At 68.4% G+C, this 55,790-nt stretch carries 54 protein-coding genes, 3 tRNA genes and 2 pseudogenes (2 of these 59 cut by a window edge); 40 read left to right on the top strand and 19 right to left on the bottom strand.

Annotated features, from left to right (window positions below):
* From ACFWH5_RS00595 to ACFWH5_RS00540, 12 genes are all read left to right on the top strand, one after another.
* Window positions 1-1,189, top strand: partial view of an acetate/propionate family kinase gene (locus ACFWH5_RS00595; protein WP_378830602.1) — the 3' portion only. Its footprint begins 35 nt before the window's first position; 1,189 of the gene's 1,224 nt are visible here — the last part of the coding sequence; its start codon lies off the left edge, out of view; its stop codon occupies window positions 1,187-1,189.
* Between the two features lie 125 nt (window positions 1,190-1,314).
* Window positions 1,315-2,055: an HAD family hydrolase gene (locus tag ACFWH5_RS00590; protein ID WP_378830599.1), complete on the top strand. Its 741-nt coding sequence runs from the start codon at window positions 1,315-1,317 to the stop codon at window positions 2,053-2,055.
* 33 nt (window positions 2,056-2,088) lie between these two features.
* Window positions 2,089-4,587, top strand: a complete 2,499-nt coding sequence (locus ACFWH5_RS00585; RefSeq protein WP_378830597.1) for a glycoside hydrolase family 65 protein — start codon at window positions 2,089-2,091, stop codon at window positions 4,585-4,587.
* 320 nt (window positions 4,588-4,907) lie between these two features.
* Entirely contained in the window at window positions 4,908-7,520 is a 2,613-nt protein-coding gene (locus tag ACFWH5_RS00580) for a DNA polymerase III subunit gamma and tau (RefSeq protein ID WP_378830596.1), read from the top strand.
* Window positions 7,520-8,113: a recombination mediator RecR gene (gene recR, locus ACFWH5_RS00575; protein ID WP_378830594.1), complete on the top strand. Its 594-nt coding sequence runs from the start codon at window positions 7,520-7,522 to the stop codon at window positions 8,111-8,113. Before ACFWH5_RS00580 ends, recR begins: the two co-directional genes overlap by 1 nt.
* Window positions 8,110-9,105, top strand: a complete 996-nt coding sequence (locus ACFWH5_RS00570) for a DMT family transporter (protein WP_378830592.1) — start codon at window positions 8,110-8,112, stop codon at window positions 9,103-9,105. The genes recR and ACFWH5_RS00570 overlap by 4 nt, the downstream gene beginning before the upstream one ends.
* Window positions 9,106-9,217: 112 nt before the next feature.
* The gene (locus tag ACFWH5_RS00565; RefSeq protein ID WP_378830590.1) at window positions 9,218-10,504 is read left to right on the top strand and encodes an aspartate kinase; all 1,287 of its coding nucleotides are present in this window, start codon (window positions 9,218-9,220) and stop codon (window positions 10,502-10,504) included.
* A gap of 174 nt (window positions 10,505-10,678) precedes the next feature.
* On the top strand, window positions 10,679-11,752 hold the full coding sequence (locus tag ACFWH5_RS00560; protein WP_378830588.1) for an aspartate-semialdehyde dehydrogenase: 1,074 nt from the start codon (window positions 10,679-10,681) through the stop codon (window positions 11,750-11,752).
* A gap of 87 nt (window positions 11,753-11,839) precedes the next feature.
* Window positions 11,840-13,312, top strand: a complete 1,473-nt coding sequence (locus tag ACFWH5_RS00555; protein WP_378830585.1) for a malate:quinone oxidoreductase — start codon at window positions 11,840-11,842, stop codon at window positions 13,310-13,312.
* Between the two features lie 10 nt (window positions 13,313-13,322).
* Window positions 13,323-13,964 (top strand): thymidine kinase, encoded by a 642-nt coding sequence (locus ACFWH5_RS00550; RefSeq protein ID WP_378830583.1) that lies wholly within the window; start codon window positions 13,323-13,325, stop codon window positions 13,962-13,964.
* 192 nt (window positions 13,965-14,156) lie between these two features.
* Window positions 14,157-14,900: a FadR/GntR family transcriptional regulator gene (locus ACFWH5_RS00545; protein ID WP_378830580.1), complete on the top strand. Its 744-nt coding sequence runs from the start codon at window positions 14,157-14,159 to the stop codon at window positions 14,898-14,900.
* A gap of 41 nt (window positions 14,901-14,941) precedes the next feature.
* A complete protein-coding gene (locus ACFWH5_RS00540; protein WP_378830579.1) occupies window positions 14,942-16,201 on the top strand; it encodes an alpha-hydroxy-acid oxidizing protein in 1,260 nt (419 codons plus the stop codon).
* A 156-nt stretch (window positions 16,202-16,357) separates the two neighbouring features.
* On the opposite strand, the gene ACFWH5_RS00535 is transcribed toward ACFWH5_RS00540, so the two are convergent.
* From ACFWH5_RS00535 to ACFWH5_RS00520, 4 genes are all read right to left on the bottom strand, one after another.
* On the bottom strand, window positions 16,358-17,131 hold the full coding sequence (locus ACFWH5_RS00535; RefSeq protein WP_378830576.1) for an HAD-IIB family hydrolase: 774 nt from the start codon (window positions 17,129-17,131) through the stop codon (window positions 16,358-16,360).
* A 153-nt stretch (window positions 17,132-17,284) separates the two neighbouring features.
* A tRNA-Pro gene (locus ACFWH5_RS00530) sits at window positions 17,285-17,358 on the bottom strand.
* A 95-nt stretch (window positions 17,359-17,453) separates the two neighbouring features.
* The gene (locus ACFWH5_RS00525) at window positions 17,454-18,389 is read right to left on the bottom strand and encodes a metallophosphoesterase (RefSeq protein ID WP_378830574.1); all 936 of its coding nucleotides are present in this window, start codon (window positions 18,387-18,389) and stop codon (window positions 17,454-17,456) included.
* A complete protein-coding gene (locus ACFWH5_RS00520) occupies window positions 18,386-20,974 on the bottom strand; it encodes a transglycosylase domain-containing protein (RefSeq protein WP_378830572.1) in 2,589 nt (862 codons plus the stop codon). The genes ACFWH5_RS00525 and ACFWH5_RS00520 overlap by 4 nt, the downstream gene beginning before the upstream one ends.
* An 80-nt stretch (window positions 20,975-21,054) precedes the next feature.
* Here ACFWH5_RS00520 and ACFWH5_RS00515 point away from each other — a divergent pair, with 80 nt between their 5' ends.
* Window positions 21,055-21,279, top strand: a complete 225-nt coding sequence (locus ACFWH5_RS00515) for a hypothetical protein (RefSeq protein ID WP_378830569.1) — start codon at window positions 21,055-21,057, stop codon at window positions 21,277-21,279.
* Entirely contained in the window at window positions 21,276-21,734 is a 459-nt protein-coding gene (locus tag ACFWH5_RS00510) for a RidA family protein (RefSeq protein ID WP_378830567.1), read from the top strand. Before ACFWH5_RS00515 ends, ACFWH5_RS00510 begins: the two co-directional genes overlap by 4 nt.
* 62 nt (window positions 21,735-21,796) lie before the next feature.
* Here the strand turns inward: ACFWH5_RS00510 and acs are convergent, their stop codons facing one another.
* On the bottom strand, window positions 21,797-23,764 hold the full coding sequence (gene acs / locus ACFWH5_RS00505) for an acetate--CoA ligase (RefSeq protein WP_378830565.1): 1,968 nt from the start codon (window positions 23,762-23,764) through the stop codon (window positions 21,797-21,799).
* Between the two features lie 387 nt (window positions 23,765-24,151).
* Here acs and ACFWH5_RS00500 point away from each other — a divergent pair, with 387 nt between their 5' ends.
* The 3 genes from ACFWH5_RS00500 (at window position 24,152) to ACFWH5_RS00490 (ending at window position 26,368) form a co-directional block, all read left to right on the top strand.
* Window positions 24,152-24,721 (top strand): hypothetical protein, encoded by a 570-nt coding sequence (locus ACFWH5_RS00500; protein WP_378830562.1) that lies wholly within the window; start codon window positions 24,152-24,154, stop codon window positions 24,719-24,721.
* Between the two features lie 41 nt (window positions 24,722-24,762).
* Window positions 24,763-25,206, top strand: a complete 444-nt coding sequence (locus ACFWH5_RS00495; protein ID WP_378830560.1) for a hypothetical protein — start codon at window positions 24,763-24,765, stop codon at window positions 25,204-25,206.
* A gap of 286 nt (window positions 25,207-25,492) precedes the next feature.
* On the top strand, window positions 25,493-26,368 hold the full coding sequence (locus ACFWH5_RS00490) for an AbiV family abortive infection protein (RefSeq protein WP_378830558.1): 876 nt from the start codon (window positions 25,493-25,495) through the stop codon (window positions 26,366-26,368).
* Window positions 26,369-26,434: 66 nt separating this feature from the next.
* Here the strand turns inward: ACFWH5_RS00490 and ACFWH5_RS00485 are convergent, their stop codons facing one another.
* A complete protein-coding gene (locus tag ACFWH5_RS00485) occupies window positions 26,435-27,244 on the bottom strand; it encodes a helix-turn-helix domain-containing protein (RefSeq protein ID WP_378830555.1) in 810 nt (269 codons plus the stop codon).
* A 181-nt stretch (window positions 27,245-27,425) separates the two neighbouring features.
* Here ACFWH5_RS00485 and ACFWH5_RS00480 point away from each other — a divergent pair, with 181 nt between their 5' ends.
* Window positions 27,426-28,850: a hypothetical protein gene (locus ACFWH5_RS00480; RefSeq protein WP_378830554.1), complete on the top strand. Its 1,425-nt coding sequence runs from the start codon at window positions 27,426-27,428 to the stop codon at window positions 28,848-28,850.
* Between the two features lie 169 nt (window positions 28,851-29,019).
* Here the strand turns inward: ACFWH5_RS00480 and ACFWH5_RS00475 are convergent, their stop codons facing one another.
* Together ACFWH5_RS00475 and ACFWH5_RS00470 are read right to left on the bottom strand one after the other, a co-directional pair.
* Complete coding sequence (locus tag ACFWH5_RS00475; protein WP_378830551.1) at window positions 29,020-30,384, bottom strand: hypothetical protein; 1,365 nt, start codon at window positions 30,382-30,384, stop codon at window positions 29,020-29,022.
* A gap of 212 nt (window positions 30,385-30,596) precedes the next feature.
* The gene (locus ACFWH5_RS00470) at window positions 30,597-30,986 is read right to left on the bottom strand and encodes a hypothetical protein (protein WP_378830549.1); all 390 of its coding nucleotides are present in this window, start codon (window positions 30,984-30,986) and stop codon (window positions 30,597-30,599) included.
* A gap of 491 nt (window positions 30,987-31,477) precedes the next feature.
* Between ACFWH5_RS00470 and ACFWH5_RS00465 the strand changes: the two genes are divergently transcribed.
* Window positions 31,478-31,678, top strand: a complete 201-nt coding sequence (locus tag ACFWH5_RS00465; protein WP_378830547.1) for a hypothetical protein — start codon at window positions 31,478-31,480, stop codon at window positions 31,676-31,678.
* A complete protein-coding gene (locus ACFWH5_RS00460) occupies window positions 31,653-31,916 on the top strand; it encodes a hypothetical protein (RefSeq protein ID WP_378830544.1) in 264 nt (87 codons plus the stop codon). Before ACFWH5_RS00465 ends, ACFWH5_RS00460 begins: the two co-directional genes overlap by 26 nt.
* Before the next feature lie 93 nt (window positions 31,917-32,009).
* Here ACFWH5_RS00460 and ACFWH5_RS00455 read toward each other — a convergent pair whose 3' ends face one another.
* A complete protein-coding gene (locus ACFWH5_RS00455) occupies window positions 32,010-32,177 on the bottom strand; it encodes a hypothetical protein (RefSeq protein ID WP_378830543.1) in 168 nt (55 codons plus the stop codon).
* Between the two features lie 112 nt (window positions 32,178-32,289).
* Between ACFWH5_RS00455 and ACFWH5_RS00450 the strand changes: the two genes are divergently transcribed.
* The 3 genes from ACFWH5_RS00450 to ACFWH5_RS00440 are packed head-to-tail and all read left to right on the top strand — an operon-like array spanning window position 32,290 to window position 35,247.
* Window positions 32,290-32,493, top strand: a complete 204-nt coding sequence (locus ACFWH5_RS00450; protein ID WP_378830542.1) for a hypothetical protein — start codon at window positions 32,290-32,292, stop codon at window positions 32,491-32,493.
* Window positions 32,494-32,546: 53 nt separating this feature from the next.
* Complete coding sequence (locus ACFWH5_RS00445) at window positions 32,547-34,178, top strand: class I SAM-dependent DNA methyltransferase (protein ID WP_378830539.1); 1,632 nt, start codon at window positions 32,547-32,549, stop codon at window positions 34,176-34,178.
* The gene (locus ACFWH5_RS00440) at window positions 34,171-35,247 is read left to right on the top strand and encodes a hypothetical protein (RefSeq protein WP_378830538.1); all 1,077 of its coding nucleotides are present in this window, start codon (window positions 34,171-34,173) and stop codon (window positions 35,245-35,247) included. Before ACFWH5_RS00445 ends, ACFWH5_RS00440 begins: the two co-directional genes overlap by 8 nt.
* 31 nt (window positions 35,248-35,278) lie before the next feature.
* Here the strand turns inward: ACFWH5_RS00440 and ACFWH5_RS00435 are convergent, their stop codons facing one another.
* Together ACFWH5_RS00435 and ACFWH5_RS00430 are read right to left on the bottom strand one after the other, a co-directional pair.
* Complete coding sequence (locus ACFWH5_RS00435; protein WP_378830536.1) at window positions 35,279-35,446, bottom strand: hypothetical protein; 168 nt, start codon at window positions 35,444-35,446, stop codon at window positions 35,279-35,281.
* Window positions 35,447-35,843: 397 nt separating this feature from the next.
* A pseudogene (locus ACFWH5_RS00430) lies at window positions 35,844-36,164 on the bottom strand (recombinase family protein); the annotation flags it as partial.
* A 56-nt stretch (window positions 36,165-36,220) separates the two neighbouring features.
* Here ACFWH5_RS00430 and ACFWH5_RS00425 point away from each other — a divergent pair.
* From ACFWH5_RS00425 to ACFWH5_RS00380, 10 genes and pseudogenes are all read left to right on the top strand, one after another.
* Window positions 36,221-36,298: pseudogene (locus tag ACFWH5_RS00425) on the top strand (DUF4244 domain-containing protein); the annotation flags it as partial.
* On the top strand, window positions 36,298-36,654 hold the full coding sequence (locus ACFWH5_RS00420; RefSeq protein WP_378830535.1) for a TadE family type IV pilus minor pilin: 357 nt from the start codon (window positions 36,298-36,300) through the stop codon (window positions 36,652-36,654). The pseudogene ACFWH5_RS00425 and the gene ACFWH5_RS00420, both read left to right, overlap by 1 nt.
* 96 nt (window positions 36,655-36,750) lie before the next feature.
* A complete protein-coding gene (locus ACFWH5_RS00415) occupies window positions 36,751-37,083 on the top strand; it encodes a helicase (protein WP_378830534.1) in 333 nt (110 codons plus the stop codon).
* A gap of 111 nt (window positions 37,084-37,194) precedes the next feature.
* Window positions 37,195-40,026, top strand: coding sequence for a type I DNA topoisomerase (topA, locus tag ACFWH5_RS00410; RefSeq protein WP_378830533.1), 2,832 nt, complete (start codon window positions 37,195-37,197; stop codon window positions 40,024-40,026).
* Entirely contained in the window at window positions 40,023-40,649 is a 627-nt protein-coding gene (gene tmk / locus ACFWH5_RS00405; RefSeq protein ID WP_378830532.1) for a dTMP kinase, read from the top strand. The genes topA and tmk overlap by 4 nt, the downstream gene beginning before the upstream one ends.
* Before the next feature lie 41 nt (window positions 40,650-40,690).
* Complete coding sequence (locus ACFWH5_RS00400) at window positions 40,691-41,848, top strand: DNA polymerase III subunit delta' (protein WP_378830530.1); 1,158 nt, start codon at window positions 40,691-40,693, stop codon at window positions 41,846-41,848.
* Entirely contained in the window at window positions 41,845-43,395 is a 1,551-nt protein-coding gene (locus ACFWH5_RS00395; protein ID WP_378830528.1) for an alpha/beta hydrolase, read from the top strand. Before ACFWH5_RS00400 ends, ACFWH5_RS00395 begins: the two co-directional genes overlap by 4 nt.
* A gap of 91 nt (window positions 43,396-43,486) precedes the next feature.
* Window positions 43,487-43,559: transfer RNA gene (locus ACFWH5_RS00390), tRNA-Thr, on the top strand.
* Between the two features lie 76 nt (window positions 43,560-43,635).
* Window positions 43,636-44,259, top strand: a complete 624-nt coding sequence (locus ACFWH5_RS00385; protein ID WP_378830526.1) for an isochorismatase family protein — start codon at window positions 43,636-43,638, stop codon at window positions 44,257-44,259.
* Window positions 44,256-44,795, top strand: a complete 540-nt coding sequence (locus ACFWH5_RS00380; RefSeq protein ID WP_378830523.1) for a DUF1697 domain-containing protein — start codon at window positions 44,256-44,258, stop codon at window positions 44,793-44,795. The genes ACFWH5_RS00385 and ACFWH5_RS00380 overlap by 4 nt, the downstream gene beginning before the upstream one ends.
* Window positions 44,796-44,819: 24 nt before the next feature.
* On the opposite strand, the gene ACFWH5_RS00375 is transcribed toward ACFWH5_RS00380, so the two are convergent.
* The gene (locus tag ACFWH5_RS00375; RefSeq protein WP_378830521.1) at window positions 44,820-45,023 is read right to left on the bottom strand and encodes a hypothetical protein; all 204 of its coding nucleotides are present in this window, start codon (window positions 45,021-45,023) and stop codon (window positions 44,820-44,822) included.
* 26 nt (window positions 45,024-45,049) lie between these two features.
* Between ACFWH5_RS00375 and ACFWH5_RS00370 the strand changes: the two genes are divergently transcribed.
* The gene (locus ACFWH5_RS00370; RefSeq protein WP_378830519.1) at window positions 45,050-45,568 is read left to right on the top strand and encodes a CGNR zinc finger domain-containing protein; all 519 of its coding nucleotides are present in this window, start codon (window positions 45,050-45,052) and stop codon (window positions 45,566-45,568) included.
* Between the two features lie 29 nt (window positions 45,569-45,597).
* Here the strand turns inward: ACFWH5_RS00370 and ACFWH5_RS00365 are convergent, their stop codons facing one another.
* Window positions 45,598-46,146 carry a type 1 glutamine amidotransferase domain-containing protein gene (locus tag ACFWH5_RS00365; protein ID WP_378830517.1) on the bottom strand — a complete coding sequence of 183 codons (549 nt, stop codon included), beginning with the start codon at window positions 46,144-46,146 and terminating at the stop codon, window positions 45,598-45,600.
* Window positions 46,147-46,260: 114 nt separating this feature from the next.
* On the opposite strand from ACFWH5_RS00365, the gene ACFWH5_RS00360 reads away from it, so the two are divergent.
* Window positions 46,261-46,758 (top strand): hypothetical protein, encoded by a 498-nt coding sequence (locus tag ACFWH5_RS00360; RefSeq protein WP_378830514.1) that lies wholly within the window; start codon window positions 46,261-46,263, stop codon window positions 46,756-46,758.
* A gap of 33 nt (window positions 46,759-46,791) precedes the next feature.
* Here the strand turns inward: ACFWH5_RS00360 and ACFWH5_RS00355 are convergent.
* Both ACFWH5_RS00355 and ACFWH5_RS00350 read right to left on the bottom strand, forming a co-directional pair.
* A tRNA-Lys gene (locus ACFWH5_RS00355) sits at window positions 46,792-46,864 on the bottom strand.
* Window positions 46,865-47,054: 190 nt separating this feature from the next.
* Window positions 47,055-47,720: a fasciclin domain-containing protein gene (locus ACFWH5_RS00350; protein WP_378830513.1), complete on the bottom strand. Its 666-nt coding sequence runs from the start codon at window positions 47,718-47,720 to the stop codon at window positions 47,055-47,057.
* 303 nt (window positions 47,721-48,023) lie between these two features.
* Between ACFWH5_RS00350 and sigK the strand changes: the two genes are divergently transcribed.
* From sigK to ACFWH5_RS00325, 5 genes are all read left to right on the top strand, one after another.
* Window positions 48,024-48,623, top strand: coding sequence for an ECF RNA polymerase sigma factor SigK (sigK, locus tag ACFWH5_RS00345; protein WP_378830511.1), 600 nt, complete (start codon window positions 48,024-48,026; stop codon window positions 48,621-48,623).
* Window positions 48,620-49,462: an anti-sigma factor domain-containing protein gene (locus ACFWH5_RS00340; RefSeq protein ID WP_378830509.1), complete on the top strand. Its 843-nt coding sequence runs from the start codon at window positions 48,620-48,622 to the stop codon at window positions 49,460-49,462. The genes sigK and ACFWH5_RS00340 overlap by 4 nt, the downstream gene beginning before the upstream one ends.
* A gap of 12 nt (window positions 49,463-49,474) precedes the next feature.
* A complete protein-coding gene (locus ACFWH5_RS00335; protein ID WP_378833489.1) occupies window positions 49,475-50,113 on the top strand; it encodes a DNA-directed RNA polymerase subunit beta in 639 nt (212 codons plus the stop codon).
* A gap of 170 nt (window positions 50,114-50,283) precedes the next feature.
* Window positions 50,284-51,165: an aminodeoxychorismate lyase gene (locus ACFWH5_RS00330; RefSeq protein ID WP_378830507.1), complete on the top strand. Its 882-nt coding sequence runs from the start codon at window positions 50,284-50,286 to the stop codon at window positions 51,163-51,165.
* 74 nt (window positions 51,166-51,239) lie between these two features.
* Window positions 51,240-52,028, top strand: coding sequence for a DUF6612 family protein (locus ACFWH5_RS00325; protein WP_378830505.1), 789 nt, complete (start codon window positions 51,240-51,242; stop codon window positions 52,026-52,028).
* A 105-nt stretch (window positions 52,029-52,133) separates the two neighbouring features.
* Here ACFWH5_RS00325 and pstB read toward each other — a convergent pair whose 3' ends face one another.
* From pstB to pstS, 4 genes are all read right to left on the bottom strand, one after another.
* Window positions 52,134-52,913 carry a phosphate ABC transporter ATP-binding protein PstB gene (gene pstB, locus ACFWH5_RS00320; protein WP_378830503.1) on the bottom strand — a complete coding sequence of 260 codons (780 nt, stop codon included), beginning with the start codon at window positions 52,911-52,913 and terminating at the stop codon, window positions 52,134-52,136.
* 28 nt (window positions 52,914-52,941) lie between these two features.
* On the bottom strand, window positions 52,942-54,024 hold the full coding sequence (pstA, locus tag ACFWH5_RS00315) for a phosphate ABC transporter permease PstA (protein ID WP_378830501.1): 1,083 nt from the start codon (window positions 54,022-54,024) through the stop codon (window positions 52,942-52,944).
* A 1-nt stretch (window position 54,025) separates the two neighbouring features.
* Entirely contained in the window at window positions 54,026-55,003 is a 978-nt protein-coding gene (gene pstC, locus ACFWH5_RS00310) for a phosphate ABC transporter permease subunit PstC (RefSeq protein WP_378830499.1), read from the bottom strand.
* A gap of 107 nt (window positions 55,004-55,110) precedes the next feature.
* A protein-coding gene (pstS, locus tag ACFWH5_RS00305) for a phosphate ABC transporter substrate-binding protein PstS (RefSeq protein WP_378830497.1) crosses the window boundary here: on the bottom strand, window positions 55,111-55,790 show its 3' portion. The gene runs 421 nt beyond the window's last position; 680 of the gene's 1,101 nt are visible here — the last part of the coding sequence; its start codon lies beyond the right edge, outside the window — the gene reads right to left on this strand; the stop codon is at window positions 55,111-55,113.

Below are 55,790 nucleotides of genomic sequence, written 5' to 3'. Positions count from 1 at the left end.
GTCGTTGAAGTACAGCCTCGTCGACGTGGAGCGCGAGGCCGAACTCGCCGGCGGCCTGATCGAGCGGATCGGCCAGCAGAGCGGCACCGTCAGCCACACCGTGCGCGTCGTGGCGCGGCCGGGGGAGACCGTGCCGGCCATGCTCGATGTCCGCCACTCCGACGAACGGCCGATCGCCGATCACGGCGAGGCCTTCGACGTGATGCTGCAGCAGTTCGCCGCTCACGGACCGGATCTCGCCGGGCATCCGCCCGTCGCCGTCGGCCACCGCGTCGTGCACGGCGGGGCGCGCTTCTTCGAGCCGACCCCGATCACGCCGCTGGTGGAGATCAACATCGACGAGCTGTCGGTGCTGGCGCCGCTGCACAATCCGGCCAACCTGGCCGGCATCCGCGCCGCGAAGGCCGCCTTCGCCGACGTGCCGCACGTCGCTGTGTTCGACACCGCGTTCCACCAGACCCTTCCGCCGGCCGCCTACACGTACGCGATCGACGCCGAAGTGGCCAGGAATCACCGCATCCGTCGGTACGGCTTCCACGGCACCAGCCACAAGTACGTGTCCGAAGCGGCGGCGGCGTTCGTCGGCAGACCGCTCGATGGTTTGCGTCAGATCGTCTTCCACCTCGGCAACGGCGCATCGGTCACGGCGGTCGACGGCGGGCGCTCTGTGGAGACGTCGATGGGCTTCACCCCTCTGGAGGGGCTGGTGATGGGCACGCGTTCTGGCGACATCGACGCGGCCGTGGTGTTCCACCTCGCGCGGCGAGGAGGGCTCGGAACCGACCAGCTGGACGCCCTGCTCAACAAGCGCAGCGGGCTGCTCGGGCTGGGCGGCAGCAACGACATGCGCGACATCCTCGCGCGGCGGGATGCCGGCGACGAGACGGCGAGTCTCGCCTACGACGTGTACATCCATCGGCTGCGCGCGTACGCCGGCGCCTACATCGCACAGCTCGGCGGTGTCGACGTCATCTCGTTCACCGCCGGAGTGGGCGAGAACGCCGCCGCCGTGCGGGCGGATGCCCTGGCCACTCTCGGATTCATGGGCGTGCGCGTGGACGCCGATCGCAACGCCGAGCGCGGCGCCGGAACCCGGCGCATCTCCGCCGACGACTCCTCGGTCGAGGTGCTCGTGGTGCCCACGGATGAGGAGCTCGAGATCGCCAGGCAGACGCTGAGCGCGATCTGACGCTCGGACCGCGGCGGCATCCGATCCGGATCGGCGACACGGGCCGCCCGCTTTCTCGTTACGCTGGTCTGCGAGCCCAACGTGGCGCCGGATCGACTACTTCGAGCTGACCTTCTGGAGGCTTCGTGCCTGACACTCTGCCCGACCTGCACCGCGCCGCGGGCGTGCTGTTCGACCTCGACGGCGTGCTGACGCCGACCGCCGAGGTGCACATGCGCGCCTGGCAGGCGGTGTTCGACCAGGTGTTCGCCCAGTGGGGCATCGTGCCGCCGTACACCGACGCCGACTACTTCGCCTATGTCGACGGCAAGAAGCGGTATGACGGCGTCGCCAGCCTGCTGCGCAGCCGCGACGTCGAGATCCCCTGGGGCGAGGTGTCGGATCCTCCCGAGGCGGAGACGATCTGCGGCATCGGCAACCGCAAGAACGCCGCGTTCGCCGCGGCACTGCGCAGCGAGGGCATCGCCCCGTACCCCGGCTCGCTCGCCCTGCTGCAGAGCCTGCGCGACGCCGCAGTGCCGATGGGCGTGGTGTCGAGTTCGAAGAACGCCGAGGAGGTGCTGGGCAGCGCCGGCATCCGCGACTTCTTCCGCATCGTCGTCGACGGCGTGGTCGCCGAACGCGGACATCTCGCGTCCAAGCCCGCGCCCGACATGTTCCTCGAGGGCGCCAGGATGCTCGGCGTCGCGCCCGCCGCCGCCGTCGCGGTGGAGGATGCCGTGGCCGGCGTCGCGTCCGCGGCGGCCGCCGGCTACGGCGCCGTCGTCGGCGTCGACCGCGGCGCCGGCGCTGACGTGCTGCGCGCGGCCGGCGCGACCGGTATCGTCGATGATCTTGCGCGTCTGCTGGCCGACGCCGCGCGCTGACCCCCTCACCCCCTCTCTCGCCCCGGAGAACGCATGATCGATCGCGACCGTTACCCCGTAGACCCCTGGCGTCTCGTCGAGACCCGTTACGACCAGGAGGGCGTCTCCGAGACGCTCTTCACCGTCGCGAACGGCTACCTGGGTCTGCGCGGGAACCATGTCGAGGGACGCGGGGCTCACGAGCACGGCACCTTCATCAACGGCTTGCACGAGACCTGGCCGATCCGGCATGCGGAGCAGGCGTACGGGTTCGCCGAGGTCGGGCAGACGATCGTCAACGCCCCGGATGCCAAGGTGATGCGCGTCTACATCGACGACGAACCGCTGTCCTTCGACGAGGCCGACGTGCACGAGTACGAACGCGTCCTCGACATGCGCACCGGCGTGCTCGAGCGCACTGTGGTGTGGGAGACGCCGTCCGGCAAGCGGGTGCGACTGCACGACGAGCGCATCGTCAGCTTCGACGAGCGCCATCTGGCGGTGCTGTGCCTCCAGGTGACCGTCGAGAACGCCGACGCCCCGGTGACCATCAGCTGCCAGCTGCTGAACCGCCAGGACGGCGCCGGCATCTACGCGGGCAACCCGATGGGCTCGTCGTCGAAGCGCAAGACGGGCTTCGATCCGCGCAAGGCGGAGAAGATCACCGCGCGCGTGCTGCAGCCGGAGGAGTACTGGCAGGACGGTCTGCGCTCGGCGCTGTCGTACCGGGTGAGCGATTCGGGCATGACGGTCGCCGTCGTGGCGGACCACATCATCGAGACCGAGAACGACTACAGCGCCCGCACGCTGATCGAGCCCGACATCGCCAAGAACGTCTTCCGCGTGCAGGCGAAGGCCGGCGTGCCCATCCGGGTCACCAAGATCGTCAGCTATCACAGCTCGCGCGGCGTGCCGGCGAGGGAGCTCGTCGATCGCTGCCGGCGCTCGCTCGACCGCGCCGCGGTGGAGGGCGTCGAGTCGCAGTTCCGCCGGCAGAGGCTGTGGCTCGCCGACTTCTGGGATCGCTCCGACGTGCGCATCACCGGACGCGACGACCTGCAGCAGGCGACGCGCTGGTGCCTGTTCCAGCTGGCCCAGGCCGCGGCACGGGCCGACGGCGTCGGCGTGCCGGCGAAGGGGTTGTCCGGGTCGGGCTACAGCGGCCACTACTTCTGGGACACCGAGATCTACGTGCTGCCGTTCCTCACCTACACCTCGCCGCAGTGGGCGAAGAACGCGCTGCGCGCGCGAGTGCTCATGCTGCCCGCTGCCCGCCGTCGCGCGGCGCAGCTGAACGAGGCCGGAGCGCTGTTCCCGTGGCGCACCATCAACGGCGAGGAGGCGTCGGCGTACTACGCGGCCGGCACCGCGCAGTACCACATCAACGCCGACGTGAGCTTCGCGCTGGGCAAGTACGTGCGGGCCACGCGCGACGTGGACTTCCTCTGCCGGGAAGGCGCCGACATCGCCGTGGAGACCGCCAGGCTCTGGGCGACGCTGGGCTTCTGGCGTGGCACGAACGGCGACTCGACGTTCCACATCCACGGGGTGACCGGGCCCGACGAGTACACCACGGTCGTCAACGACAACCTGTTCACCAACGTGATGGCCAGGTACAACCTGCGCTTCGCCGCCCGCATCGTGCACGAGATGCAGCGGGATGCGCCGGAGGCGTACGCCGCGCTGGTCGACAGGACCGGCCTCGACGCCGGCGAGGCGGACGCCTGGGCTCGTGCGGCCGAGGCCATGCACATCCCGTTCAGCGAGGGACTCGGCATCCACCCGCAGGACGCGATGTTCCTGGAGCGGGAGGTGTGGGATCTTGAGGGCACGCCGCGCGAGCAGCGCCCGCTGCTGCTGCACTTCCACCCGCTGGTGATCTACCGCTTCCAGGTGCTCAAGCAGGCCGATGTGGTGCTCGCGCTGTTCCTGCAGGGCGACCTCTTCACGGCCGAGCAGAAGCTCGCCGACTTCGACTACTACGACCCGCTGACCACCGGGGATTCGACCCTGTCGGCCGTGGTGCAGTCGATCATGGCCGCGGAGGTCGGGTACCAGGATCTCGCGCAGGAGTACTTCGAGCAGGCGATCTTCGTCGACCTCGGCGACCTGCACCACAACGCCTCCGACGGCGTGCACGTGGCCTCGGCCGGCGGCGTGTGGACGGCGCTGGTCAGCGGCTTCGGTGGCATGCGCGACCACGACGGCGAGCTGAGCTTCGACCCGCGCCTGCCGCGGGACTGGCCCGAACTGTCGTATCCGCTGCAGTGGCAGGGCTCGTCGCTGCTGGTGACGGTGACCCGCGACGCCCTGCGCGTCGAAGTGCGCTCGGGTGCGCCCGTGGCGTTCACGGTGCGCGGCGCGACCCACATCGCCGAGGTCGGCGATCCCGCTGTGGTGCCGTTGGCGAACCAGGGCCCGGTGCGCCCCGGCCGGCCGACGCTGCGCCAGTTCGCGGATGCTCGTCGCGACGACGGCACGCTGATGTCGCCTACCATCCCCGTGACGACCTCGGCCATCCCGGTGATTCCGGTGGTGGCGCTCGAGGACTGATCCCCACGCCCCCTCAGGACAGCGCTGGCGCGCCGTCCTGAGCCTCGGGGCGTGGGGCCCCTCTGGGTGGGCACGGGTCTTGCCTTGCGGCGTTGGGCTCTAAGGCACAGCGCTGGCGCGCTGCGCTGAGCCTCGGGGCGTGGGGCCCTCTGGGTGGGCACGGGTCTAGCTTGCGGCGTTGGACTCTAGGGCACAGCGCTGACGCGCTGCGCTGAGCCTCGAGGGGGCGTGGGGGCCCTGTGGGTGGCGCGCGGTCTTGCCGTGCGGCGCTGTCGGGTTGCGACGGGCGCGATGTCCGTGCCACGCCGTAGGCTGGACGGGTGACGACAGCCCTCTACCGCCGCTACCGGCCCGAGACCTTCGGCGAGATGATCGGGCAGTCGCAGGTGACCGATCCGCTCATGACCGCTCTGCGCGGCGACCGGGTGGGGCATGCGTATCTCTTCTCCGGCCCGCGCGGATGCGGCAAGACCACGTCGGCCCGCATCCTGGCGCGCTGCCTGAACTGCGCGGAGGGACCGACCGACACCCCGTGCGGCGTGTGCCCGAGCTGCGTGGAGCTGTCGCGCGCCGGAGGCGGCTCGCTCGACGTCGTCGAGATCGACGCCGCCAGCCACAACGGTGTCGACGACGCCCGTGACCTGCGCGAGCGGGCGACCTTCGCTCCGAGCCGCGACCGCTTCAAGATCTTCATCCTCGACGAGGCGCACATGGTGACCCCGCAGGGCTTCAACGCGCTGCTGAAACTCGTCGAGGAGCCGCCCGCGCATGTGAAGTTCATCTTCGCGACCACCGAGCCCGAGAAGGTGCTCGGCACCATCCGCTCGCGCACGCACCACTACCCGTTCCGCCTCGTGCCGCCGGCCGCCATGCTCGAGTACGTCGAGAAGCTGTGCGGTGAGGAGGGCGTGCAGGTCGATCAGGGCGTGCTGCCGCTGGTGGTCCGTGCCGGCGGGGGATCGCCGCGTGACACCCTGTCGCTGCTCGACCAGTTGATCGCCGGGTCGGAGGCGGGCCAGGTCACCTACGCCCGAGCCGTCGCGCTACTGGGCTATACGCACGCCGAACTGCTCGACGAGATCGTCGAGGCGCTCGCCGCGGCCGACGCCGCCGCAGCCTTCCCCGCGGTCGATCGCGTCGTGCAGACCGGACAGGACCCCCGCCGCTTCGTCGACGACCTGCTCGAACGACTCCGCGACCTGATCGTCATCGCGGCCGTGGGCGACGGCGCGACCGCCGTGCTGCGCGGCCTACCCGACGACGAGCTGCAGCGCATGCGCGGCCAGGCCGCAGCCTTCGGCGCCGCGCGCCTCTCGCGCACCGCCGAGGTCGTCAGCCAGGCGCTCGACGACATGACCGGAGCAACGTCGCCGCGGCTGCACCTGGAGCTGATGGTGGCGCGTGTGCTCGCCGGCTCCGCTCTCGAGTCCGGTGCCGCGCCCGCGGTCGCTCCCGCCACGCGCGCACCGCACGCCGCCGCCCCGCCGCAGACGGCGCCGGCACCCGCGACGACGGCTGCCGGCGGATCCTCGCCGCAGCGGACACCGGCTCCGCAGGCATCGGCGCCGTCCGCGGACCCGGCGACGACCAGCGGTGGAACGCCGTCGTCGACGACCGCCGACTCCGCCGCCCCCGCAAGCTCCGCCGCCTCGTCGCCGGAGCCCGTTCCCGCCGGCGCGTCGGCGCAGGGCGCAGCCGCTGCGCAGCCGTCCGACGGGGCACCAGCGCATCCGGCCGCGCCGGTCGTCGAGCCCGAGACCGCCGGACCGGCCGAGACCGGCGGCGCGACCGACCCTCGCGGGACGGATCCGGCGAAGACGAAGGTCGCGCCGGGACCGGTGACGATCGAGCGCATCACCGCGGCCTGGCCGGCGGTGCTCACGCGGCTCGAGACGATCAGCCGGTCGTCATGGCTGATCGTCACCGGCATTCAGCCGCTCGCGTACGACGCCGACAGCGAGATCCTCACCCTCGGGTTCGCCAGCGCGAGCGACGTGCCGCGGTTCAAGGGCACCAAGCCGGGTGAGAGCACCTCAGACCACCTGCGTACCGCGATCGAGCAGGAGCTCGGCGTGCGCGTGAAGTACCGCCCGGCGCCGCTGCCCCCCGGCGGCGGAGGAGGTGCCGGATCGCCCGCCCCGGCCGGACCGGCGCAGGACGGCCCGGCCGCATCGCGAGCCGTCAAGGATCAGGCCGCCGGCGACGGCTCCGTCGGTTCGGCTGTCGATCCGTCCCCGCCGAGCCCCGGCGCGGCACCGGCCGACGACGCTCCGGCCGCGGGATGGGCCAACCCGATGCAGCCACCTGCGGGGGCTCGTGACGGCGGCGCTTCCGATGCGGGTACCGGACGGGCATCCGCTCCGTCGGGCGCTTCGCGCTCCGCTGCCGCCGCGGTCACCGAGTGGGCGGTCGCGCCCATACCGCGCTCCGCACCCGAGCCGTCGCCGTCGGCCACGCTGACGGCGCCGCCGCCGCAGTTCCCGGTCGACGAGGAGCCCGCCGAGGTCGAGGCCGCCGCATCGACCCCTCGCCCCCCGGCGAACGGTGTCGTCGATGACGACGTCCCTCCGCCGCCCGACGACGACTATCCGCCCTTCGACGACGAACCGCCCTACGATCCGGCCTACGACGGTCACGGAGCGCCCGCGGACCGCGCGGGGTTCGCCGGCCCCGCGGCATCCGCCGGCTCTGGGACGTCCGCACCGACCCGCCATCCGCAGGCCGGCGCAAGCGCGTCCGCACGGGACAGCGCCTCCGCACGAGACCGCCCCTCCGCCCGAGCCAGCGCGGCGCGCGCGGCCGCACCCGTCGTGTCGGCGCGCTCCGCCGCACCGGAGGGTGTGCAGCGCTACGGCGAGGCGGTCGTGCGCCAGGTGCTCGGCGCCACGTTCCTGCGTGAAGAGCCCTTCCAGCCGCAGACGAGGTTCAACTGATGTACGACGGCATCGTCCAGGAGCTGATCGACGAGTTCGGCAGGCTCCCCGGCATCGGCCCGAAGTCGGCCCAGCGCATCGCGTTCCACATCCTGCAGACCCCGAGCTTCGACGTCGCGCGTCTCGCCGAGCTGCTCACCGACGTGCGCGCCCGCGTGCGCTTCTGTGAGATCTGCGGAAACGTGTCCGAGCAGGACCGCTGCGCCATCTGCCGCGACCCTCGCCGCAACCCCGAGCTCATCTGCGTCGTCGAAGACGCGAAGGATGTCGCCGCGATCGAGCGCACCCGCGAGTTCCGCGGGCTCTACCATGTGCTCGGTGGTGCGATCAGTCCCATCGCCGGCGTAGGCCCCGACGACCTGCGCATCGCGCAGCTCATGTCGCGCCTGGCCGACGGCACCGTGCAGGAGGTCATCCTCGCCACCAACCCGAACCTCGAGGGTGAGGCGACGGCGAGCTACCTGAGCCGACTGCTCACCAGCATGCAGATCGCGGTGTCGAGGCTGGCATCCGGACTGCCCGTCGGCGGCGACCTGGAGTACGCCGACGAGGTCACCCTGGGGCGCGCCTTCGAAGGCCGCCGACGACTGTGAACGCCGCGCACGCCGGATTCAGCCGCCGAGGCTGGATCCTGTTCGCCATCATGGCGTTCGTCTGGGGTATCACCTACCTCTTCATCAAGGAGGCGGTCGAGTCGTTCTCGCCGCCCGCCGTCGTCTCCGGGCGCACGCTGCTCGGTGCGCTCGTGCTGCTGCCGTTCGCGATCCGCAGCGGCGCGCTGAAGGCGGCGTGGAAGTACTGGCCCTGGGTTCTCGCCTTCGGCCTCGTGGAGATGGCGGGACCCTTCCTGCTGCTCAGCCACGCCGAGACGCAGCTGCCCTCGGGGCTGACCGGTCTGCTCGTCGCCACCGTGCCGCTCTTCGCCGTGCTCATCGCCCTGCTGCGAGGCGATCGCACCGCACTCGCGCCGGTGCGCCTCGGTGGGCTGCTGCTCGGATTCGCCGGCGTGGCGGTCGTCGTCGTCGGGCCTGGACTCTTCCCGCACGGTGCCGGCAGCCTCCTCGCGATCGGCGAGATCATGCTCACCGCCCTGCTCTACGCGATCGCGCCGTTCATCATCGCCCACAAGCTGAAGGACGTGCCCTCCATCGGCACGATCACCCTCGCCCTGTTCGCGATCGGCCTCGCCTACCTTCCCGTCGCTCTGCTCACGCAGCACGAGGTTCCGACGCTGCGCTCCACGATCTCGCTCGGACTGCTCGGCGTGGTGTGCACGGCCCTGGCGTTCGTCGCCTTCTTCGCGCTCATCCGCGAGGTGGGGCCCGTGCGCGCCCCATTGTTCACCTACGTCAACCCGATCGTCGCCGTCGTGCTCGGCACCATCGTGCTGGCCGAGCCCGTCACCACCGGACTGCTGATCGGCTTCCCGATCGTGCTGATCGGATGCTGGCTCGCCGCCACCGGCGGGCGGTTCAGGCCCCGGGCATCCGCTCCCGACCTCACCACCGGGCCGGTGACCACGTCCGAGACGGCCGAGGCGATCGTGCCCGACGGCACGGGGCCCGGTCCCGACCAGCGGCGCTGACCGCAGTCGGGTGGGCACTGTCACATGCACGGGGCGGCATGAGGGGCGTCCGTAGAATGTGCGTGGGCGGATCCGCCCGACGACACTGCGCCCTTCGACCTCAGGAGTGACCGTGGCCCTGATCGTGCAGAAGTACGGTGGCTCGTCCGTCGCCGACGCCGAGAGCATCAAGCGCGTCGCCAAGCGCATCGTCGACACCCGTCGCGCAGGGCATGACGTCGTCGTGGCGGTGAGCGCCATGGGCGACACGACCGACGAGCTACTCGACCTCGCGAACGAGGTCGCCCCGATCCCGGCGCCGCGGGAGCTCGACATGCTGCTCTCCAGCGGGGAGCGCATCTCGATGGCGCTGCTCGCCATGGCCATCCACTCGATGGGCTTCGAGGCGCGATCGTTCACCGGCAGCCAGGCCGGCATGATCACCGACGCCAAGCACGGCGCCGCGCGCATCGTCGACGTCACCCCCGTGCGCCTGCGCGAGGCGCTCGACGAGGGGGCGATCGTGATCGTCGCCGGCTTTCAGGGCTTCAACCGCGACACCCGTGACATCACCACGCTCGGCCGTGGAGGATCCGACACCACCGCCGTCGCCCTCGCCGCCGCTCTCAACGCCGACGTGTGCGAGATCTACAGCGACGTCGACGGCATCTACACCGCCGACCCGCGCGTGGTCCCGCGGGCGCGCAAGCTCGACAGCATCACCAGCGAGGAGATGCTGGAGCTCGCCGCCAACGGGGCGAAGGTGCTGTACATCCGCGCCGTCGAGTACGCCCGCCGTCACGGCGTGCTCATCCACGCCCGCTCGACCTTCTCGTCGGTCGAGGGCACCTACGTTCTGGGCGAGGGGCAGAGGTCCCCCCGTGAAACCGAGGGAGCAGCCATGGAAGAACCGATCGTCGCCGGCGTCGCCACCGATCTCACCCAGGCGAAGATCACCGTCTCTGGCGTGCCGGACGTTCCCGGCAAGGCCGCCGAGATCTTCACCGTCGTGGCCAAGTCCGGCGCGAACGTCGACATGATCGTGCAGAACGTGTCGGCCGCGTCGACCGGGCGCACCGACATCTCGTTCACGCTGCCCAAGGCCGACGCCGCGACCGCGCTGAAGGCCCTCGCCGCCGAGAAGCCCGGCATCGGCTTCGAGAACCTGCTGCACGACGACCAGATCGGCAAGCTCTCGGTCGTCGGTGCGGGGATGCGCACGCACTCGGGCGTCTCGGCCACGCTGTTCGAGGCGCTCAGCGAGGGCGGCATCAACATCGAGATGATCTCCACCTCGGAGATCCGCATCTCGGTCGTGCTCCGCGGCGACGACCTCGCCGAGGCGGCCCGCTCCGTGCACGCCGCCTACGGTCTCGACAGCGAGATCGAGGCCATCGTGCACGCCGGCACCGGCCGCTGACACCCGCCGGACGCGGCGGCACGGCCCGTCACGCCCGTGGTGCGTCTGCACGGCATGTGAAGCCCGACCTCGCTTCCACGCGGTAGACTCACCCGCAACCCTGACATCGGCGCCGGGCACAGCATCCGCACCCCGGGCTGGGCCTGGCGCACCGTCTCCACGCCAAGGATCCCCATGACCCGTATCTCCGACTCAGGACTCTCCGTCGCCATCGTGGGCGCCACCGGCCAGGTGGGCACCGTCATGCGTGAGATTCTCGCCGAGCGTTCGTTCCCGGTGCGCGAGCTGCGCCTGTTCGCCTCGGCCCGCTCGGCGGGCAAGGCGATCGAGTTCGGCGGCACAGAGGTGATCGTCGAGGACGTCGAGACGGCGGATGCCGCGGGCATCGACATCGCGCTGTTCTCTGCCGGCGCCACCGCGAGCCGGGCGTACGCGCCGAAGTTCGCCGCCGCGGGCGCCGTCGTGGTCGACAACTCCAGCGCCTGGCGGATGGACCCCGAGGTGCCCCTGGTGGTCAGCGAGGTCAACCCCGAGGCCATGGATGATCGCCCCAAGGGCATCATCGCGAACCCGAACTGCACCACCATGGCCGCCATGCCGGTGCTGAAGGCGCTGCACGCCGAGGCCGGACTCGAGCGTCTCATCGTCTCGACCTACCAGGCGGTCTCCGGATCGGGTCTCGCCGGGGCGCAGGAGCTGCTCGAGCAGGTCGAGGGCGTGCTCGCGCAGGGCGACACCTTGCGTCTGGTGCACGACGGTTCCGCCGTCGAGTTCCCCGAGCCGGCGAAGTACGTCGCGCCGATCGCGTTCGACGTGATCCCGCTGGCGGGGTCCGTGGTCGACGACGGCGAGAACGAGACCGACGAGGAGAAGAAGCTCCGCAACGAGAGCCGCAAGATCCTCGGTCTGCCCGACCTGCGCGTCGCGGGTACCTGCGTGCGCGTGCCGGTGTTCACCGGCCACTCGCTCTCGATCCACGCCGAGTTCACGAACGACATCACCCCCGAGCGGGCGCGCGAGGTCCTCGCCGCTGCGCCGGGCGTCGTGCTCGACGAGGTGCCCACGCCGCTGCAGGCGGCGGGCAAGGACCCGAGCTTCGTCGGCCGCATCCGCGCCGACCAGTCGGCACCCGAGGGCAAGGGCCTCGTTCTGTTCATCAGCAACGACAACCTGCGAAAGGGCGCTGCCCTGAACGCGGTGCAGATCGCCGAGGTCCTGGCAGGACGCCTCAGCGTCGTCGCTTCATAGCCCGACGGCATCCTCGTCATGCGGATCCGGTCTGATCAGGCCGGCCCCGTGGTCGGCCGTGCCGTGCCCGCGAACTAGACTGTCCTGGTGACTGAATCCGTCGACGTCGTGCTGATCGGTGGTGGCATCATGTCCGCCACGCTGGGAACGCTGCTGCGCGAACTGCAGCCGGACTGGAAGATCGTCGCCTTCGAGCGGCTGAGCGACGTGGGCCAGGAGAGCTCCAACCCGTGGAACAACGCGGGCACCGGGCACGCCGCACTGTGCGAGCTGAACTACATGCCGCAGGGCAAGGACGGCTCGCTCGACCCGGCGAAGGCGGTGTCGATCAACGAGCAGTTCCAGCAGAGCCGGCAGTTCTGGTCGTCGCTGGTCGAGCGCGGTGTGCTGGATGCTCCGTCGACGTTCATCAACTCCACGCCGCACATGACGTTCGTGCGCGGCGAGAAGGATGTCGCGTATCTGAAGGCGCGCTACGAGGTCCTCAAACAGCAGCCGCTGTTCGAGGGCATCGAGTACAGCGAGGACTCCCGCGTCATCAACAAGTGGGCGCCGCTGCTCATGCAGAAGCGGCGCAAGGGCGAGCCGTTCGCGGCCACCCGCGTGCCCTCCGGCACGGACGTCGATTTCGGCGCGCTCACCCACCAGCTGTTCGACCATCTCGCGAAATCCGGCGCGCAGGTGCGCACCGAGCACGAGGTGCGCTCCCTGAAGCGTCAGAAGGACGGCACCTGGCTGGTCAAGTACCGTCACGCGATCGGGCGCACCCCCGGGCAGGTGAAGGCCCGCTTCGTGTTCGTCGGCGCCGGCGGCTGGGCACTCAAGCTGCTGCAGAACAGCGGCATCCCCGAGATCAAGGGCTACGGGGTCTTCCCGATCGGCGGGCAGTTCCTGAAGACCACCAACCCCGCCGTCGTCGCCCAGCACAAGGCGAAGGTCTATTCGCAGGCCTCGGTCGGCGCTCCGCCCATGTCGGTCCCGCACCTCGATGCGCGCGTCGTCGACGGCGAATCGTCGCTGCTGTTCGGCCCGTTCGCGACGTTCAGCCCCAAGTTCCTTAAGCACGGCTCGATGCTCGACCTCGTGACCCAGGTGCGTCCGCACAACCTGTGGCCGATGCTGCGCGTCGCCTTCGCGAACCCCGACCTCATCACCTACCTGATCGGCGAGCTGCTCAAGAACCACGCCAGGAAGGTCGACAGCCTGCGCGTCTTCATGCCCACCGCGAAGGACGAGGACTGGACGATCATCCAGGCCGGCCAGCGCGCTCAGGTGATGAAGAAGGACCCCGAGAAGGGCGGCATCCTGCAGTTCGGCACCGAGGTCATCACCTCGCAGGACGGGACGATCGCCGGGCTGCTCGGCGCATCGCCCGGGGCATCCACCGCCGTGCCGATCATGCTGGGACTGCTGCGCCGCTGCTTCCCGGAGCAGTACGCCGGGTGGGAGCCGACACTGCGCGAGCTCATCCCCACCGTCGGCGAGAAGCTCAACGAGAACCCGGATGCGGCCGAGCAGTCGATGAGCGCGACCGCGTCGGCGCTGTCCCTGTCGGCCTGACACCACGACCGTGGCGAAGCTGTACTTCCGCTACGGCGCGATGAACTCGGGCAAGTCGACCGCGCTGCTGCAGGCCGCCTACAACTATGAGGAGCGCGGCCAGCGCGTGCTGCTCGCCAAACCCGAGATCGACACCAAGGGCGCCTCGCAGATCGAGAGCAGACTCGGGGTGACCCGCGACGTCGACTTCCTCATCGGCGCCGATGACGACGCGCGCGAGCTGTTCCTGCGCGAGCGTGAGCGGGTGCGCGACGAGGTTCAGGACGCGCTGCTTCCCAGCGAGCCGGTCGACGTCGCCTGCCTGCTCATCGACGAGGCGCAGTTCCTCTCCGCCGAGCAGATCGACGACCTGTTCCGCATCGCGGTGCTCGACGGCATCCCGGTCATGGCGTACGGCATCCGCAACGACTTCCGCACCCAGGCCTTCCCGGGCTCCGCGCGGCTGCTGGCGGTCGCGCACTCCCTCGAGGAGCTGAAGACCATCTGCCGCTGCGGTCGCAAGGCCGTGTTCAACGGGCGGATCATCGGCGGCCGGTTCGTGTTCGACGGCGATCAGGTCGCGATCGACGGAGCGGGCGACGAGCTCGTCACCAGCTACGAGTCGCTGTGCGGCCACTGCTACCTGGAGGAGTCCGGCGGCCGGTTGGGCTAGTTCCTCCGAACCACCGCATCTCGGCTGCGGGCTGCGGACTGTTCCCTTCGTTCGCAGAGCGGGTGCCCCTCCCGCTGCGCGGGTCCCTCCCCGATGCTCACTCCCGGGAACCGTCCTCCGCCCTCACTGTGGGTACGACGTTCGTCGGCGCAGCGGGAGGTGGTAACCTGTGGTCAGACCACAGGAGGACGGATGCCGCAGCCCACGACCGCGCCGGCGGCGCAGCGCGCCTGGCGCACCGTGCTCGAACGCATCGAACGCGACCTGCTCGACGGCGTGCTCGCTCCTGGCGACCGGCTGCCGTCCGAGCGTGACCTCGCCGCCGACCTCGGCGTCGGCCGCTCCAGCGTCCGTGAGGCGCTGCGCGTGCTCGAGGTGATGGGTCTGATCCGCACCGCGACGGGCTCAGGGCCGCAGGCGGGAGCGATCGTGATCGCCACGCCATCCGGCGGCATGTCGGCCCTGCTGCGCCTGCAGGTCGCCGCGCAGGGCTTCCCGTTGGCGGATGTCGTGCAGACCCGTCTGGTGCTGGAGGATGCCGTCGCCGCATCCCTCGCCACCGACCCCGAGCGCGACCTCGACGCCGCGCACCGCATCCTCGACGTCATGGACGACGACGCGCTCACGGCGGAGGAGTTCCTCGCGCTTGACGCGCAGCTGCACTACGCGCTCGCGGAGGCGTCGGGCAACACCGTGATCACCGCGATGATGGCGGGTCTGCGCACATCGATCGAGTCGTACGTGCTCGAGGGCGCGGCCCGCGTCGAGGACTGGGCCGCGATGGCCGACGGGCTGCGCGGCGAGCACCGCGCCATCGTCGACGCCATCGGCCAGGGCCTGCCCGAAGCGGCACGCACTCTGGTGCACGACCACATCACCGGCTACTACCGCTCGGCGGGGCTCGTGCCCGACGGCCGCGCCCTGATCGCCGACTGAACCCCGTGCCCGCAGACGGGCTCCGAATGAGAGGAACACGCATGGTCCAGCGCCAGCTGCCCAAGCCCGCCGAGATCTTCGAACTGATGAAGTTCAAGGCGCCCGAGCTGAACGGGAGGAAGCGCCGACTCGACGCGGCCCTCACGATCGCCGATCTGCGCACCATCGCGAAGCGGCGCACCCCGAAGGCCGCGTTCGACTACACCGACGGCGCCGCCGAGGGTGAACTGTCGCTGTCCCGCGCCCGGCAGGCCTTCGAGGACGTGGAGTTCCACCCCGGCATCCTCAAGCCCGCACCCGACGTCGACACCACCGTCGACATCCTCGACGGTCCGAGCGCGCTGCCGTTCGGCATCGCCCCGACCGGCTTCACGCGTCTCATGCAGACCGAAGGAGAGGTCGCGGGCGCGGGGGCCGCCGCAGCCGCCGGCATCCCGTTCACCCTGTCGACTCTCGGCACCACATCGATCGAGGGCGTCAAGGCGGCCAACCCGCACGGGCGCAACTGGTTCCAGCTGTACGTCATGCGCGACCGCGAGATCTCCTACGAGCTCGCCCGCCGCGCCGCAGCGGCCGGCTTCGACACGCTGCAGTTCACCGTCGACACCCCCGTCGCCGGTGCCCGCCTTCGCGACAAGCGCAACGGTTTCTCGATCCCGCCGCAGCTCACCCTCGGCACCATCATCAACGCCATCCCGCGTCCGTGGTGGTGGTTCGACTTCCTCACCACCCCGAAGCTCGAGTTCGCGTCGCTGAGCACGACCGGCGGCACCGTGGGCGAGCTTCTCGACGCCGCCATGGACCCCACGATCAGCTACGAGGACCTCGCGGTCATCCGCGACATCTGGCCGGGCAAGATCGTGATCAAGGGCGTGCAGAACGTCGAGGACTCAGTGCGGCTGAAGGACGCCGGCGTCGACGGCATCATCCTGTCGAACCACGGCGGTCGCCAGCTCGACCGTGCGCCCATCCCGTTCCACCTGCTGCCGCACGTGCGCCGGGAGGTCGGCGCCGACTTCACGGTCATGATCGACACCGGCATCATGAACGGTGCCGACATCGTGGCATCCGTCGCCCTCGGCGCCGACTTCACGCTGATCGGCCGCGCCTACCTCTACGGCCTGATGGCCGGCGGGCGCCAGGGCGTCGACCGCACCATCGCGATCCTGCGCGCCGAGATCGAGCGCACCATGCGCCTGCTCGGTGTCTCGTCGCTCGCCGAACTCGAGCCGAAGCATGTCACGCAGCTCGCGCGACTCGTGCCCGTCGCCGGCGCGGCTGCCGAGGTCGCCGCGCGCTAGCCGACACCTCCGTCGAGGGGCCAGAAATCGTCGGGTTCGCGCACCGCGACCCGACAGTTTCTGGCCCCTCGACGATTTCTGCCCGCGTGAGGGGTCGCAGAACGTCGAGAATGAGCGCGTGGATGCCGTTCTTGGTGACCCCTCAGCGTCGGGCGCTCAGCGCGCGACGGGCGCCGGCAGGGTCAATAGCAGTGCGTCCAGCTTGTCGGCGGTGTCCTGCCAACCGTCGACGGCCACCGAGGGAACGCCGATCGCGAGGACCGGGTAGTCGTTGCCGCCCTCATCGAGCCGGTCGCCGTAGAAGAGCATCTCCGCGAGCGGGATGCCGGTGTGCGCCGTCAGCTCGCGCATGCCGAACGCCTTGTCGATGCCGGCGCGGGTGATGTCGATGGAGGTCGAGCCGCCCGATCGCACCTCGAGGCCGGGCAGCCGCGCCGCCACCGCATCACGCAGCGCAGCCCGCTTCGCGCCGTCCGGGTCCCACGTGTGCTTCGCCTCGCGAGGAGCCTGCTGCCCGAGCGCGGAGAACGTGATCTGAGAGCCGCGGTCCTCGAGGATCTCGCCCCACGGCTCGGCCTCCCACAGCCCCAGGCGGGTCGCCTCCTCGCGCAGAGCCGTCAGCGCCGCATCCTTCTCATCGTCGGAGAGGTCATGGGCGTAGACCGGCGCGAAGTCGGCGCCGTCGTGCCGCAGATAGCGGGTTCCGCAGGTGGGCAGCAGATGCAGACGGGCGAGATCGGATGCCGCGGCGGCACCCAGACGCGCGAGCACCTGCGTGCGGAACTGCTCCTCGTTACCGCCGGAGATCACGGCCACGTCGACACGCTGCAGCAGGGCGATCAGAAGGTCGGCGATGCGGTCGTCGATCTGGCCCTTCGAGGGCGCAAGGGTGTCGTCGAGGTCGAAGGCGACCAGGCGAGGTGCAGTCATGGTGGTTACAAGGATAGTGGAGCGGGCTGTGAGGGGCTGGAAGGCGGGGTGCGTCCCCACAGCCATTCCACCGTGGGGCCCGGCTGACAGCCTCGGGCATGCGAAAAGGGAGGGGATCCGCCTCCGGCGGATCCCCTCCCTTTTCGCATGCTGTCGGGGTGACAGGATTTGAACCTGCGGCCTCTTCGTCCCGAACGAAGCGCGCTACCAAGCTGCGCCACACCCCGTTATTGCAACCGTTCAAGTCTACATGGTCGAAGGCGCCGCACCGAATCGACGGGGACGCCGGGTGCGGCAGCATCCGCCGGCGAGGATCACACTGTCAGGAGCGCGCGGTCAGCGTCAGCAGCGTCGCCTCGGGGCGGCAGGCGAAGCGCACCGGGGCGTAGATCGAATGCCCGCATCCGGCGCTCACGTTCAGCGGAACCGAGCGGCCGAAGTGCGACCACTCGCTCAAGCCCTTCGCCTGCTTCAGCGGGATGTCGCAGTTCGCGACCAGCGCCCCGAAGCCCGGCAGGCAGACCTGGCCGCCGTGCGTGTGGCCGCCGAAGATCGCATCGGCGCCGAGATCGGTGAAGCCGTTCAGCACGCGCTGATACGGCGCATGCGTGACGCCGATCAGCGAGGCGCCCTCGACGCGCGGGCCGAGGGCGTCGAGGGCGGAGGGAAGCGCGTCGAGATCGTCCCAGTCGCGGTGGGCGTCATCGACTCCGACGAAGTCGACGCTGTTCCCTGCGACCTGCAGCCGGGCGGCCGCGTTGTTCAGACCGGCCCAGCCCAGTTCGTCGGTGAAGTAGGCGTCCATCGCGTCGGTGTCGAGCGACGCCCCGCCCTTGACCCGCCGCGACGGCCCGGCGAAGTAGAGCAGGGGATTGCGCGGCGAGGGCGCGGTGAGATCGTTCGAGCCGTGCACGAACACGCCGGGGATGCCGGCGAGTGGAGCGAACGCCCGGCGGATGCCGGCGAGCCCCTCGACGTGACCGAGGTTGTCTCCGGTGTTGACGACGAGATCGGGCTCGAGCTCAGCGAGCGAGGCCAGCCAGTCCTGCTTGCGGTGCTGCCACGGCGCCATGTGCGCGTCGGAGAGGTGCAGCACGCGGATCGGCGCGCTGCCGGGAGCCAGGGCCGGTGCCCAGACCTCGCGGACGGTGAAGAGATACCGTTCGATCCCGATGCCCCAGATCGCCGCCGCAGCACCCGCGGCCCCCACCGCGCCGAGCGCGATGAGGGCCGGATGCGCGGACCGAGAGGCGGTCAATCCTCTTCCTTCGCACAGGTCAGGGTGATGGTCGCACCGGGGGCGGCGGTGCTGTCGCCACCGGGATTCTGCCCGGTGACCGTGTCGCCCCCGCTGCAGCCCTCTCCGCTCACCGCGAAGCCGGATTTCTCGAGTGCGTTCTTGGCCTGGGCGTACTTCGCACCGGTGACGTTCGGCACGGCGGTCTCGGGTGACTTGCCCGTGCTGGGGACGATCGTCACCGTGGTGCCACCGGGCACCCGGCCGGCACCCGGCGTCTGCTCGGCGATCAGACCGGCGCCGACGGTGCTGTCGACCGGATCGCCGACCTGCACCGAGAAACCAGCTCCCTGCAGGATGCTCGTCGCCTCTTCGACCGACTTGCCGACCACGTCGGGCAGGTCCTTCAGCACCTGACGCGTCAGGTTGCGGTCGGGCTCGGGGAACCGGTCGCCGCCGTACGCCTGATTCGCCGCGCCCTGCAGCGCCTTGGCCACGTAGAAGCGCACCTGGTTCAGCTGCGTGCCGTTGATCCACGTGCGCGACAGGCTGAAGTCCTCGTTGCCCTCCATCCTTCCGGCGTAGACGTAGGTCGCGGTCTTCGTGCTCGACTCGACCATCGACGTCGCCCATTCCTGGTGGGTACCGGTCTTACCGATCAGCGGAGTGCCGTCGAACGGGTTCCCGGCCGTGCCGGTGCCGCCGTTCACCATCACGCCCTGCAGGGCATAAGCGGTGGTCGCCGCCACCTCCGGGGTGATCACCTGAGAGCACGACGACTCCGGAACCTTCATCTCCTTGCCGTCGGTGCCCACGATCTTGTCGATCGCCTTCGGCGTGCAGTAGACGCCCTTGTTGGCGATCGTCGCGTAGACCCCGGCCATCTGGATGGGGGCGATGTACTTCGACCCGAGCACGGACGGGTACGGATCGTTCGGTGCGAGCCCGTCCTTCGTGATGTCACCACCGTCGCCGTAGTGGACTCCCATGCGCTGAGCGACCTTGTTGATGTCGCAGAGATCCAGCTGCGACGCCATAGCGAGGAAGCCGGTGTTCAGGGAGCGCTTCGTGAACTCGCGCACCGAGCCGGTGAATCCGCGCTGCATGTTGAAGTTATAGACCATCGAGTTGTTCGTGAACGGGTCGCCGCACTGTGTGAACGACTTGAACAGACGGGTATTGCCGTTGACGATCTCATTGACCGAGTGGCCCTTCTCGAGCCAGTCGATCAGAGTGAACACCTTGTAGGTCGAACCGACAGGCATGCCCGCGGAGTCGCCGTGAGCCTTATCGGCGGCGTAGACCAGACCTGTCTCGCCCTTGGCCTTGTTGGCGTTGGAGCTCTCTTTGAACTTCGTGTTCTGCACAATCGCGAGCACGCGACCGGTGTCGACCTGGAGCGTCACGCCGGAGGTGCCGAAGTTGTGGCCGTCGACATACTGCGGCGCGCGAGCCCGCATCGCCTCCACCCCGGGGCGCTGGACGCGCATGTCGAGCGAAGTGTAGATCTGCAGTCCGCCGCGTCGCAGGGTCTCCAGGCGGTCGGCGCGTGTCTCGCCGAACGCCTTGTCGCTCTCGACGATCGACTTCACGTACTGGCAGAAGTACGCCTGATCGCCCGCGGCGGCACAGCCCTGCGTCGTGGGGGTGATCTTCGGAGTGATCGGCTCTGCGATCGTCGCGTCGTACTGCTCCTGCGTGATCTTGCCGTCGATGCGCATGCGGTTCAGCACGTAATCGCGCCGGAATTTCGTGTCGGCGTAGCCGTCGGCCTCGCTGTTGCTCGGCTCGCCGTTCTTGGTCCAGGAGCCGTCCTTCTTGTCGATGCGGAACCGGTTCGGGTTCTGCACGATGCCGGCGAGGGTCGCCGCCTGGTTCAGGTTCAGCTTCGCGGCGGTGGTGCCGAAGTAGTAGTTCGACGCGGCTTCGATGCCGTAGGTCTGACCGCCGAAGTTGGCGATGTTCAGGTAGCCGAGCAGGATGTCGTTCTTCGAGTAGTCCTTCTCGATCTGGATCGCGTAGCGCATCTCCTGCAGCTTGCGCTCGATGCCCTCGGCGCCGGAAGCCTGCGTCGCCTCCGTCCAGCACGCGGTGAGCTTCTCCTGATAGTTCTCATCGGAGGGCGAGGCATCCTTCTCGCATTCCTGGATCAGCACGTTCTTGACGAACTGCTGGCTGATCGTCGACGCACCGCGAGACGATGTGCCCTTCACGTAGTCCAGCAGCGCGCTCGCGGTGGCGCCGAGGTTCACGCCGCCGTGCGAGTAGAAGTTCTTGTCCTCACTCGACAGGATCGCGTCGTACAGCAGCGGAGAGACCTGCTCGAAGGTCACCGGCACGCGGTTCTGGTCGTAGAACTTCGCGAGCTGGAACGGCTTGCCGTTCTCGCCGGTGCCGTAGAAGACGGTCGGCTCCATCGGGGTGCCGGGGGTCAGGCTGTTCGGCAGCTCGTCGAAGATCGACAGCGCCTGGGAGCCGGTGACACCGGCGATGGCGATGGCGGGGGTGACGGCGGCTGTGGCCAGCACGCCGGCGACGGCACTGAGGCCGACCAGGCCCAGCAGTCCGCCGAGCACACCCTTCACCGTACGTTTCGTTTGAGGCATACGCTTGATGGTAGGGGAGTTCCCTGAATAGAAGCCTCGATGACAGCCCGGTGCCGTCGTCGTCGACCCGCAGGAGTGCCATGACCACGTGGGAATATCTGACCACGCCTCTGCTCATCCACAACACCGCCGCGATCCTCAACAACTGGGGCAAGCAGGGCTGGGAGCTCGTGCAGGTGGTGCAGGGTCCCGAGGGTGGTCTGGTCGCCTACTTCAAGCGGCCGGTGTCGCACGAGGCCGAGGCCAACTCCGGCCTGGCCGCCGCCGAGGAAGCGGCCCGCCAGTTCGAGGGGGAGCAGCTGTGACCATCGCCGCCCGCCTCGAGGAGCTCGGAATCGAGCTGCCTGCCGTCGCGGCCCCCGTCGCCGCGTACGTTCCCGCCGTCGTGCACAACGGCCTCGTCTACACATCCGGCCAGCTGCCGTTCATCGAGGGCGCGCTGCCCGCGACCGGCAAGGTCGGTGCAGAGGTCGACGCGGATGCCGCCAAGGGCTACGCCCGCACCTGCGCGCTGAACGCCCTCGCGGCCGCGGCCGACGCGGCCGGCGGCGTCGACCGCATCGCCGGGGTGCTGCGGGTCGGCGGCTTCGTGGCATCCGACCCAGCCTTCACCGGCCACCCGGGCGTCATCAACGGCGCCAGTGAGGTGCTGGGCGAGATCTTCGGCGATGCCGGCACGCACGCCCGCGCGGCCGTCGGCGTCGCGGTGCTGCCGCTGGACACCCCCGTCGAGGTCGAGGTGACCTTCATCCTCGCCTGACCCCGCCCGATCGCACGAAGAAGCGGCCCCCTCATCGGAGGGGGCCGCTTCGTGGTCTCGGCCTACTTCACCTGCGCCGAGATGATGCTCATCACGGCGGTGTCGGCGAGGGTCGTGGTGTCGCCGACCTCGCGGCCCTCCGCGACGTCGCGCAGCAGCCGGCGCATGATCTTGCCCGAGCGGGTCTTGGGCAGCTCACCCACGATGTACACGTCGCGGGGACGCGCGATCGGGCCGATCTGCTCGCCCACCCAGCTGCGCAGCTGGGCGGCGAGACCCTCCGGGGCGTGCTCGTCGAGGTAGCTCTGCTTGATGATCACGAACGCCACGACCGCCTGACCCGTGGTCTCGTCGGATGCGCCGACCACCGCGGCCTCCGCGGTCGCCTCATGCGCCACCAGCGACGACTCGATCTCGGTGGTCGACAGCCGGTGGCCGGAGACGTTCATCACGTCGTCCACGCGACCCAGCAGCCACAGGTCGCCGTCGTCGTCGAGCCGGGCGCCGTCGCCGGCGAAGTAGTAGCCCTGCTCCTGGAACTTCTCCCAGTAGGTCTCCGTGAAGCGCTCCGGGTCGCCCCAGATACCGCGCAGCATGCTGGGCCACGGCTCGGTGATGACGAGCAGACCGCCGTTTCCGTTGCCGACCTCGACGCCCGTGTCGTCGACCACGTCGATCGCGACACCCGGCAGCGGAACCTGCGCCGAACCGGGCTTGGCCGCCGTGATCCCCGGCAGCGCCGACACCATGATGGCGCCGGTCTCCGTCTGCCACCAGGTGTCCACGATGGGCGTCCTGTCGGCGCCGATCACCTGGCGGTACCACATCCACGCCTCGGGGTTGATGGGTTCGCCCACCGAGCCGAGCAGGCGGAGACTCGACAGGTCGAACTTCTGCGGGATCTGCCGGCCGAGCTTCATGAACGAGCGGATCGCGGTGGGCGCGGTGTAGAAGATGGTCACACCGTACTTCTCGATCAGCTCCCACCACCGGCCCGGATGCGGCGCATCCGGCGTGCCCTCGTACATCACCTGGGTGGCGCCGTTCGCGAGCGGGCCGTAGGTGACGTAGGAGTGTCCGGTGACCCAGCCGATGTCGGCCGTGCACCAGAACACGTCGGTCTCCGGATGCAGGTCGAAGACGTACTTGTGGGTGTACGCGGCCTGGGTGAGGTAGCCGCCGGAGGTGTGCAGGATGCCCTTCGGCTTGCCTGTGGTGCCCGAGGTGTACAGGATGAACAGCGGGTTCTCGGCGGGGAACGCCTGCGCCTCGTGCTCGGCGGATGCCGCGGGAACGGCGTCGTGCCACCAGATGTCGCGTTCGTCGTTCCAGTCGACGTCGTTGCCGCCGCGCTTGACGACGAGAACGTGCTCGACGGTCTGCTGCTCGCCGTCGCCGCGGTCGCCGAGCGCCTGGTCGACGGCGGGCTTGAGCGCCGAGACACGGCCCTTGCGGTATCCGCCGTCGGCGGTGATGACGACCTTGGCTCCGGCGTCGTCGATGCGCGAGCGCAGGCTGTCGGCGCTGAAGCCGCCGAAGACGACCGAATGGATCGCGCCGAGGCGGGCGACGGCCAGCATCGAGACGACGGCCTCGGGGATCATCGGCAGGTAGATGGCGACGCGGTCGCCATGCCCGACGCCGAGGCCCGAGAGCACGTTGGCGGTGCGCTTGACCTCTTGGGTCAGCTCGGCGTAGGTGATGCGGCGCTCGTCGCCCGGCTCGCCCTCCCAGAGGATCGCGACGCGGTCGCCGAGACCCGCCTCGACGTGACGGTCGAGGCAGTTGTACGCCACGTTGAGCTCGCCGTCGTCGAACCACTTCGCGAACGGCGGGTTGGACCAGTCGAGCACCTGCGTGAACGGAGTGTTCCAGTGCAGCAGCTCGCGCGCCTGCTCCGCCCAGAACCCCTCGCGGTCGTTCTTCGCGCGCTCGTACATCGCGGGGTCGTCGATCGTCTGGGCGACGAACTCCTCGGACGGCGGGAACTGCCGCGACTCATCGAGGAGGTGGTCGATCTGGCTGCTCATGGCACTCGCTCCTTTGCGCGGGATGATGGCCGTGCTCGGGAGGACACGACCGTGACACGGCGAATCTAACGCCGGGCACCACCCGCGCATACCGTCGAAAGTCGGTAGTGCGGCGGGTTTGTGGGCGCTCCGGCACGTGCGTACACTGACCCTCAGCCGAATCGTATTCCGGCTTCAGCGCGCCCGTCACCCCCCCCGAAGCGGGCTTGCGCGTGGGCGGCACCTCATTCCCCCCGTGAGGTGCCGCCCTTCTCCTTCCTCGGCGGTCGTCGCCTGCCCTGACCGCGCGGGCGGGTTCGCTCGGCACATCCGCACGACGGCACGGATTGTGCACAGCCCGCGGGGAACGGGCTCAGCACGGCCACGGAGGGCTCGTAGCGTCGGGGCATGCCCGATCCGTTCGTGTTCCGTCCCCGAGCCGCGTCCGGTCGCGCCGAGCGACCCGCAACGGCCACGGCGCCCGATCCGGCGCTGGGGCCACTGGCCGAGTACGCGGCCGACGAGCGCATCACCGACCTCTTCGTGAACGGCACGAGCGGGTTGTTCGTCGACCGCGGCAACGGCGCCGAGCATGTGCCGCAGTGGCGGGCCTCCGAACGCGAGGTGCGCGATCTCGCCGTGGCGCTGGTCGCCGCCGGCGGGCGTCACCTCGACGACCAGTCGCCGTGCGTCGACGTCCGGCTGGGATCCGGCGTCCGGGTGCACGCCGTGCTCGCCCCGACGGCCGCATGTGCTCCACCGACCATGACTGGCCACGGGACGACCGTCGTCCCCGACGAAGAAAGAAGGAACGACATGACCGAGAACGACCTGCCCGCCCTGACGAGGCGCCGAGCAGCGGCGCTGTGCGCCGACGAGAGCGGTGCGGCCACGGCGGAGTACGCGATCACCACCATGGCTGTCGTGGTGGAGCTAGAACGTATTTACCGACCATTCTTTCGCAGCTGCGGAGGATGATGAGGCCGCGTCGACGCCGGACGTCCTTGTACGGTGAGGGAATGGATCGAGAGCGGCACACGGAACTCCTTGAGGCCGTTCAGCGGGAACTCGAGCAACCATTACCGAACCTAAACCTCCCCATCGCAGCGCTCCGGAAGCAGATAGCGGAGCACGTCAGCGATCGCGTTTACTGCTACGCATTTCCGGAGGACCCCGCTCTCTCGGACGCTGACTGGGCTCAGCTCGTTCTCCCGGGTCTGCTGAAGATGGGCGCTTCAGGCGGCTCCGATCGGATGCGTGCCCAGCGGAAAATGGTTGAAGTCATGCACGACCCGGATCGCGAGCTTAGAGGCTTTCTCAGCACAACGAGGGACTCCGATGAGTACATCGCACTTCGTGGCCTGGTGGAGCTGTACATAGAACGAACTCAGAGCGCTCTCCGCAAGGAGGGCCTGACGACTGTTGATCTGTGGCGCAGAGGACAGCGAAGCGAGCTTCATTAGGGACGCGGCCGAGCAAGAGGTGCTTGTCTCATGGGAGAGCCTCGACGATGCGCGCAATCGACTTCATCTGGTTCTGCGCGAGGACCCTGGCCGTTCGCTCCTGCAGAGAATGAGAGACTGGCGCGACGAGCGAAGGCAATAGCACTCCAAACATTCGATCTGTTCACAGCTGCAGTGATCGCCGGTGCTGAGCCATCGCCCGCGACCGCGCTGGAACCGGCGCGCACTCGGCAGTGCGACCATGCCCCGGCCGTTAAGTGTCTGACGCAGGGGCGAGACTGGGTCTATGGCACGTCGACAGCACCTCCCGGACGACCTTGAGCCCACTCAGGTCATCGCCCTGCAGGACGCGCTGCTCTCCAACGCCGACCGCCTGCTCCAGGCGGCAGCGGCGATGCTCGAGGGAGACAGCGCGCCGCTGGCGAGGTCGCTGGCGATCCTTGGGATGGAGGAGTCGGGCAAGGCGATCGCTCTGCACGAGCGCCGCGTCCGCATGGCATACGCGCCAGAGGGTGAGTCGTTCGTTGACGACCGGCTCAAGAGGGTCTGGGGCGACCACGGACTCAAGCTCGAGGTCGTGCACAGATTCCTCGTGAACGAGCAGTACTGGTTTGGAGTGGAGCCGTCCGACCCGGAGGAGAACGCTCGTGTCCTCGGCACGATCGAGGAGTGGCGGCGGGACCATAACCTGTTGAAGCAGAGCGGGTTCTACGTCGACGTCTCGCCCCAGGGCGATCCGGTCACACCGGAGGGTGTCGCAGACGTCGACGCCGTGCGCGAGGTGCTCGGGCACGTCCACCAGATCGGATGGCAGCTGCGCCTCGGCGAGCACATTGAGGGCAAGCGCCGGTTGGAGACCGAACAGGACGTCCCGCCGGCGACCGAGGAGGAGATCCAGAACATGCGCCGGATCCTGCGCAACATGGATCAGGCAATGGCTGATCGGATGCTCGAGTCCATGCGCGAGGGGAAAAACGGCGAGACTCTCAATAACGCGGCGTACGCGTTCGAGCTGCCAGAGAACCCCTTCGCAACCGTGGGCAAGCCCGGGCACGAGGCCGAGGACCGAGAGCTCCTGGCACTGTGGGAACACGTGCACTCGGAGACCCCGGACGCCTCGGAGGAGCCAGCCGAGCCCGAGGAGCCGGCCAGCTCTTCCTGAGGAAACTTCGTTGCCAGGTCCAGTCGGTCGCGCGACCGGGTGAAGTCATAGAGGCGGCAAGGCTGTTTAGCCGTCGACGATGAGGCCAGAGAGCCTCTGCAGGTAGCCCGGGCCCGTCGCTTCTTCAGCGTCGAACCAGGTGTATGGGTGACGCTGAGCCAGGACGGCTGGAAGTAGGGGGTGGCCGAGGCGGATCGGGACCTCCCACTCATCCCATCGGCATATGTCGTCGAAGCCGTCAGAGACGGCGTCCCAGTCATCGTCGCCGATCAGATACTCATCGTTCTCCTCATCGTCGACCGCCTCGCGAGCGGGGACATGCTCGAAGCTCTCGGGGAGATCCTCCAGCGAGGCCTGTGCGCCACTGAGAGCCGCACCGATCAGCACCTCGTCGATGAGCGGTCCTGGCCGATCGAACGGCAGGATGCCGCGCTTGATCTCGTCGGAGATCACTCGGCACCGCTCCTGAACGGCGGCGACCCACGCGCGACTCTCACCGATGAGCATCATGACGCGGAGGTCGAAGTCGTCGAATGGCGGTCGCGTGTGAAGTGGCTCCCGCGGATCGTCGAGCCACGGCTTGAGGAAGAGATCGTCCCAGGTATCGAGCTCGAGAGCGATGGCGTAGGCCTGCCGGGGCGTGAGGCGCGGCGAGTCTTGCCAGGCCGTCGTGAATGAGTTGGTCAGCTTTTCGAGTGCCCGCTCGTGCTCGGACCGTGCCGCGAGGACGCCCTCGCACGCGTCGCGCGTCTTCTGGCTGACAGAGTCAGGATCCTCCTCCCAACGTCGCCAGGTCGCGAGGGAGACGCTTGCTCGGCGGGCTGCGTCGGTCTGCGTGAGGCCAAGCTCGATGCGTCGATCGATGCGCTGTTTCATATATCAAGAGTACTGAGTACTCAGTGAGTAGTCAATAGCGTGCGGGCGTCTTCTCGCTGCTGACCTTGCGTATCCCACCTCAATGTCGACTCCTGTCCTCGATCGTGACCCGTCCATTAGGAATGATGCAGGACAAGGCCGATCGTCGACGCGACGAATGCGGTGCGAGAGGATCATGGGCATGGGAGTAGAGCGTCTTGAGTTTGGCAGCAGCCTCAGTGGGCTTCTCGTCGACGGCGTCGACGGCACGCCATGCGTCGGTGCGACGATTCGAATGACGAAGGACAAGGGCATCGTCGTGGAAGTGCCGTATCTGCCAGACAGAGGCATCGCGCAGTTCGATCACGTTCAGGAATGGTTTGGCAGTCGGACGCCGCCGAACAACATGCTTCTTTTGACACACGAGGGCACGATCTCGCTCTTTGACATCACCTGGAGTGGACACTCGGAAACCTGGGGCGGATCCCGCGCATCCGTTGGGTCGTTACGTCCCACTCTGACGGTACTGGGACGTCGAGACGCCGAGCTTGCTGCTCCGCTCGTCATGAACGAGATGCATAGCTGGCCTGACGGGCTCAATGCGTGGTCAGGCCTGTCATCGGTGCACACAGAGCGAGAAACGGATGAGCAGGCTCGAGTCCAATCTGTGACGATGACCCTCGAAGCAAGCGCCAGCTTTACATGGCACCAAGGAGACGCAACGCTGACGCTGCGTGCTGGATGGCTGCACGCACCCGAGCGGAACGGCTACGAGCGTAAGACGACGGTGCACGACAACGTCGCAATCGTCAGCACGTTCGAGTCAGGGCCAGCCCCGTTCTGGGACCACTTTGTCGAGCACCGAAAAGTAGCGAACCTCCTGGTCTTTCTCTTCGGCCGGCAGCTGTCATTCCGCAAGCACTGTTTGCGAGACGACCTCTTCACGACTCGCGCCGGCGACGGGCGCGTGATCAGTACGCCGCTGACTGAATTGATCAGCCGGAACTCCTACCGAGAGCGAATCGCTGAGGTCCCCTCCGTCAAGGAGCTCGGCAATCCGATTGCGGGCCTGCACGAGATCGGTGAAGAAGGTCTCGAGGCCTGGGCGAACAACTACGAGACTTGGAAACGCTTCATTCTTCCGAGCGCGAGCATCCTGGGGCGCAATGGTGTCTATCTCGAAGACCTCGTCATCTCGACTTCCATGAGCATGGAAGCGGCCGGTGGGCTCATCGGTGAGCGACCTGGAGAGAGGGCCACCTGGAGTAACGGCAGGAGGCCCCGGCCGACAACGGCGACCTACGTCTACCGATGCATTGACGTCCTCGCCGTGCAGTGGCCGGAGCGCGTGACCGACCGCGCGGGCCTTTCCAAGGCGATTGCCAACGCCTACAACGACGTCAAGCACTACGACCGTGGCGACTTTCCTGACCACGATGAGCTTCACGTCGTCAGTGAGATCAGTCAGATGATCGTGCGGCTACTGGCCCTTCACATCGCCGGACGAGGTGAAGACCTACTGTCGATCTATAGAGAATCGGAGCGGCTCTACCAGATCAAGCAGGTGCTGGACGCGTACGAACTTCGGCTCGACGAGGACGGAAAGTGGATTCGCGATTCCAATTAGGCCTCGCCGGCGCGTTTCGCCTAACGGGTAGCACATACTGCCCTCGCCACCGTTTCGAGGGCAGCGGGGTGAAATAGATGAGAGGCGCGAGTGAAGTGCGGTCTAGTACTCAGGAGACCGCTTGCTCGATTGATCAATGCAAGCCGTCGAACGGTGTATTCAAAGGGCTTCAGTTGTACGTGACGATCTCTGTGGTGCTCGATACGAGATGGCCAGCGGGCGCGATTTGACGGTGCAGCCCGTTTTCTTCGAAGACGTGTGCCGCTCCAGGGAATGCTTCGAAGGGAAGCGGATTGAGGGCGTTCGGGTTGTGGAACACAGTGAGGCCGTCGATCCAGTCCTCCTCGTAGTCCGCGGACGCTGGCAGCGAGAACGGTTCCTCCACACCCGTGTTGTCTTTCGAGAAGCGTCGCCCTTCGTGCTTCACGCTCACACTCGGATCGCCCATACCGGCCGCGATACCCATGCGATTGAACTTTGAGAGCGTTCCAGCTGCGTTGAAAGCTACGGCGCTGACGCGTTCGGAGTCCGGCAGCTTGAAGAACCCGGAGGGGAGCACCTTCGGACCCCACTTAAGTTGAGCGACTGGCACTTCGACTCGCTGCACTTTGCCATCGGTCTCGATCTCTTCGACGCGCACGCCGTACAGGTACTCGAAGAGCGCCGACTGGCTCCAGGTCATCGAGAGATCCTGGTGGAAGTCCTGGATGGCAATGGCGAAGGGAATCGTCAGGTCCAAGCCATCACGCGTCCAGTAGCCCTTGTCGTTCAGTTTGGTCCACAGTGGACCGGAGAACCGAGTCGGCAGGTAGTTATGGACGTACTCGAAGATGTCCGCCTCTGTCACGGGAAGCGGAACGACCTGGTTAGCAGGCGGAGGGTTCGAGGTCGTGGCCTCCACGTAGAAATCACCCACGATGCCGCGAGCGAGAAAATCGGGAGCAGGTTTCGGCTGCTCCACTTGGTGCCCCGCCTCTCTCAGGACGGCCCACAAGTAGAGTTCCCAGACGCGCGCATCGAACCCCGTCGTTTGGAACTGTTCGATGTACGAGCCGTCCTGGTTCTCGTACCAACGCATCGCGACCTCGATCAGTCGCTTCGCGGCGACGGCGCTTGGACTGTCGCGGAGGTACTTGAAGCGCTCGTGCAGCTTGCTCTCCTTCGCCACCTTCGCGAAGAAGTCCACCGACGCCTTCTCATCACCCTGTGCTCGTTCGTGGTCGTAGTCCTCATGCACGCGAGCCATGCTCGCCGCCGTCCGCTCAACGGCATCGCGAATGTTGGCATGGTCTTGAAGGATGTCCACGCCGCGATATCTGCCAGCGAGGTCCGGAGCCATAACCGCGCTATGGAGGTCCCTGTCAGTGAGGTCGACGAAGATTGTTCCGAAGACCTGCGCGGGCTCGATCTCCAGCCACTCAACCTCTTTGATCGGCGGCAACCCTTTATGGCCGCGCGCCCAGACCACATGAGCGTTGAACCGCCGCTCGGATACCTGTCGAATCTCGACTGGTTTGGTCTCGTCATTCCTCACTACGCAACCCCTCATTGATCGCTCCAGGATAGCGAGGGCTGAGCGGCGGAGAATACCGACGATTGCTGGCACCTTGGAGAGGACACGCAATTCACGCGGCGTCAGGAGGTAGGGGTCGGGTCTCGTCTTGCGAAGGAGATGTCCCTGCGACGCGGAATAGTCCCTGTGCTCACAACGGGGGACGTCTGCATGCCGCGCAGGTCGTGCTGCTCTCAGCTGAAGAGCCAGCGGTATACGCACAGCGCATACAGCACACCGATCGCGAGAACCACGACAAGGAGCTTCACCCAGGCCGGTCGCTTCCGGATGATGAGCAGCGCGCCGGCGACGAGGGTGGGTATGAAGAACGGCGCGGTGTACGCGAACGAATGACTGAGCGGACCCCAGCTATCGACGAAGGTGTGAACGCCGTTAGTCCAGCCGACGAGCGCGCTGAAACCGAGAAAGCCGATCGCCATGATCGCAGGGACCGCCGTCACGATGAGGGCGGCAACGATGTAGTGGGGGCGCGTCGCGGTGGCGATGAGGCCGAAGAACCCCAGCAGCGCGAGAACGCCCTGGGTCAGGATCGTGATGTTCAGCTCGTACGGAGGCGGGTTCATGCCGACCAGGAGAGGTGCGTATGCGCTGGCGATGACGAGGAGCGTGCTGACGACAGCGATGGCGGTCCGCGTCACGGAAGATGTCCGAGGCTGGTCGGTGTGCAGCTCCGTCGCGGTGCCCACTGTCATTCCAGCATCTTGGGCAAAGGAATCTGACAGATCGCGCGAAGTCGACCGGCGAGAGGTCGCATGAACCGGCGCACTAAACTAGCGCCACCGGTTCGGACGACGAGTCACACGAGGTCAAGGAGCGTCATGTCCAGCACCGACAATCTCGGCCCTGCGCCTGGTAGCAATGGCCCTCTTCGCGGCCGTTCTGTCCGGATGCACGTCCGCGTCAGAGATCACCGGCACGGAGCCGACACCTACGGCCCGCGCAGAGATCGTCGCCGAGACGACGCCGGAGCCAGAAATGAACGAACCCACCTGCTCTCGCATGTCTGAGGTGTAGGCGACGGGGCGGTCTGTACTGGGAGCGACAGGGCACCCTGATGGATCTCGGCGCACGCCCCTACGCGCAAGGAGAGGTGACCGTCGATGAGGACGGCACCCCCGTGACCTACGCGGTTGAGGCGGGCGACGTCGAGGCGGTCATCGCCGAGCGTCTCTGCGCGTACACCGTTCTCGGATCGATGAATCACGTGCGCACGATCCAGCCGGGGGCAGGTGCTCTGGCTCACCCCAGACCCTGAGCTTCCGGTGGTGCCGTACTACAACCCAGATGAAACAGAGCCTGGCTTCCGGCAGGGCCCGTACCAGCAGGCCATCGAGGCCGCAGGGGCAGCCGTCGACGCCGGCGATCTGGACCGAGTGCGAGCGATCTGGAACGACACACTCAAGGGCATGTTTGTGGACCAGGAGACGATCAACATCATCCAGGAGGTCGTCGACTCGGGTGACCTCGACGCGCTCCGCCAGGCGTTCTCCTGAGGTGAGAACGCACAGGGTCCGGCAGAAGGTGCTGCGGGGTTCGTTTGCGTTCCGGATTCAGCCGGGGCAAGTGCCAGGAGCTACGGCCGCCCGCTATGCAACGAGGTTCCCGCGGTCGTCGAGGAGCGTCAGTGCCACCGCCCTGCACAGCGTGCAGCAGGGGTGTCCGACGCGCTTGTAGGCGACGAGGTAATCCGCGACGTGGCCGGTGTGCCACTGGTCTCCGGCGTCGCGGTAGCGGTGGTGGACGATTGTGCGCATGGCCCTGGCAGATCCTCGCTGTGCGGGAGGGCGTCGGGTCGTCAGCGACGCGGAGGGTCTTTCAGGGTACGCGAGCGAGGCCACCGACAGAGCGCGTGCGAGACTGGGGCGCATGGACTTCGAGCATGTCGAAGGGCCAGACGGCCTGGACATCCGCGTGCCGACGGACGAGAGCTATCGGACGTGCGCTGAGTGCGGTGGGGATTGCGCGCCGGACACCTCGCTCAGTGCGGACGGCACGGGCGTGCGGATCGCCTTCGTGTGTGCGGAGCATGGCGTACAGAGCGTCGTGGATCCGTTCAGCGACCTCAGGTGAGGTCGTGGCGGGTCGTTTGCTCGGATCCCAAGCTTTCACGTCAGAATAGGTACATGTCTTCGAATCTCGCTCGCGCTGCCGACACGCCGGAGATCCGCAAGGCTCGTGGAGCGTTCTTCACGCCGGATGGGATTACGCGCCATCTGGCAGAGTGGGGTATTTCCAGCGCGACCGACCGTATTCTCGAGCCGAGTGCCGGCGAAGCAGCGTTCCTGACTGCTGCCGTGGCGCGCCTGCACGGCCTGGGAGCTGAGAAACCTCATGTCCACGGTGTCGAAATCCACGCTATGTCCGCCAAGGACGGTCGCGAGATCGTCGCCGCGGCCGGCGGACGCGCCACGATCCGCGTCGCGGACTTCTTCACGACAGAACCGAGGGGCAACTACGACGTCGTTCTCGGGAACCCGCCGTACATCCGATACCAGGACTTCTCCGGTGATGCCCGTGACCGTGCGCGGCTTGCGGCCCTGCAACAGGGCGTAGCGCTGACGGGTCTCGCGTCGTCATGGGCGGCGTTCGTCATCCACGCCGCGGCGCACCTGAAGATGGGCGGCAAGCTCGGCATGGTGCTTCCCGCCGAGTTGCTCAGCGTGAACTATGCCGCGCCCGTGCGGCGCTATCTGCTAGAGAACTTCACCAGCGTGGAGCTGGTGGTCTTCGATGAGCAGGTATTCCCTGACGCGATGGCGGACACTGTTCTCGTCAAGGCTGCCGGCTACCGCGAGGGATCTACCGTCGAAGCGTCGCTGCAGCAGACGCGCAACGCAACGACACTCGATACGCTCGCCGCCCAGCGCTCGTGGGCGGTGTCGGGCACTGATCGCTGGCATGCTGACCCGCTGAACGAGGAAACGATCGATCTCATCGCAGAGCTCGTTGGCTCGTTGACGTTCGTCTCGCTGGAGACCTATGGAGATACCACGCTGGGTGCTGTGACAGGCAACAACCGCTTCTTCACGATGACGCCTGAGCGTGCGCAGCGCCTCGGCATCCCGCAGCGTGACCTGGTGAGGATCAGCCCTCCCGGAAGCGCGCACCTTCGCGGCCTGGCGCTGACGGAGAGCGCGCTCACGAGACTCGGTCAGGCAGGCCAGGCGACGTGGCTGCTCGCTCCCTCTGGTAAGCCGGCGGCTGGCACTCTGGCGTACATCGAGTCCGGCGAGAGCATGGACGTGCACAAGGCGTACAAATGCCGGATCCGCCCCGACTGGTGGCGCGTCCCGCTGCTGGCACCACCGGACCTGTTCCTGACGGCGATGAACGCCGACACTCCGCGACTCACGACCAATTGCACAAGAGCGCGTCATCTCAACAGCGTCCACGGCGTGTACCTCGCAAGCGAGCACCGCGAGCTCGCGATGGCCGTGCTGCCCGTGGCGTCGCTGAACTCGCTCACGCTGCTCTCTGCGGAGCTCAGTGGTCGCAGCTACGGCGGCGGCATCCTGAAGCTCGAACCGAGAGAGGCCGACCGCTGGTGGATGCCTAGTCCTGCTCTGCTGACGCAGCATCGCGAGGAGCTGAACGCCATCAAGCCGCGCGTGCAGAGGCTCTTGCAGGCTCGGAATCTGGAGGCCGCTGTCGAGACCGTCGACGCGGTGCTATTCAACCAGGACATGACGCCGGTGCGACGTGACCGAGCAGGAAAGGCGAAGCGACGCATGACAAGAGGACGTTCGAATGGCTAAAGCGTCGCTGGCGGAGCTGGCCTGGGTCCAGTTCGATCGCATCATCGCTGATGCGACGCAGAGCGGGCACACCGATCCTTGGGTGGACGGTGCCTACCACTTCGACAGGAACGTCCTGGAGAAGCTACTCGGAGTTGCTCGGGGCGTCGTCGGCAAGGACACACAGGCGGGGATGCTCTCGAAAGCACTTGATGCCTGGCTGGCGTACGAGCTTCGCCGCGCAGGCTTCGATCACGAAAGCGTGTGGCCACGTGCGACGTGGCCGCGGGTCGTTCCACGTGCCATCAGTGCGTTGATCGAGGGGTTCGAGACCAAGAACGGTGCGTCTGCCAAGGAGATCGCTCCCGTCAAGGCCCGACTGTTCAGCGATAATCGCCCCAGCGGCCTCGTGAAGGCCGATGCGAACGTGCTCGGAAAGATGTACGAGAAGCAGGTCGACGTCGTGCTGACAGACGCGATGACGGGGCCGGAGATCCTCATCTCGACGAAGCGCATGGACGGCAGCATCGGCAATAATGCCGCGAACCGGATCGAAGAAAGCTACGGCGACGCGAAGAATCTGCGTGGTCGTCACCCGCTGGCGAGCCTCGGCTTCGTGTTCGGGTTCGGCGCTCCTGCTGTGCGGGAAAAGCCCGGGCCGGCGATCAGGATGCTTGACCTCCTGAACAAGCTCTCCGATGAAGACGATGCGTACGACGCCGTGGCATTGCTGCTGATCGATTATGACCCTGACCTGCCGGCGCTCGATGTGCCTGATGAGCTCCACCGTGCGGCACGGGACATGGATTACATGGATGCTGCCGTCGCGGCTCAGATCGACCATGCACCGAAGATCACTGTGAAGACGGAGCTCATCGAGCAGGAATTCAGCCTGATTGTGCCGGTTGAGCTGCACATCGGAACCGCGCTCAAGACGCTCATCGATCACGTGCTGCGCGTGACACCGGTCGCTTATCACTCAGAGGCACGTGTCCGTCGTGATGCTCTTGCTTTGCCTGGTGCGACGACCGAAGAGGATGACGTTACTGACGCGTTCGAGTTGCCCGATTCGACGGATGACGAGGGCTGAGCAAGCTAGCAGAATTACCGGGCGAAGCTGCTCAGTCACCCTTCGACGTGATCTCCAGCGTCTCCATGAGCTTTTCACCGCGCGGGCGTTTGCCGTAGCCGATGGGTTTGATCGCGACGGTCATTAGCGCGTTGATGATGGCGCGCTTGCGGCCGAGAGTGCGCGTCTGCCACCATGCCCTGACGTCCTCGACGCCCATGAGGTCCGCGAGCGGGTGTCGCTGCACAGCGGCGCCAGCTCTACGTCGACCGCTCGTATCTGTTCTTCGAGCTCATCGAGCTGCTGCTCGGCCGCGGCCAGGCGTGACGCGTCGCTACCGACGAGTTGGAAGACAGCGGCGCGGCCGGCGTCGAGAGCCTCACACGGGTCCGTAGCGCCGGAATGTCGATCTCCGCCTCTCGCGGGCCGACGAGGTCGACGATGTCGGGCTCGGAGAGGCGCTGGATGCAGTACTTCCTCGATCAGCTCGTCGATGACCTCACCGTTGCGCATGATGTGAGACGGCCTGCCCGAGCAACGGTAGGTGTGATACCTCCGGGGCTCGGCCGAGCCACCTTCTTTGCGCTCGGTCGGGTGCGTCTCGCCGCGTGCGGACTTCACCGGCTTGCGGCGCACGGAGCAGACCGCGAGGCCGGACAGGAGTCAACGCCGTGCTGTGCCGCCGTGGAGGGGCCGTACAGCGAGGAGTTTGGTACGGGTGACCAAGTTACCTCCTCCCGGGTCACGATCGGCTCCCACGCGCCCGCTGAGCACGCGTCCAGGTCGATCGCGGCCAGACTGTGCTCTCGCGTCGGCTGTGCGGGCGGGAGGAGGGCTGCGTACAGGGGGTTGAGGAGGATCCGGCGGACGGTCGAGCTATGCCACTGCGTGCCGCGCCTCGTCAGCGTGCCGGCGTCGGTGAGGTCTCGTGCGATCTGCCCAGCGGTGCGCCGGCCATGTACTCGCGGAAGATGTGGCGAACGAGCGACGCTTCCTGGTGGTGATCATGCGCTCCGACGAGGTGCGCGGAATAGTCACCGATCTCGTCCGACGGGCTCTCACGGTGTCGTGATGCGCCACCGGCGCCTGCGCGGGCTCGGCGGTGACGAGGGCTCCGTCGCCGCCGAGCTCGCCGTCGCCCTGCCCGCGGTGCTCCTCGCCCTGCTGCTCGGCGTCGGCGCGTTGACCGCCGCGGCGCAGCAGGTCGCCCTGCAGGACTCCGCGGCGGACGCCGCGCGGCTGCTCTCCCGCGGCGAGAGCGTCGCCAGGGCCGCGGGGATCGTCGCCGATGCGGTCGCCGGCGCGCAGATGAGAACGAACACGGCCGGCGAGATGATCTGCGCCACCGCGTCGGCGCCGTTCCGGGTCGGCCGGCTGATCAGCCTGCCGTTGACCGCCGAGAGCTGCGCGCTCGCCGGCGGCCTCTGACGCGACCCGGCGGACGCACCCGGGCTCGTGAACCCGGGGCTCGTGCGCCCGAACACGTGCACCCAGGCTCGTGCACCCAGAGAGAAGGAGGACACGATGGCAGGCACCGCGCTCGCCGCCGGCATCCTGACGGTCACCGCGACGCTGTCGCTCGGACTCGCCGCCGTCGGGGGAGCGGCGGTCACGGCGCAGCGTGCCTCCGGAGCCGCGGATGCCGCGGCGCTCGCCGCGGCCGATGTCGCCTCCGGCGCCGTCGTCGTCGACGACCCGCCCTGCGCCGTGGCGGCGCGGGTCGCCGCGGCATCCGGGGCGACCCTGTCCGCGTGCACGGTGGAAGGGGTGCGCGCGACCGTCGAGGTGGAAGCGGCGTACGCTGGTCTCGTCGCCGTCTCCCGCGCCCGAGCAGGGCAACCCGAGGGAGGACGATGACGATCCCCGCATACCGCCGCCGTGCCCACCCGATGACGCCGCGTCGCCCTGACTCTGCGTCGGCACCAAGAAAGCGGTGTGTATGGTGTGCTTCGGAGAAAGGACGCACTCTTGGCTGCAGGCAAGAAGCTCGTCATCGTCGAGTCCCCGACGAAGATGCGATCGATCCAGGGGTACCTCGGCGACGGCTATGAGGTGCTGAGCTCGGTCGGTCACATCCGCGACCTTGCGGACAAGAAGGACATCCCCGCCGCCGACAAGCCGGCATACGGCAAGTACTCCATCGACGTCGAGAACGATTTCGACCCCTACTACGTCGTCTCCGATCGCAAGACGAAGACGGTCGCCGAGCTGAAGCGTGCGCTCAAGAGCGCCGACGAGCTGCTGCTCGCCACTGATGAGGACCGCGAGGGCGAAGCGATCGCCTGGCACCTGCTCGAGACGCTCAAGCCGAAGGTGCCCGTCAAGCGGATGGTCTTCCACGAGATCACCAAGGACGCCATCCAGGCCGCCGTCGGCAACACCCGCGAGCTCGACCTCGCGCTCGTCGACGCCCAGGAGACGCGGCGCATCCTCGACCGGCTGTACGGCTGGGACGTGTCACCGGTGCTCTGGTACAAGGTGAAGACCGGTCTTTCGGCCGGGCGCGTGCAGTCCGCGGCGACCCGGATGATCGTCGACCGCGAGCGTGAGCGCATGGCCTTCGTGTCGGCCGACTACTGGGATGTCGAGGCCACCGCCCGCTCGGCCGGTGCCGGGTTCCGCGTGCGTCTCGTGCGCGTCGACGGCGGCCAGCTCGCCCGTGGCAGCGACTTCGACGACGCCGGCAAGCTCAAGAAGGCCGTCGTCGTCCTCGACGAGAAGCGCGCCGCCGCGCTGGCCGCCGCCGTCGCAGCATCCGGTGGTGGCACCGTCACCGGCGTCGACGCCAAACCGGGCACCCGCCGGCCGTACGCCCCCTTCACCACCTCCACGATGCAGCAGGAGGCGGGACGCAAGCTCTCGATGAGCGCGAAGCAGGCGATGAGCGTCGCCCAGCGTCTCTACGAAAAGGGATACATCACCTATATGCGCACCGACTCCACCGCGCTGAGCACCCAGGCGGTGCAGGCGGCGCGGGCGCAGGCGGTGTCGCTCTACGGCGACGCGGCGGTGCCCCTCAAGCCGCGCGTGTACGCCTCGAAGAGCAAGAACGCCCAGGAGGCGCACGAGGCAATCCGCCCGTCCGGCGAGAAGTTCCGCACCCCCGCATCCGTCGCCTCGCACCTCGACCGCGAGGAGCAGCGCCTCTACGACCTGATCTGGAAGCGCACCGTCGCCAGCCAGATGTCCGACGCGAAGTACGAGACCACCACCGTCACGATCGAGACGGATGCCGCCGGCGAGAAGCTCAAGTTCACCGCATCGGGAACCGTCTACACCTTCAAGGGCTTCCTGGAGGCCTATGAGGAGGGTCGCGACGAGAAGCGCGGCGACGCCGACGCCGCCGAGAACCAGTCGCTGCCGCAGGTAGCCGTCGGTGACGATGTCGGTATGGCGGATGCCGAGGCCAAGGGCCACCGCACGACGCCGAAGCCGCGCTACACGGAGGCATCGCTGGTGAAGGCGCTCGAGGAGCACGGCATCGGCCGGCCCTCGACCTTCGCGAGCATCATCGGCACCGTGATCGACCGCGGCTACGCCAGCAAGCGCGGGCAGGCGCTCGTGCCCACCTGGCTCGCGTTCAGCGTCGTGCGCCTGCTGGAACAGCACTTCGCCGACCTCATCGACTACGACTTCACCGCCGCCCTCGAGGACGACCTCGACGCGATCGCCCGCGGCGAGCAGAAGCGCGTCGAGTGGCTGCGTCAGTTCTACTACGGCTCCGACGCGCAGGTGGGTCTGCGTCAGGTCGTCGACAACCTCGGCGAGATCGACGCGCGCGCACTGAACTCCACGCCGATCACCGAGAACGCGACGCTGCGGTTCGGCAAGTACGGCCCGTACCTCGAGGTCGCCGATCCGGCGAACCCCGACGCGAAGCCGCGCATCGTCAACGTGCCGGAGGATCTCGCGCCCGACGAGCTGACCTCCGAGAAGGCACAGGAGCTCATCGACGCCCCGGTGGCCGGCGACCGCGTGCTCGGCGAGAACCCCGAGAACGGAAAGGTCGTCGTCGTCAAGGACGGCCGGTTCGGCCCGTACGTGCAGGAGAACGACCCCGTCTCCGAGGACGACGCCGTCGACGCGACCACCGGTGAGGTCGTGGAGACTCCCAAGCCCAAACGCGGTGCGAAGAAGGATGCCGCTCCGAAGCCGCGCACGGCGTCGCTGTTCCGATCGATGTCGGTCGACACGATCGATCTGGACACCGCGCTGAAGCTGCTCAGCCTCCCGCGTGTCGTCGGAGCGGACCCGGAGTCGGGCGACGAGATCACCGCCCAGAACGGCCGCTTCGGTCCCTACCTGAAGAAGGGCGCCGACTCGCGGTCGCTGGAGAGCGAAGCGCAGATCTTCGACATCACCCTCGAGCAGGCCCTTGCGGTGTACGCGCAGCCGAAATACGGTGCAGGCTCGCGCCGTGCCTCCAGCGCGCTCGCCGAGTTCGAGGCCGACCCGGTCAGCGGCAAGCCGATCCGCATCCGCGACGGCCGCTTCGGCCCGTACGTGACCGACGGTGAGACGAACGTGACCATCCCGCGCGGGCAGAAGCCCGAGGACATCACCTTCGAGGCGGCGGTGCAGATGCTCGCCGACAAGCGCGCCAAGGGCCCGGCGCCGAAGCGCGGCACCAAGAAGGCTCCCGCCAAGAAGACCGCCGCGAAGAAGGCACCCGCGAAGAAGGCGCCGGCCAAGAAGGCGACGACGAAGACGGATGCCGAGAAGGCGGCCGCCCGTTCCGCGGCCGCGAAGAAGGCCGCGGCGACGCGTGCCGCGAACGCGAAGAAGAAGGCGGACGCGTGACCGCAGGCCCCGGGCTCTGGATCACCCTCGAAGGCGGCGACGGCTCGGGCAAGACCACGCAGTCCGAGCTGCTCGCGAGCTGGCTCGGTGCACAGGGCTCGACCGTTCTGCGCACACGCGAACCCGGCGGCTCCGACGTGGGCACGCTGATCCGCGACATCGTGCTGCACCACCGGGGCGACATCGCCCCGCGCGCGGAGGCGCTGCTCTATGCCGCCGATCGGGCGCACCACGTCGCCACGGTCGTGCGCCCGGCGCTGGAGCGGGGTGAGGTCGTCATCCAGGACCGCTATCTCGACTCGTCCGTCGCGTATCAGGGCGCCGGGCGCGTGCTGGACGCCACGGAGGTGCGTGACCTGTCGCTGTGGGCGACCGAGGGCGCGCTGCCAAACCTGACGGTGCTGCTCGATCTCGATCCTGTCGAGGCACGCCGACGCCTCGACGCCGACGACAAGCCCTTCGACCGTCTCGAGGCCGAGCGGGAGGAGTTCCATGCCCGCGTCCGGGCGGCGTACCTCGCTCTCGCCGAGGCGGAGCCCGACCGCTTCCTCGTCGTCGACGCCGCGCTGCCGGCATCCGAGATCGCGGAGCGCGTCCGTGCGCGCGTCGCCCCCCTGCTCTGACCTGAGCGGTTCCGTCGGCGCCCCCGGTTAGGCTGGAGCCCATGACCGCCGTCGAGATCGCGCCCTTCCCGTGGTCCGACGTGTGGGGGCAGGATGCCGCGGTCCAGATGCTGCGCACTGCGGCATCCGATCCGGCCGCACTGTCGCACGCGTGGCTGATCACCGGCCCTCCCGGCTCGGGGCGCTCCACCCTCGCGTATGCGTTCGCCGCTGCGCTGATCGCCGAAGGGCCCGACGACGAGGCCACCATGCGGCAGGTCCTCGCCGGCACGCATCCCGACGTCACGTCGCTGCGCACCGACAAGGTGATCATCACGATCAAAGAGGCGCGCGCGCTGGTCGAGCGATCGTACTTCGCGCCGTCCGCCGGTCGCTACCGTGTCATCGTCGTGGAGGATGCCGATCGCATGGTCGAGCGCACCTCCAACGTGCTCCTCAAGGCGCTCGAAGAGCCGCCCGAGCAGACCGTGTGGGTGCTGTGCGCACCCAGCGAAGCCGACCTGCTGCCCACGATCCGCTCGCGGGTGCGCGCACTGCGGCTGCAGGAGCCCGAGGTGGCCGACGTGGCGCGCCTCATCTCGCTGCGCACGGGCGTCGACCACGACACCGCGGAGCAGGCGGCGCGGCACGCTCAGCGTCACATCGGCATGGCGCAGCGCCTGGCGACAGACATGTCCGCCCGCCGCCGGCGCGATGAGACGCTGCGCAGCGTGCTCGGCGTGCGAGGCGTCGGCACGGCGATCGAGGCCGCCGGAGCCATCATCCAGGCGGCGACCGATGACGCGAAGGCGCTCACGGTCGAACGCGACGAGGCCGAGCGTGCCGCCCTGCTGCGCACGGTCGGCATCGCCGAGGGTCAGGCCGTGCCGCCCGCGCTTCGCGCGCAGATCTCCGCGCTCGAGGAGGAGCAGAAGAAGCGCGCGACCCGCAGCCTTCGCGATGGGATCGATCGGGTGCTGACCGACCTGCAGTCGATGTACCGTGACGTGATCATGCTGCAGTATGCGCGTGGCGAGACGCTCATCAACCGCGAGCTCGAGCGTGAGCTCACCGCCCTCGCCGCCGCCTGGCCCGTGGAGCGCACCCTGTTGGTGCTGGACGCCATCGCCGACACCCGCGAGTCGCTGGAGCGCAACGTGGCGCCGCTGCTCGCGCTGGAGAGTCTTCTCGTCACCGTCTCGAGCGGAAGGACACCGTGAACCGATCGAAGCCCGCCCTGCGCCGAGTCGCCGCCGCCGGTGCGGCACTCGTCTGCGCCGCGCTCGTGCTGTCCGGCTGCCTGTATGCGCAGATCCCCGAGGACAAGGCGTCGGTCACCCGCGAGCCCGACACCACGGGCGTCGCGGACGAACTGATGCCGTTCTACTCGCAGACGCTCGAGTGGACGCAGTGCGGCACGGGGATGGACTGCGCCGACGTCACCGCCCCGCTCGACTGGGATGAGCCGCAGGCGGGCGAGATCTCGCTGGCGCTCGTGCGCCACCAGGCGACCCGGCAGCATCAGGGCTCACTGCTGGTCAACCCCGGCGGTCCCGGCTCGAGCGGCTACGACTACATCGCCGAGAACCTGACCTACGCCGTCGGCCCGGCGCTGATCGAGAACTTCGACGTGATCGGCTTCGACCCGCGGGGGGTCGGCCGCTCGACCGCCGTGACCTGTTTCGAGGACCCCGCTCAGCGCGATGAGTTCAACTACGGCCTGACCACCGAGCCGCGCGACACCCCGGAGTGGGAGGCCGAGCTGCAGGCCGACCAGAAGGAGTACGCCGAGGCCTGCGCCGCGAATTCCGGAGAGCTGCTGCAGCACGTGACCACGGTCAACGCCGCGCGCGACATGGACCTGATCCGTGCGGTGCTCGGCGACAGCCAGCTGAACTACCTCGGCTACTCGTACGGCACGTTCCTCGGCGCGACCTACGCCAAGCTGTACCCCGGGCGCGCTCAGCGCCTGGTGCTCGACGGCGCGATCGATCCCTCGATTCCCGGTCTGGACGTCGGCACGACCCAGGCGCTGGGGTTCGAGTCGGCGCTGCGCGCCTACCTCGAGAACTGCCTCGCCTCGAACGGATGCCCGTTCAACGGAACCCTCGACGACGCGCTCACCGACTTCCGTGCCCTGCTGGCCGCAGTGGAGCGGTCGCCGCTGCGCAACGGCGACGGACGGATGCTGGGCGCCGACACGATGGTCACCGGCGTCATCATGGCGATGTACAGCCAGGGCTCCTGGCAGTACCTCACCGACGCGCTGACCGCCGTGCTGCAGGGCGATCCGTCGACGATGTTCTTCCTCGCCGACAGCTACAACGGCCGCAACCCGGACGGCACTTACGCCGACAACTCCATGGACGCGTTCAACGCATACAACTGCATGGACTACCCCGTCGAGGACGACCCCGCCGCGGAGGACGCCGCGATGAAGCGGATCGAAGAGGGAGCGCCCACCTTCGCCCCGTACTGGCAGGGGCCCGATCTCTGCGAGCAGTGGCCGTACCCGCCGACCGGCACCCGCGAGGCCATCACCGCACCCGGGGCCGCGCCGATCGTCGTGGTGGGCACGACCAACGACCCGGCGACACCGTACGAGTGGTCCGAGTCGCTGGCCGAGCAGCTGGAGACCGGCGTGCTGGTCACCCGTGTCGGCGAGGGTCACACCGGTTACAACAAGGGCAACGGCTGCGTCGACGCGGCGGTGGAGGGCTTCCTCATCGACGGCACCGTGCCCGAGGACGGGCTGCGCTGCGAGTGAGCGGCGGATGCCGCAAGCGATGCGCGCCCGATTCGTCGCCGACGGGTCGGACAGGGTAATATCGTTGATCGTGCCGCGGTGCGCCGCGCACGCCACCTTAGCTCAGACGGCAGAGCGATTCACTCGTAATGAATAGGTCAAGGGTTCGATTCCCTTAGGTGGCTCACAGGAAGGGCCCGGGATCTGCATCCCGGGCCCTTCGCCGTGTTCGGATGCCGCCGCCGCGCGTACGCTCGAGGCATGAGCAGAGCGCTTCTCATCGTCGACGTGCAGAACGACTTCACCGAGGGCGGTGCCCTCGCTGTCGAGGGCGGGGACGAGGTCGCGTCGGGGGTGAGCGCCCTCCTCGCCGCGCACGCCGCGGACTACGCCGTGATCCTCGCCTCCAGAGACTGGCACGATGCCGACGGAGACAACGGCGGTCACTTCGCGGAAGAGCCCGACTTCGTGGACTCCTGGCCGGTGCACTGCGTGGCCGGCACGCCGGGGGCCGAGTACGACCCGCTGCTGCTGACGGACGCGATCACGCACCACGTCCGCAAGGGCCAAGGGCGCCCCGCATACTCGCTGTTCGAGGGCGTAGCCGACGGCGGCGAGACAGTGGGCGAGATCCTCTCGGCCGGCGGTATCACGGATGCCGACATCGTGGGCATCGCGACGGATCACTGCGTGCGCGCATCCGCCCTCGACGCGATCGCCCACGGCGTGCGCGTGCGCGTTCTCACGGACCTCATCGCAGGCGTCGGCTCGGGCTCCAGCGAGGCTGCGCTCGCCGAGCTCGCCCACCACGGTGCGGAACTCGCGCAGGCGCGCACCACCGCGACGGGCGCCGACCGCGCAAGCTCGGGCGAGGAATCCACGTGACCGCGCGCTGCGTCCTGCTGCTGCGCGCCGTCAATGTCTCCGGTCGCAACCGGGTGCCGATGGCCGAGCTCCGCGCTCTGCTCGCCGCGCGCACCGCGCTGACCGGCGTCTCGACGTACATCGCCAGCGGCAACGTGATCTGCGACGAGCCCGATGACCTCCCGGCGACGAGCGCCGAGGTGCGGGCGCTGATCGCCGACGAGTTCGGCGTCGACACGCCCGTGATCGCTCGTGCACACCGCCCCTTGAGGGCCGCGCTCGACCAGAATCCATTCCCGGATGCGGCCGCCGAGAAGATGCTGCACGTCATGTTCCTCGAGGGGGATCCGGCCGCCGGCGCCGAAGAGGCGCTGCGCCCCCGCCTGCAGCCGGGGGAGCGGATCGCGCTGAGGGGCCAGGATCTGTGGATCGATTACGGCGCAGGCGGGGTGCAGTCCACGAAGCTCACCAAGTCGGCGCTGGATCGAGCCCTCGGCGTGGCGGGCACCGGTCGGAACCTGCTGACCGTGCGCAAGCTCGTGGAACTCACCGGTTGAGGCGGCCGTGCGCGAGCGTGCGACTCAGTACCGGGTCGGGCGGCTCACCTCCTGCGGCGGTGACCACGGGGCGCTGCGCAGGTCAACGCGACGGGCGGGGCAGCCCGTGCAGTGCACGTAGAGGATCTCGCCCTCGGAGGTGCGATGGGCGGAGTCGACGATCCAGGCGTGCTCGTGCGCCACGGGAGTCGCGATGACATCAAGGGGAAGAGTCGACGGTGCGGTCATGCCATCCACGATGATGTAATGCTCTTATGCACCTCAACCCTTACGGTGAGTACGCCGTGATCATGGCCGCCTCGCTGGCGAACGACTGGCCCGCCGACCGTACGGGGGTTGAACAGCGCACCCGTGACTTCGGCATGACGATGGAGTTCGCCGAGGACCCGGGCGATCACGCGCGATCCCGTGCCGTGATCGACGCGTGGCTGAGCGTCGTCGACGCACCCGATGCCGCGACGCGCGCTGTGCTGCTGAACAGCCAGATGGCGGCCGCAGCCGCCTACCCGCAGATGGTCGACCACGACGGCGAGGGGTGGCACCTGCACTACCGTGACGCGACGACGTCGCTGCCGTCCGTGCTGGAGGCTGTGATCAGCGTGGGCACCGCCCTGCACCTGACCGGCCGAGGGGCGCACCGGCTCGGCAGATGTCACGCCGCGCCGTGCCGCCGGGTGATCGTGGACGTCACGCGCAATGGCCGCCAGCGCTACTGCTCGGTGCGATGCGCGAACCGGGATGCGGTGCGAAGACACCGCGCGCGGAGTGCGTAGCAGCCCGCGCGCGGTGTCTCGGTCTTGCGTCAGGCGTGCTGGGCGCGGTGCTTTCCCTCGCCGATCTCCTCGATCAGCTTCGTGTTGAAGGCGGGCAGGTCGTCCGGCTTGCGGCTCGACACCAGCCCGGCATCGACCACCACCTCCTCATCGACCCAGGCGGCTCCGGCGTTGCGCAGGTCGGTGGCGAGGCTGGGGTAGCTCGTCATCGTGCGGCCTTCGACCACACCGGCCTCGATCAGAATCCAGGCTCCGTGGCAGATCACGCCCACCGGCTTGCTCTGCTCGAAGAAGGCGCGGGCGAAACCCGCGGAGGGGCCGTCCATCCGCAGGTGGTCGGCGTTCACCACGCCGCCGGGCAGCACGAGAGCATCGAAGTCGTCGGCGGAGGCGTCGGCGACGGGGACGTCGACGGCCTGCACGTGGCCGTTCTTCCCGGTGATCTCGTCGGATGCCGGCGAGACCATCGTGGCCGTCGCTCCAGCCCCGGTGATCGCCTGCCACGGGCTGGTCAGTTCGCTGTCCTCGAATCCGTTCGTCGCCAGGAAGGCGACCTTGGCCTCAGAGATGCTCGTCACGATTCGATCCTTTCCGTGAGGGATGGGGGACGCTGTCAGGATGCGCTTCGCATCCGCTGAACTGCAGGGGCTGGCCAGGCGCGGCCACGCGTGATAGGTGCCACAATCGACGGCATGACGACAGCGAACGCGCGGACGACCGCGACCCTCGCCGGCCTCGCGCTGATCATCCTGCCGCTGCTGGCCGTGCTGTTGAAGCTCACGGTGTTTCCCGGCTGGATGATGGTGCTGGCGATCTGGAGCAGCCCGCTGCTGCTGATCGGCTACGCGGTGCAGGTCGTGATCGCGGCGAATGCGCTGCTGCGCCAGCGCGGCGTTTTCCAGCGAACGACCGCCCGCCGGCGCGGCGTGATCGCCGCCTGGCTCACCTCGGCCGGCGTGCTCGCCGCCGCCTTCTTCCTCGTCGACGGCGGTGACGACGGGCGGTTCGGCTCGGCGTTCACCGTGTTGATCGGCCGCAGTTCCACCGGCGAGGGTGAATCTCTGTCGATGTCGTTTTTCGCGGTGTGCGCAGCGATCTGGCTCGGCGCCTGGCTGTGGCTGCTCGTCGAATGGATCGTGCAGCTGGTGCGGGCACGGTCCGCGCAGCGGTCAAGGGGACTTCACGTCTGACCTCTCGGTGCGCGACCCGTGAAGGATCCCGGGTGGGCCCCGTGGGGCTCGAACCCACGACCCGCGGATTAAAAGTCCGATGCTCTGCCAACTGAGCTAGAGGCCCGTCGAGGCCGAAGGCCTGACTGATCCATCCTAGCCGGGCTCACGCGCCGCATCGATGACGCCGCAACGCCGAACGCGCCCGTCGGAGCATCCGACGAGCGCGTTCTTGCCCCGGTGCGCGCGCCCTCCCCAGGGTCGGCGCCACGGTCCTCCGGCGGGTCGGCCCTCCCCAGGGTCGATCCGCCGAGAGGTCACTGAGCCGGGGGCATCAGCACCGTGTCGATGAGGTACACCGTCGCGTTGGCGGTCTGCACGCCGCCGCAGATGACGTTGGCGTCGTTGACCATCCACATGTCACCGGAACCGGTGACCTCCAGCTCAGCGCCCTGAACCGTCGTGTGCATCCCGGCGATGTCAGCCGGCTCGATCTGGCCGGGGACCACGTGGTAGGTCAGGATCGACGACAGGGTGTCGGCGTCGGTCTTGAGACCCTCGATGGTGGCCGGGTCGATCTTGCCGAAAGCGTCGTCGACCGGCGCGAACACCGTGAACTCGTCGCCGTTCAGCGTGTCGACGAGGTTCACGTCGGGGTTCAGCTCTCCGCTGACCGCCGACACGAGGGTGGTCAGCATCGGGTTGTTGGACGCCGCCACGGCGACCGGGTCCTGGGACATGCCCTGGATGGAGCCCGCGCCGTCCGGGACCTGCTCGGCGTACGCCTCGCAGCCGGGGCCGACGAGGTTCGCCGCCGGGTCCATCGTCTCGGGCGCGTCCTCCGTCGTCTCGGACGTCTCGGGCGCCATGGGCTCGTCGGATGCCGAGTCCGGCTCGGAACTCATCGTGCAACCCGCCAGCACGAGGACGCCGGCGAAACCGAGCGTCAGAGCTGCGGTGATCTTCTTCTTGGTGCTGAGCATGTCAACCTCCGGGATTCGGAGCCGCGGACTTCCCGCGGCGTCGTCGGTTGTTCGGGACACCGTCCGGATCGGATTGGACATCGTCCGACATCGACCGCATCCAATCCGATCGGCACCTCAGAGCCGAAGCATCAGCGACGGAAGGCGGATCAGGGATCGCCGTCGACGGCACTCCGCGATCGTACGAACGGATCGACGGCGAGCCGCGCGACGGGAAGCTCACCCTCGAGATCTCACCAGGCGTGCCGGTGTACTCGTTCACCTTCGGGTGAGGCGCGGCGCGCAACACGGGAAGGATGCGGCATGCTTGTGGAGATGGTCATCGACGGCGTGGACGTGCCGGAGGACGGCTCGGCGGGAGATCTCGCCGCCGACCTCCTCGTTCGCGTATCGGATGGCGACCAGCACGCCTTCGCGGAGCTGTACGACATGCTCTCCCCGCGGGTCTTCGCCCTCATCCTCAGGGTGCTGGTGAACCGCTCGCAGAGCGAGGAGGTGCTGCAGGAGGTCTTTCTGGAGATCTGGCAATCCGCAGGGCGCTTCGCTCCGAACAAGGGGCAGGGACGATCCTGGGTGCTGACGATCGCGCATCGCCGGGCCGTCGACCGTGTGAGGTCGTCGCAGGCGAGCGCCGACCGTGACAACCGGATCGGCGTGCGGGACCTCGACACCGATCGTGATCTCGTCGCCGAGGTGGTGGAATCGCGGATGGAGGGGGACAGAGTGGTGGCGGCGCTCGCCACCCTGCCGGAAGCCCAGCAGGAAGCACTCGTCCTCGCGTATTACGGCGGGTACAGCCAGAGCGAGATCGCGGCGCTGGTGGGAACGCCGCTGGGGACGATCAAGACGAGGATGAGAGACGGGCTCTCGAGACTGCGCACGGAACTGGGGGTGATCGCATGAACAGGGACGAGTTCGCTGAACTCGCCGCAGGCCACGCGCTGCGCGCGCTGTCGGACGCTGACGAGCAGCGTTTCCAGCACGCGCTCTCCGCGCACCCCGAGTGGAGCGATCAGATGGCTGCCGACGAGGAGACTGCGGCGGCTCTGAGCGAGGCGCTGACTCCGGTCGCACCGCCGCCTGCGGTGCGCGATCGACTGCTGGCGGCGATCGCCGGAGAGGCGGCCGACGCGACGCCTGCCGCGACGGATCGCGCCGCAACGGATCCCGCCGCGACGGATCGCGCCGCGTCGGACGGGCCCGCGACGCTCCCCACATCCGAATCCGGAGATGCTGCGCCGGCGGCGGCGCTTCCGCGCGGCCCCGTGGACGATGCCGCACGCGGACACTGGAGCCGGCGATTCTTCGCCCTCGCCGCGAGCTTCGTGCTCCTGGTCGGCCTCGGTGTCGGCGCCGCGATCGTCATCCCGCAGCTTCTGCAGCCGGAGGCGGTGTCGGCGCTCGAGCGGATCCGTTCCGCCGATGATGCCGAGCAGGCGAGCATCGAGCTGCCCGCCGGCGGCGAGGCGACCGCGCACTGGTCGGAGACGCTCGGCAGCGTGGTGCTGGTCGCCGACGGTCTCGACGACCTCGATGAGAAGAAGACCTATGAGCTCTGGTTCGTTCGCGGTGACGCGCCGGTGGCGGCCGGCACTTTCCGTCCCGAGGGCGGCGACGCCACGGCGCTGCTCGAAGGGCGGATGCGCGCCGGCGACGTGATCGCGGTGACCGTCGAGCCCGCGGGTGGTTCTCCCACGGGCATGCCGACCAGCGATCCGATCATCGTCATCCCCACTGCGTGACATCGGCGTACCCTGGATCGGGTGCCTGAACACTTCCATCGCCCCGTCCGCCGCCCGCCCGCGACGTTCGACAACATCGTCGGCGCCACAGACCCGGCCGAGCAGTCGCGCATCGCGCATGCGACCGCCTCCGCACTGCTCGAGAGGGCGCGCAAGGATGCATCCGGTGAGACGACCGAACGACTGATCGCGTTCGCCGCCGAGCACGGCATCGATGAGATCGCCGAGCTGTGGTCGCATTCTCCGGCGCGCTCGCTGCCCGGTGCGCTGTGGCGGCTGTACCTGCTGCAGCTGGCGATCCGCGATGACGGGGTGACCACCGCGCTGCTCTACGAGCGGGGGCGGGTCGAGCTGCAGACCGCGGACGCGGTCATCGCGGGGGCACCCGCACCGGCGAGTCCGGAAGAGCTCGTGGCACTGGTCGACACCATTCTGCGCGGGGTGTTCCAGGGGGACTTCGCGATCGCGCTCGATCGCGCGGCGGCATACTGCCGCGTGCAGGCATCGGGGGCCACGCACCTCGCCGACGACTACGAGACCACCGAGCCGCAGCGGGCGAGCGACTTCACCCGCCGCGCGTTGCGGCTGAGCGGATACGCGTCGGACCTGTCCGACTCGGCAGCGGCGTGGCGGATCGGCGTGCTCACCTGAGTTTCGTCCGCGCCCGCTCGCCCGGACAGAGAAAGACCGGGCCGCAAGAACGCCTCTCGGCGGAAGGCCGCTCGCAGCGGCAGAAGTTGGAGCCCGGGGTTATGCGGCCCGGCCGATCAAGTGTAACGCGTCGCACGCGGAGATATTCCCGGGAGCTCTAAGCTCGTTGCATGTCACTGCGTCTCGCCCTGATGATCGTGCCCGCTGACGCCGAAGACGAGCGCGACGAGTTCTCCGACACCTTCACCGTCGTCGACGCATCGGCACCCGCGCTCAGCGTCGGTGAGCTCAGCACCCAGCGCGGCGACGGCGTGTTCGAATCGATCGGGGTGGTCGACGGGCACGCGCAGGAGCTCGAGCCGCACCTGCGTCGGCTCGCTCACTCCGCGCGGCTGTGCGACCTTCCCGCGCCGAACCTCGCCCAGTGGCGGCAGGCGATCGTCGTCGCGGCATCCGAATGCCCGCCGGGCGAGGCGGTCATCAAGCTGATCCTGAGTCGCGGGGTGGAGCACGGACCGACGCCGACCGCCTGGGTCACCGCCGCATCCGCCGCCGACTTCACCGCCGTCCGGCACGACGGCGTGCGCGTCGTGACGCTCGATCGCGGTTACGATCTTGGCGCGGGAGAGCGAGCCCCCTGGCTGCTGCTGGGGGCGAAGACCTTGTCGTATGCCGTGAACATGGCCGCCCTTCGCGAGGCCAAGCGGCGAGGCGCCGAGGACGCCATCTTCGTCACCAGCGACGGCTTCGTGCTCGAAGCGCCGACCGCTTCGCTGATCCTGCGGTTCGGTGGCCGGTTCATCACGACGGCGCCGTCCGCCGGCATCCTGCACGGCACCACCCAGCTGAGCGTGTACGAGCATCTCGAGGCGCAGGGCTTCGCATGCGAGTACGCCACCATCGCGGCATCCGCACTGACCACGGCAGACGCCGCGTGGCTGGTCTCGAGCGTCCGCCTGGCGGTGCCGATCACCGCGGTCGACGGCACGCCGGTCGCGACGGACCCTGCGCTGACGGCAAACATCAACCGATACCTGCTCTCACCGCGCTGATCGCCGCCGCAGGTGGGGATCTCTGCCCATGGTCGCGCGCCGTCGCGCCGCTGTGTCTCCCATAGGATTTTCTTATGAGCACACTCTGGAAACGCGCACTCGCGACCACGACCATCGCTCTCGTCGCAGGACTGGGTCTGACCGCCTGCGGCACGGGGGGAAACGACACGACCGGCACCGACAAGGGCGGGCAGAGCCAGACCGAGACGGCATCGGGCACGATGACGGCTGACGACTTCGTCCAGCGGATCAACGACGCCCAGTACGAAGCGGGATCGTCGCACTTCGTGCAGACGATGGACGTGCAGGGGCAGAAGATCGAGACCAGCGGCGATCTCGTCGTCGACGAGGACCCGTCGAAGGTCAAGATGACCATGACCATGGCCGGCGGCATCGAGATGCGCATGGTCGACGGCGAGCTCTACCTGAACATGGGCGAGGTCACCGGCGGCAAGTTCTATCAGGCGCCGAAGGACGGCAGCAACCCGATGGTGGAGCAGCTGAACTCCTCCGTCGGCCAGGCGAACATCGGCCAGCAGCTGGAGGCGTTCAAGACGGCGCTCAAGGACTTCAAGGCCGAGGAGGGCGCCGAGACGATCGACGGCGTCGAGACCACGAAGTACACGCTCACGCTCGATACCGAGAAGCTGTTCGAGGCGCAGAAGACCGAGGTGCCGGAGGGCGCCGACATCGGCGACACCATCGAGTACGAGATGTTCGTCGGACCCGACGACCTTCCCCGCCGACTCGTGATGGACATCGCGGGCACCGCGATGAACATGGAGTTCAGCAACTGGGGCGAGGATGTCACCGTCGAAGCGCCCCCTGCCGACCAGATCACCGACACGCTGCCCGGGGCCTGAGGACCCGCGCCAGAAGGCCCCCGCGGAATCCGAGCGGTTCCGTGGGGGCCTTCCCTGTTCCGGCTGTGTCTGCGCGCCGGGTGAGCTGAGCGGGTCAGCGCCGGATCACCCGAAGCGGCCCGAGACGTAGTCCTCGGTCGCCTGCACCGACGGCGTGGTGAAGATCGTCCTGGTGTCGTCGTACTCGATGAGGTTGCCCGGCTTGCCGGTGCCGGCGATGTTGAAGAAGGCGGTCTTGTCGGACACCCGCGAGGCCTGCTGCATGTTGTGCGTCACGATCACGACGGTGTACTCGTTCTTCAGTTCGCCGATGAGCTCCTCGATCGCGTAGGTGGAGATCGGGTCGAGCGCAGAGCACGGCTCGTCCATGAGGATCACCTCGGGCGAGACGGCGATGGCGCGCGCGATGCACAGACGCTGCTGTTGGCCGCCCGACAGCCCGGACCCGGGCTTGTCGAGGCGGTCCTTGACCTCGTTCCACAGGTTCGCGCCCCTGAGCGAGCGCTCGACCAGCGCATCCTGGTCGCTCCGCGACATCTTGCCGTTGTTCAGCTTGACCCCGGCGAGCACGTTCTCCTTGATCGACATCGTCGGGAACGGGTTCGGGCGCTGGAACACCATGCCCACCTGGCGGCGCACCAGCACCGGGTCGACGCCGGGGCCGTAGAGGTCCTTGCCGTCGAGCAGCACCTCACCCTCGACGCGGGCACCGGGGATCACCTCGTGCATGCGGTTGAGCGTGCGCAGGAACGTGGACTTGCCGCATCCGGACGGGCCGATGAACGCCGTCACGGTGCGCGGCTGGATCTCGAGGGACACGCCCTCGACGGCGAGGAAGTCGCCGTAGTAGACGTTGAGGTCGTTGACTTCGATGCTCTTGGACATTCCGGGGTTCCTTCGGGTCGGATGCGGCTCAGCGGCCGGCGGTCTTGGGGGCGAACCACTTGGCGATCAGCCGCGCGAAGAGGTTCAGCAGCATGACGATGAGGATCAGCGTGAGCGCGGCGGCCCAGGCGCGCGCCACGGAGGCGTCGGCGGCGGTGCCCTGGTTCATGTAGGAGTTGTAGGCGAACACCGGCAGCGTCATCATCTGACCGTTGAACAGGTTCGTGTTCAGGCTCGCGGTGAAACCCGCGGTGAGCAGCAGCGGAGCCGTCTCGCCGATGACGCGGGCGATCGCGAGCATGACAGAGGTCGTGATCCCGGCGATGGAGGTGGGTAGCACGACCTTGAGGATGGTGAGCCACTTCGGCACGCCGAGGGCGTACGCCGCCTCGCGCAGCTCGTTGGGCACGATGCGCAGCAGCTCCTCGCTGCCTCGGACGACGACCGGGACCATGAGCACGGCCAGCGCCAGTGCGCCCATGAAGCCCATCGAGATGCCGGGGCGCACGAACAGCGCGAACACCGAGTAGATGAACAGACCGGCGACGATGGAGGGGATGCCGGTCATCACGTCGACGAAGAAGGTGATGCCCTTCGCGATCCGGCCGCGGCCGTATTCGACCAGGTAGATCGAGGTCATCAGGCCGACGGGCACCGCGATCAGCGTGGCCATCAGGGTGATCAGCACCGTGCCCCAGATGGCGTGCACGATGCCGCCGCCCTCGCCGACGACGTTGCGCATCGAGTAGCTGAAGAACTCGGCGTCGAAACGCAGGATGCCGTTGGAGACGACGGTCCACAGCAGCGAGATCAGCGGCAGCAGGGCGATGGTGAACGCGGTCGATACGAGGGCGGTCATCAGACGGTCGACGGCCTTGCGCCGGCTCTCCGCGATCGACGAGAGCACGGTGATCAGCACCATGTAGGCCAGCACCCCGACGATCACGGCGCCGGCGATGTTGAAGTCGGCGAGCTCGCCGCCGACGGCCATCACGGCGAAGACGGCGAAGGAGCAGACCAGGGATGCTCCCAGCAGGGCCCAGGGAGCCCAGCGCGCCAGACGGCCCGTGGTGAGCGTCGCGCTGCGTGCGGGGGCGGTGATCGTGGTCATGTCAGTTCGCTCCAGAGAACTCGGCGCGGCGGGCGACGATCCAGCGCGCCACGGCGTTGACCGCGAAGGTCACGATGAACAGGATCAGACCGGTGGCGATGAGCGTGTTCACGCCGGTGTCGTGCGCCTCGGGGAACGCGAGGGCGATGTTGGCCGGAATCGGCGTCGGGTTGGTCGCGGTGAGCACCAGGAAGCTGTACACGGCGGCGGGGGAGAGCACCATGGTCACCGCCATGGTCTCGCCGAGCGCGCGTCCCAGGGCGAGCATGATGGCCGAGACCATGCCGCCGCGCGCGAACGGCAGCACGGCCATGCGCACCATCTCCCAACGGGTGGCCCCCAGTGCGAGCGCGGCCTCCTCGTGCAGCTTCGGCGTCTGCAGGAAGACCTCGCGGCAGATCGCCGTCATGATCGGGATGACCATGACCGCGAGCACGAGCGATGCCGTCATGATCGTCTTCCCGGTCGACGACACCTGGCCGCCGAAGATCGGGATCCACCCCGCATTGGCGTTCAGCCAGGCGTACACCGGCTGCAGCAGGGGAGCGAGTACCAAACCGCCCCAGAGGCCGAACACGACCGACGGCACAGCGGCGAGCAGGTCGATGATGTAGCCGAGCACGCCGGCGAGGCGGCGCGGCGCGTAGTGCGAGATGAACAGCGCGATGCCGATGGAGATGGGTGTGGCGATGAGCAGGGCGATGAACGATGCCCACACGGTGCCGAAGGCCAGCGGGCCCACGTACTCCCAGAACGAGCGCCCCTCGAGGATGTGGTTGTCGGTGGTGTCCGGCGCGAAGGCCGGCACGCTCTGCACGATGAGGAACGTGGCGACCGCCGCGAGAACGAGGAGGATGATGATCCCCGCGCCGAGCGCGGTGCCGGAGAAGAGGCGGTCACCGAGTCGCTGCTTCGCCTTGATCGGCGCCGGACGAGAGACGGGCGGCGCGGGAGCGTCGGGTGGCGCCGTGGTGGTCATCGTGCTCATGATCTCCGATTTCGGGTGGATGCGGGATGCGGGGCTGACCCTCCGATGCCCTCGCGCCGGATCGGACGCGAGGGCATCGGAGTCAGGACGGCGTGATGTCAGCCGACCTTGATCGTGTCGATGGCGGCGAGGACCTTTTCACGCAGGCCCTCCGAGATCGGCGCGCTGCCGGCGTTGTCGGCGGCGGTCTGCTGGCCCTCCTCGCCGGCCATGTACTCGAAGTACGCCTTGACGAGGGCGGCGGTGTTCTCGTCCTCGTACTGCTCGCAGGCGATCAGGTAGCTGACCAGGGCGATCGGGTACGAGCCGGCCGGAGCGGCGGCGGGGTCGACGTCGAAGACCAGGTCGGCGTCGCCGCGACCCTCCTCCAGCGGCGAGGCCTCGACGAGCGCGGCGGCAGCCTCGGCGGAGTACGCCACGTACTCGCCGTCGACGCCCACCTTGACCTGGCCCAGACCGGTGGTCTGCGACGCGTCGGCATAGCCGATGGCGCCGTTGCCGGCCTTGATCGCCTGCACGACACCGGAGGTGCCCTGGGCCGCCTCGCCACCCTGGATCGGCCACACGCCGTCGGCCTCGTTCGTCCACACGTCAGGGGCGGTCGCGTTCAGGTACGCGGTGAAGGTCTCGGTGGTTCCGGAGTCGTCCGAGCGGTGCACGGGCGAGATCGCCAGGTCGGGCAGCGCGACGCCTTCGTTCTGCTCGGCGATCGCCGGGTCGTTCCACGTGGTGATCGTGCCCGCGAAGATGCCGGCGATCGTCTCGGCGTCGAGGTTGA

The sequence above is a fragment of the Microbacterium sp. NPDC058345 genome (assembly GCF_042723855.1).
In the GTDB taxonomy this organism is placed as follows: Bacteria; Actinomycetota; Actinomycetes; order Actinomycetales; family Microbacteriaceae; genus Microbacterium.
This window is presented reverse-complemented; position numbering and strand designations above follow the sequence as displayed.

Excerpts from the sequence above, each read along its gene's own strand:
- ACFWH5_RS00585 (WP_378830597.1), top strand. The coding sequence starts at position 2,089 with ATGATCGATCGCGACCGTTACCCCGTAGACCCCTGGCGTCTCGTCGAG.
- recR (WP_378830594.1), top strand. The coding sequence starts at position 7,520 with ATGTACGACGGCATCGTCCAGGAGCTGATCGACGAGTTCGGCAGGCTC.
- ACFWH5_RS00560 (WP_378830588.1), top strand. The coding sequence starts at position 10,679 with ATGACCCGTATCTCCGACTCAGGACTCTCCGTCGCCATCGTGGGCGCC.
- ACFWH5_RS00545 (WP_378830580.1), top strand. The coding sequence starts at position 14,157 with ATGCCGCAGCCCACGACCGCGCCGGCGGCGCAGCGCGCCTGGCGCACC.
- ACFWH5_RS00540 (WP_378830579.1), top strand. The coding sequence starts at position 14,942 with ATGGTCCAGCGCCAGCTGCCCAAGCCCGCCGAGATCTTCGAACTGATG.
- ACFWH5_RS00535 (WP_378830576.1), bottom strand. The coding sequence starts at position 17,131 with ATGACTGCACCTCGCCTGGTCGCCTTCGACCTCGACGACACCCTTGCG.
- ACFWH5_RS00520 (WP_378830572.1), bottom strand. The coding sequence starts at position 20,974 with ATGCCTCAAACGAAACGTACGGTGAAGGGTGTGCTCGGCGGACTGCTG.
- ACFWH5_RS00515 (WP_378830569.1), top strand. The coding sequence starts at position 21,055 with ATGACCACGTGGGAATATCTGACCACGCCTCTGCTCATCCACAACACC.
- acs (WP_378830565.1), bottom strand. The coding sequence starts at position 23,764 with ATGAGCAGCCAGATCGACCACCTCCTCGATGAGTCGCGGCAGTTCCCG.
- ACFWH5_RS00500 (WP_378830562.1), top strand. The coding sequence starts at position 24,152 with ATGCCCGATCCGTTCGTGTTCCGTCCCCGAGCCGCGTCCGGTCGCGCC.
- ACFWH5_RS00495 (WP_378830560.1), top strand. The coding sequence starts at position 24,763 with ATGGATCGAGAGCGGCACACGGAACTCCTTGAGGCCGTTCAGCGGGAA.
- ACFWH5_RS00490 (WP_378830558.1), top strand. The coding sequence starts at position 25,493 with ATGGCACGTCGACAGCACCTCCCGGACGACCTTGAGCCCACTCAGGTC.
- ACFWH5_RS00485 (WP_378830555.1), bottom strand. The coding sequence starts at position 27,244 with ATGAAACAGCGCATCGATCGACGCATCGAGCTTGGCCTCACGCAGACC.
- ACFWH5_RS00480 (WP_378830554.1), top strand. The coding sequence starts at position 27,426 with ATGGGAGTAGAGCGTCTTGAGTTTGGCAGCAGCCTCAGTGGGCTTCTC.
- ACFWH5_RS00470 (WP_378830549.1), bottom strand. The coding sequence starts at position 30,986 with ATGAACCCGCCTCCGTACGAGCTGAACATCACGATCCTGACCCAGGGC.
- ACFWH5_RS00465 (WP_378830547.1), top strand. The coding sequence starts at position 31,478 with ATGGATCTCGGCGCACGCCCCTACGCGCAAGGAGAGGTGACCGTCGAT.
- ACFWH5_RS00455 (WP_378830543.1), bottom strand. The coding sequence starts at position 32,177 with ATGCGCACAATCGTCCACCACCGCTACCGCGACGCCGGAGACCAGTGG.
- ACFWH5_RS00450 (WP_378830542.1), top strand. The coding sequence starts at position 32,290 with ATGGACTTCGAGCATGTCGAAGGGCCAGACGGCCTGGACATCCGCGTG.
- ACFWH5_RS00445 (WP_378830539.1), top strand. The coding sequence starts at position 32,547 with ATGTCTTCGAATCTCGCTCGCGCTGCCGACACGCCGGAGATCCGCAAG.
- ACFWH5_RS00440 (WP_378830538.1), top strand. The coding sequence starts at position 34,171 with ATGGCTAAAGCGTCGCTGGCGGAGCTGGCCTGGGTCCAGTTCGATCGC.
- ACFWH5_RS00435 (WP_378830536.1), bottom strand. The coding sequence starts at position 35,446 with ATGGGCGTCGAGGACGTCAGGGCATGGTGGCAGACGCGCACTCTCGGC.
- ACFWH5_RS00420 (WP_378830535.1), top strand. The coding sequence starts at position 36,298 with ATGCGCCACCGGCGCCTGCGCGGGCTCGGCGGTGACGAGGGCTCCGTC.
- ACFWH5_RS00415 (WP_378830534.1), top strand. The coding sequence starts at position 36,751 with ATGGCAGGCACCGCGCTCGCCGCCGGCATCCTGACGGTCACCGCGACG.
- ACFWH5_RS00400 (WP_378830530.1), top strand. The coding sequence starts at position 40,691 with ATGACCGCCGTCGAGATCGCGCCCTTCCCGTGGTCCGACGTGTGGGGG.
- ACFWH5_RS00385 (WP_378830526.1), top strand. The coding sequence starts at position 43,636 with ATGAGCAGAGCGCTTCTCATCGTCGACGTGCAGAACGACTTCACCGAG.
- ACFWH5_RS00375 (WP_378830521.1), bottom strand. The coding sequence starts at position 45,023 with ATGACCGCACCGTCGACTCTTCCCCTTGATGTCATCGCGACTCCCGTG.
- ACFWH5_RS00370 (WP_378830519.1), top strand. The coding sequence starts at position 45,050 with ATGCACCTCAACCCTTACGGTGAGTACGCCGTGATCATGGCCGCCTCG.
- ACFWH5_RS00360 (WP_378830514.1), top strand. The coding sequence starts at position 46,261 with ATGACGACAGCGAACGCGCGGACGACCGCGACCCTCGCCGGCCTCGCG.
- ACFWH5_RS00350 (WP_378830513.1), bottom strand. The coding sequence starts at position 47,720 with ATGCTCAGCACCAAGAAGAAGATCACCGCAGCTCTGACGCTCGGTTTC.
- sigK (WP_378830511.1), top strand. The coding sequence starts at position 48,024 with ATGCTTGTGGAGATGGTCATCGACGGCGTGGACGTGCCGGAGGACGGC.
- ACFWH5_RS00340 (WP_378830509.1), top strand. The coding sequence starts at position 48,620 with ATGAACAGGGACGAGTTCGCTGAACTCGCCGCAGGCCACGCGCTGCGC.
- ACFWH5_RS00330 (WP_378830507.1), top strand. The coding sequence starts at position 50,284 with ATGTCACTGCGTCTCGCCCTGATGATCGTGCCCGCTGACGCCGAAGAC.
- ACFWH5_RS00325 (WP_378830505.1), top strand. The coding sequence starts at position 51,240 with ATGAGCACACTCTGGAAACGCGCACTCGCGACCACGACCATCGCTCTC.
- pstB (WP_378830503.1), bottom strand. The coding sequence starts at position 52,913 with ATGTCCAAGAGCATCGAAGTCAACGACCTCAACGTCTACTACGGCGAC.
- pstA (WP_378830501.1), bottom strand. The coding sequence starts at position 54,024 with ATGACCACGATCACCGCCCCCGCACGCAGCGCGACGCTCACCACGGGC.
- pstC (WP_378830499.1), bottom strand. The coding sequence starts at position 55,003 with ATGACCACCACGGCGCCACCCGACGCTCCCGCGCCGCCCGTCTCTCGT.